General features: G+C 54.2%; 64 protein-coding genes (2 of these 64 cut by a window edge). 11 read left to right on the top strand and 53 right to left on the bottom strand.

What is annotated here, in order from left to right; translation table 11 throughout:
• The 13 genes from MMC1_RS06670 to MMC1_RS21855 form a co-directional block, all read right to left on the bottom strand.
• Positions 1–214, bottom strand: partial view of a DUF6362 family protein gene (locus MMC1_RS06670; protein WP_011712973.1) — the 5' portion only. The gene continues 185 nt to the left of window position 1, outside the view; only the first 214 of its 399 coding nucleotides appear in the window; the start codon lies at positions 212–214; its stop codon lies beyond the left edge, outside the window.
• Complete coding sequence (locus tag MMC1_RS06665; RefSeq protein ID WP_011712972.1) at positions 207–425, bottom strand: hypothetical protein; 219 nt, start codon at positions 423–425, stop codon at positions 207–209. The genes MMC1_RS06670 and MMC1_RS06665 overlap by 8 nt, the downstream gene beginning before the upstream one ends.
• Entirely contained in the window at positions 422–922 is a 501-nt protein-coding gene (locus MMC1_RS06660) for a crossover junction endodeoxyribonuclease RuvC (RefSeq protein WP_011712971.1), read from the bottom strand. Before MMC1_RS06660 ends, MMC1_RS06665 begins: the two co-directional genes overlap by 4 nt.
• A gap of 352 nt (positions 923–1274) precedes the next feature.
• Complete coding sequence (locus tag MMC1_RS06655; RefSeq protein ID WP_011712970.1) at positions 1275–3413, bottom strand: AAA family ATPase; 2139 nt, start codon at positions 3411–3413, stop codon at positions 1275–1277.
• Positions 3410–4186, bottom strand: a complete 777-nt coding sequence (locus MMC1_RS06650; RefSeq protein WP_011712969.1) for a PD-(D/E)XK nuclease family protein — start codon at positions 4184–4186, stop codon at positions 3410–3412. Before MMC1_RS06650 ends, MMC1_RS06655 begins: the two co-directional genes overlap by 4 nt.
• Positions 4183–4905 (bottom strand): ORF6N domain-containing protein, encoded by a 723-nt coding sequence (locus MMC1_RS19755; RefSeq protein ID WP_081436221.1) that lies wholly within the window; start codon positions 4903–4905, stop codon positions 4183–4185. The genes MMC1_RS06650 and MMC1_RS19755 overlap by 4 nt, the downstream gene beginning before the upstream one ends.
• Before the next feature lie 11 nt (positions 4906–4916).
• Positions 4917–5342 (bottom strand): DUF6511 domain-containing protein, encoded by a 426-nt coding sequence (locus MMC1_RS06640; RefSeq protein WP_011712967.1) that lies wholly within the window; start codon positions 5340–5342, stop codon positions 4917–4919.
• Positions 5342–7024 (bottom strand): DEAD/DEAH box helicase, encoded by a 1683-nt coding sequence (locus tag MMC1_RS06635; protein ID WP_011712966.1) that lies wholly within the window; start codon positions 7022–7024, stop codon positions 5342–5344. The genes MMC1_RS06640 and MMC1_RS06635 overlap by 1 nt, the downstream gene beginning before the upstream one ends.
• Positions 7021–7683, bottom strand: coding sequence for a hypothetical protein (locus MMC1_RS19750; protein WP_011712965.1), 663 nt, complete (start codon positions 7681–7683; stop codon positions 7021–7023). Before MMC1_RS19750 ends, MMC1_RS06635 begins: the two co-directional genes overlap by 4 nt.
• An 11-nt stretch (positions 7684–7694) precedes the next feature.
• Positions 7695–8339: a hypothetical protein gene (locus MMC1_RS06625; RefSeq protein WP_011712964.1), complete on the bottom strand. Its 645-nt coding sequence runs from the start codon at positions 8337–8339 to the stop codon at positions 7695–7697.
• Positions 8340–8344: 5 nt separating this feature from the next.
• Positions 8345–9247 carry an ATP-binding protein gene (locus MMC1_RS06620; protein ID WP_011712963.1) on the bottom strand — a complete coding sequence of 301 codons (903 nt, stop codon included), beginning with the start codon at positions 9245–9247 and terminating at the stop codon, positions 8345–8347.
• Positions 9244–9738, bottom strand: coding sequence for a hypothetical protein (locus MMC1_RS06615; RefSeq protein ID WP_011712962.1), 495 nt, complete (start codon positions 9736–9738; stop codon positions 9244–9246). The genes MMC1_RS06620 and MMC1_RS06615 overlap by 4 nt, the downstream gene beginning before the upstream one ends.
• A gap of 2 nt (positions 9739–9740) precedes the next feature.
• Positions 9741–9893 (bottom strand): hypothetical protein, encoded by a 153-nt coding sequence (locus MMC1_RS21855; protein WP_160162673.1) that lies wholly within the window; start codon positions 9891–9893, stop codon positions 9741–9743.
• Between the two features lie 422 nt (positions 9894–10315).
• On the opposite strand from MMC1_RS21855, the gene MMC1_RS22135 reads away from it, so the two are divergent.
• Both MMC1_RS22135 and MMC1_RS06605 read left to right on the top strand, forming a co-directional pair.
• Positions 10316–11383 (top strand): integrase core domain-containing protein, encoded by a 1068-nt coding sequence (locus tag MMC1_RS22135; RefSeq protein ID WP_011712961.1) that lies wholly within the window; start codon positions 10316–10318, stop codon positions 11381–11383.
• Between the two features lie 44 nt (positions 11384–11427).
• Positions 11428–11763 (top strand): hypothetical protein, encoded by a 336-nt coding sequence (locus MMC1_RS06605; RefSeq protein WP_011712960.1) that lies wholly within the window; start codon positions 11428–11430, stop codon positions 11761–11763.
• Between the two features lie 76 nt (positions 11764–11839).
• Here MMC1_RS06605 and MMC1_RS06600 read toward each other — a convergent pair whose 3' ends face one another.
• The 12 genes from MMC1_RS06600 to MMC1_RS06555 all read right to left on the bottom strand — a co-directional run bounded on the left by MMC1_RS06600 (position 11840) and on the right by MMC1_RS06555 (position 22902).
• Positions 11840–12133: a hypothetical protein gene (locus tag MMC1_RS06600; protein ID WP_143711377.1), complete on the bottom strand. Its 294-nt coding sequence runs from the start codon at positions 12131–12133 to the stop codon at positions 11840–11842.
• 18 nt (positions 12134–12151) lie between these two features.
• Complete coding sequence (locus MMC1_RS06595) at positions 12152–14677, bottom strand: S8 family peptidase (RefSeq protein WP_011712958.1); 2526 nt, start codon at positions 14675–14677, stop codon at positions 12152–12154.
• 20 nt (positions 14678–14697) lie between these two features.
• Positions 14698–15684: an AAA family ATPase gene (locus tag MMC1_RS06590; RefSeq protein ID WP_011712957.1), complete on the bottom strand. Its 987-nt coding sequence runs from the start codon at positions 15682–15684 to the stop codon at positions 14698–14700.
• A gap of 167 nt (positions 15685–15851) precedes the next feature.
• The gene (locus MMC1_RS19745; RefSeq protein WP_011712956.1) at positions 15852–17081 is read right to left on the bottom strand and encodes a sigma 54-interacting transcriptional regulator; all 1230 of its coding nucleotides are present in this window, start codon (positions 17079–17081) and stop codon (positions 15852–15854) included.
• 52 nt (positions 17082–17133) lie between these two features.
• On the bottom strand, positions 17134–17355 hold the full coding sequence (locus MMC1_RS06580; RefSeq protein ID WP_041640915.1) for a hypothetical protein: 222 nt from the start codon (positions 17353–17355) through the stop codon (positions 17134–17136).
• Complete coding sequence (locus MMC1_RS06575; protein ID WP_011712955.1) at positions 17355–17918, bottom strand: sigma factor-like helix-turn-helix DNA-binding protein; 564 nt, start codon at positions 17916–17918, stop codon at positions 17355–17357. The genes MMC1_RS06580 and MMC1_RS06575 overlap by 1 nt, the downstream gene beginning before the upstream one ends.
• 3 nt (positions 17919–17921) lie before the next feature.
• Complete coding sequence (locus tag MMC1_RS06570; protein WP_011712954.1) at positions 17922–18839, bottom strand: response regulator transcription factor; 918 nt, start codon at positions 18837–18839, stop codon at positions 17922–17924.
• The gene (locus MMC1_RS06565) at positions 18833–19969 is read right to left on the bottom strand and encodes a sensor histidine kinase (protein WP_011712953.1); all 1137 of its coding nucleotides are present in this window, start codon (positions 19967–19969) and stop codon (positions 18833–18835) included. The genes MMC1_RS06570 and MMC1_RS06565 overlap by 7 nt, the downstream gene beginning before the upstream one ends.
• Before the next feature lie 2 nt (positions 19970–19971).
• Positions 19972–21783 (bottom strand): AAA family ATPase, encoded by a 1812-nt coding sequence (locus MMC1_RS06560; RefSeq protein WP_160162672.1) that lies wholly within the window; start codon positions 21781–21783, stop codon positions 19972–19974.
• Positions 21784–21886: 103 nt separating this feature from the next.
• The gene (locus MMC1_RS21850) at positions 21887–22057 is read right to left on the bottom strand and encodes a hypothetical protein (protein WP_160162671.1); all 171 of its coding nucleotides are present in this window, start codon (positions 22055–22057) and stop codon (positions 21887–21889) included.
• Positions 22058–22155: 98 nt separating this feature from the next.
• On the bottom strand, positions 22156–22326 hold the full coding sequence (locus MMC1_RS21845; protein WP_160162670.1) for a hypothetical protein: 171 nt from the start codon (positions 22324–22326) through the stop codon (positions 22156–22158).
• A gap of 9 nt (positions 22327–22335) precedes the next feature.
• Positions 22336–22902, bottom strand: coding sequence for a hypothetical protein (locus MMC1_RS06555; protein WP_011712951.1), 567 nt, complete (start codon positions 22900–22902; stop codon positions 22336–22338).
• Between the two features lie 124 nt (positions 22903–23026).
• Between MMC1_RS06555 and MMC1_RS06550 the strand changes: the two genes are divergently transcribed.
• Together MMC1_RS06550 and MMC1_RS06545 are read left to right on the top strand one after the other, a co-directional pair.
• The gene (locus MMC1_RS06550) at positions 23027–23932 is read left to right on the top strand and encodes a helix-turn-helix transcriptional regulator (protein ID WP_011712950.1); all 906 of its coding nucleotides are present in this window, start codon (positions 23027–23029) and stop codon (positions 23930–23932) included.
• Entirely contained in the window at positions 23929–27279 is a 3351-nt protein-coding gene (locus tag MMC1_RS06545; protein WP_011712949.1) for a TM0106 family RecB-like putative nuclease, read from the top strand. The genes MMC1_RS06550 and MMC1_RS06545 overlap by 4 nt, the downstream gene beginning before the upstream one ends.
• Before the next feature lie 37 nt (positions 27280–27316).
• Here the strand turns inward: MMC1_RS06545 and MMC1_RS06540 are convergent, their stop codons facing one another.
• Both MMC1_RS06540 and MMC1_RS22530 read right to left on the bottom strand, forming a co-directional pair.
• Positions 27317–28132, bottom strand: coding sequence for a DNA-methyltransferase (locus MMC1_RS06540; protein ID WP_011712948.1), 816 nt, complete (start codon positions 28130–28132; stop codon positions 27317–27319).
• Positions 28133–28138: 6 nt separating this feature from the next.
• A complete protein-coding gene (locus MMC1_RS22530) occupies positions 28139–28357 on the bottom strand; it encodes a helix-turn-helix domain-containing protein (protein ID WP_081436220.1) in 219 nt (72 codons plus the stop codon).
• Between the two features lie 63 nt (positions 28358–28420).
• Here MMC1_RS22530 and MMC1_RS06535 point away from each other — a divergent pair, with 63 nt between their 5' ends.
• Positions 28421–29287 (top strand): DNA adenine methylase, encoded by an 867-nt coding sequence (locus tag MMC1_RS06535; RefSeq protein WP_011712947.1) that lies wholly within the window; start codon positions 28421–28423, stop codon positions 29285–29287.
• On the opposite strand, the gene MMC1_RS19740 is transcribed toward MMC1_RS06535, so the two are convergent.
• From MMC1_RS19740 to MMC1_RS19735, 9 genes are all read right to left on the bottom strand, one after another.
• Positions 29279–30067, bottom strand: a complete 789-nt coding sequence (locus MMC1_RS19740; RefSeq protein ID WP_049757632.1) for a DUF7687 domain-containing protein — start codon at positions 30065–30067, stop codon at positions 29279–29281. The two genes, MMC1_RS06535 and MMC1_RS19740, sit on opposite strands and share 9 nt — an antisense overlap.
• A 231-nt stretch (positions 30068–30298) precedes the next feature.
• Complete coding sequence (locus tag MMC1_RS06520; protein ID WP_011712945.1) at positions 30299–31675, bottom strand: hypothetical protein; 1377 nt, start codon at positions 31673–31675, stop codon at positions 30299–30301.
• Complete coding sequence (locus MMC1_RS06515; protein ID WP_041640911.1) at positions 31672–32664, bottom strand: hypothetical protein; 993 nt, start codon at positions 32662–32664, stop codon at positions 31672–31674. Before MMC1_RS06515 ends, MMC1_RS06520 begins: the two co-directional genes overlap by 4 nt.
• 147 nt (positions 32665–32811) lie before the next feature.
• The gene (locus MMC1_RS06510) at positions 32812–33198 is read right to left on the bottom strand and encodes a hypothetical protein (RefSeq protein WP_011712943.1); all 387 of its coding nucleotides are present in this window, start codon (positions 33196–33198) and stop codon (positions 32812–32814) included.
• Positions 33199–33209: 11 nt separating this feature from the next.
• Complete coding sequence (locus MMC1_RS06505) at positions 33210–33731, bottom strand: hypothetical protein (protein WP_011712942.1); 522 nt, start codon at positions 33729–33731, stop codon at positions 33210–33212.
• Complete coding sequence (locus MMC1_RS06500; protein ID WP_011712941.1) at positions 33706–34680, bottom strand: hypothetical protein; 975 nt, start codon at positions 34678–34680, stop codon at positions 33706–33708. The genes MMC1_RS06505 and MMC1_RS06500 overlap by 26 nt, the downstream gene beginning before the upstream one ends.
• A complete protein-coding gene (locus MMC1_RS06495; protein ID WP_011712940.1) occupies positions 34680–35714 on the bottom strand; it encodes a hypothetical protein in 1035 nt (344 codons plus the stop codon). The genes MMC1_RS06500 and MMC1_RS06495 overlap by 1 nt, the downstream gene beginning before the upstream one ends.
• 5 nt (positions 35715–35719) lie before the next feature.
• Positions 35720–36085 carry a hypothetical protein gene (locus MMC1_RS06490; protein ID WP_011712939.1) on the bottom strand — a complete coding sequence of 122 codons (366 nt, stop codon included), beginning with the start codon at positions 36083–36085 and terminating at the stop codon, positions 35720–35722.
• Positions 36086–36094: 9 nt separating this feature from the next.
• A complete protein-coding gene (locus tag MMC1_RS19735; RefSeq protein ID WP_011712938.1) occupies positions 36095–39646 on the bottom strand; it encodes a phage tail tape measure protein in 3552 nt (1183 codons plus the stop codon).
• An 80-nt stretch (positions 39647–39726) separates the two neighbouring features.
• Between MMC1_RS19735 and MMC1_RS06480 the strand changes: the two genes are divergently transcribed.
• A complete protein-coding gene (locus MMC1_RS06480; protein WP_011712937.1) occupies positions 39727–40281 on the top strand; it encodes a 3'-5' exoribonuclease in 555 nt (184 codons plus the stop codon).
• Between the two features lie 95 nt (positions 40282–40376).
• On the opposite strand, the gene MMC1_RS06475 is transcribed toward MMC1_RS06480, so the two are convergent.
• The 12 genes from MMC1_RS06475 to MMC1_RS06415 are packed head-to-tail and all read right to left on the bottom strand — an operon-like array spanning position 40377 to position 48502.
• Positions 40377–40745: a hypothetical protein gene (locus MMC1_RS06475; protein ID WP_011712936.1), complete on the bottom strand. Its 369-nt coding sequence runs from the start codon at positions 40743–40745 to the stop codon at positions 40377–40379.
• A 5-nt stretch (positions 40746–40750) separates the two neighbouring features.
• Complete coding sequence (locus MMC1_RS19730) at positions 40751–41491, bottom strand: phage tail tube protein (RefSeq protein ID WP_011712935.1); 741 nt, start codon at positions 41489–41491, stop codon at positions 40751–40753.
• A gap of 5 nt (positions 41492–41496) precedes the next feature.
• Positions 41497–41907, bottom strand: a complete 411-nt coding sequence (locus MMC1_RS06465; protein WP_011712934.1) for a phage tail terminator protein — start codon at positions 41905–41907, stop codon at positions 41497–41499.
• 1 nt (position 41908) lies between these two features.
• Complete coding sequence (locus MMC1_RS06460; protein ID WP_011712933.1) at positions 41909–42280, bottom strand: hypothetical protein; 372 nt, start codon at positions 42278–42280, stop codon at positions 41909–41911.
• 2 nt (positions 42281–42282) lie between these two features.
• Complete coding sequence (locus tag MMC1_RS06455) at positions 42283–43200, bottom strand: hypothetical protein (RefSeq protein WP_011712932.1); 918 nt, start codon at positions 43198–43200, stop codon at positions 42283–42285.
• Between the two features lie 11 nt (positions 43201–43211).
• Positions 43212–43472 carry a hypothetical protein gene (locus tag MMC1_RS06450; RefSeq protein WP_041640908.1) on the bottom strand — a complete coding sequence of 87 codons (261 nt, stop codon included), beginning with the start codon at positions 43470–43472 and terminating at the stop codon, positions 43212–43214.
• Complete coding sequence (locus MMC1_RS06445) at positions 43472–43789, bottom strand: head-tail joining protein (protein ID WP_011712930.1); 318 nt, start codon at positions 43787–43789, stop codon at positions 43472–43474. Before MMC1_RS06445 ends, MMC1_RS06450 begins: the two co-directional genes overlap by 1 nt.
• A 2-nt stretch (positions 43790–43791) precedes the next feature.
• Positions 43792–44805: a major capsid protein gene (locus tag MMC1_RS06440; RefSeq protein WP_011712929.1), complete on the bottom strand. Its 1014-nt coding sequence runs from the start codon at positions 44803–44805 to the stop codon at positions 43792–43794.
• Between the two features lie 2 nt (positions 44806–44807).
• Positions 44808–45473, bottom strand: a complete 666-nt coding sequence (locus tag MMC1_RS19725; protein ID WP_011712928.1) for a head decoration protein — start codon at positions 45471–45473, stop codon at positions 44808–44810.
• Positions 45474–45487: 14 nt separating this feature from the next.
• Positions 45488–46798 carry a S49 family peptidase gene (locus MMC1_RS06425; RefSeq protein WP_049757631.1) on the bottom strand — a complete coding sequence of 437 codons (1311 nt, stop codon included), beginning with the start codon at positions 46796–46798 and terminating at the stop codon, positions 45488–45490.
• Positions 46799–46802: 4 nt separating this feature from the next.
• The gene (locus tag MMC1_RS06420; protein ID WP_011712926.1) at positions 46803–48287 is read right to left on the bottom strand and encodes a phage portal protein; all 1485 of its coding nucleotides are present in this window, start codon (positions 48285–48287) and stop codon (positions 46803–46805) included.
• Positions 48287–48502 carry a phage head-tail joining protein gene (locus MMC1_RS06415; protein ID WP_011712925.1) on the bottom strand — a complete coding sequence of 72 codons (216 nt, stop codon included), beginning with the start codon at positions 48500–48502 and terminating at the stop codon, positions 48287–48289. Before MMC1_RS06415 ends, MMC1_RS06420 begins: the two co-directional genes overlap by 1 nt.
• Before the next feature lie 62 nt (positions 48503–48564).
• Here MMC1_RS06415 and MMC1_RS06410 point away from each other — a divergent pair, with 62 nt between their 5' ends.
• Positions 48565–48819: a DUF1841 family protein gene (locus MMC1_RS06410; RefSeq protein ID WP_041640906.1), complete on the top strand. Its 255-nt coding sequence runs from the start codon at positions 48565–48567 to the stop codon at positions 48817–48819.
• On the opposite strand, the gene MMC1_RS06405 is transcribed toward MMC1_RS06410, so the two are convergent.
• Entirely contained in the window at positions 48820–50676 is a 1857-nt protein-coding gene (locus MMC1_RS06405; RefSeq protein WP_011712923.1) for a phage terminase large subunit family protein, read from the bottom strand.
• 98 nt (positions 50677–50774) lie between these two features.
• Between MMC1_RS06405 and MMC1_RS06400 the strand changes: the two genes are divergently transcribed.
• Positions 50775–51023, top strand: a complete 249-nt coding sequence (locus MMC1_RS06400) for a type II toxin-antitoxin system CcdA family antitoxin (protein ID WP_041640903.1) — start codon at positions 50775–50777, stop codon at positions 51021–51023.
• Positions 51023–51331: a CcdB family protein gene (locus tag MMC1_RS06395; RefSeq protein WP_011712921.1), complete on the top strand. Its 309-nt coding sequence runs from the start codon at positions 51023–51025 to the stop codon at positions 51329–51331. Before MMC1_RS06400 ends, MMC1_RS06395 begins: the two co-directional genes overlap by 1 nt.
• A 2-nt stretch (positions 51332–51333) precedes the next feature.
• On the opposite strand, the gene MMC1_RS06390 is transcribed toward MMC1_RS06395, so the two are convergent.
• A complete protein-coding gene (locus tag MMC1_RS06390; RefSeq protein ID WP_011712920.1) occupies positions 51334–51858 on the bottom strand; it encodes a hypothetical protein in 525 nt (174 codons plus the stop codon).
• 96 nt (positions 51859–51954) lie between these two features.
• Here MMC1_RS06390 and MMC1_RS06385 point away from each other — a divergent pair, with 96 nt between their 5' ends.
• Entirely contained in the window at positions 51955–52152 is a 198-nt protein-coding gene (locus tag MMC1_RS06385; protein ID WP_011712919.1) for a hypothetical protein, read from the top strand.
• 26 nt (positions 52153–52178) lie between these two features.
• A complete protein-coding gene (locus MMC1_RS19720) occupies positions 52179–52856 on the top strand; it encodes a DUF3489 domain-containing protein (protein WP_011712918.1) in 678 nt (225 codons plus the stop codon).
• A 54-nt stretch (positions 52857–52910) separates the two neighbouring features.
• On the opposite strand, the gene MMC1_RS06375 is transcribed toward MMC1_RS19720, so the two are convergent.
• The 3 genes in view from MMC1_RS06375 to MMC1_RS06365 are tightly spaced (at most 53 nt apart) and all read right to left on the bottom strand, a layout consistent with a single transcriptional unit that may run on beyond the window.
• Positions 52911–53186, bottom strand: coding sequence for an HU family DNA-binding protein (locus MMC1_RS06375; protein WP_011712917.1), 276 nt, complete (start codon positions 53184–53186; stop codon positions 52911–52913).
• Between the two features lie 29 nt (positions 53187–53215).
• Positions 53216–53431 (bottom strand): cold-shock protein, encoded by a 216-nt coding sequence (locus MMC1_RS06370; protein WP_011712916.1) that lies wholly within the window; start codon positions 53429–53431, stop codon positions 53216–53218.
• Positions 53432–53484: 53 nt separating this feature from the next.
• On the bottom strand, positions 53485–54404 hold the 3' portion of the coding sequence (locus MMC1_RS06365; protein ID WP_011712915.1) for a site-specific DNA-methyltransferase. The gene runs 415 nt beyond the window's last position; 920 of the gene's 1335 nt are visible here — the last part of the coding sequence; its start codon lies off the right edge, out of view; the stop codon is at positions 53485–53487.

Genomic DNA, 54404 nt, shown 5'->3' with positions numbered 1-54404 from the left:
CATCCATGCGGTCAATGGCATCCGGGGTAGGCGGCCCCAGGCGCACCCGGACGTTCTGCATGCCATAGCTTTCCCAATACTCCCGCAAGAAGGGGGGCCAAGAGGAGCTATGCCCACGGGGGCGCACTCCATCCTCTGGCAACCGCTTCATGGTGCTGGCTGCCTCTTCTAACCGTTTTGCTACAGCTGGAGCATCCCATTTCTGCTCACGCATGACACACCCCCTTGCGACGATTTTGGCCATAAAGCCGATCCCCCAGTTGCTTGACCAACTCCCGCTCTGGCCAACTGAGGCGATTGTCATCGTGCGACACCACCAGGATGCCGTGGCGATTCCAACCGTTGCGCTTCTGCTCATCCACATCAACTTGGCTGCCCTGAAACCGGGCCAAGGGGCTGCGGGGCAGATTGGGTCCGCCGTTCATCGCGCACCTCCCTGGCCGATCTGCCAATGCAGCAGGGCAAGTGCGTCACTCTCGTTGTCATCGGCTGGATTGTGCCCCAGACGCTTCATGGCATGGATCACCTGGGCCTTGGAGGCGTTACCCTTGCCAGTCGCGTGTTTTTTTATCGTCCCAACCGGCACCCCCTGGTAGGGCACCTCTGAGCTTTCTGCCCATGCGGTAAGATGGGCCAGGAATCCCCCATAGACATGTGAAGCCCCAACCCCGCTGTGTCTGCGCACCTCCTCGAACAGGATCTGACCTACATCGCTGGTGAAGTGCATCTCAGCCAGCCAGGCTTTGAACCTGACCCACTGCATACCGCCCCCTTCAAACCGGCCCAGCTTGAACGACACCGTGCCGCTGGTGATGGTCCCATCGGGGTGGTACAGCGCCCATCCCATCTGGGTACCAAGGTCCAGGGCTAAAACTGCCCTGTTTCCATCTGCGCCCCGATGGGGCAAACTCTGAGTAGCCATATCTTCCTCCATTGGCTGATGTGGTCAGGACGGTGGTGCAGGTCTTGGCGGAGCTCACCACCGTCCGATTTGAATCCGCTCCCTTTGCCGGGCTGCGGAATTGTTGAACAGTCATTCATGATGGGGGGTGGGTTTCCATACCACCCCCATCTATATATTTATATATAGGGAAAGCCGGGAACCGGGAACGAGCTGATTTCTCCTTAAGTAATCAATAAGTTAAACGTCTTCCCGGAATGACCGGGAACGTTCCCGGCGGGAACGGTGTACCCTATACAATTCAATATGTTAACGTTCCCGGTTCCCGGATTTTTCCGGGAATGGGTAGGTTCCGGGAACGCATTTTTCCTCATCATTCAGCTCCAGATCCCAGCTGAAATTCACCGACGCCAAGTGCAAACTCACCCCCCGGAACATCGAGCCATTTTTTGATATGACTACCCGGTGCTACGCACTGCACTAGCCGTCCTGTTCGCAATAAGGAGTCAATCAACTCTGCTATCTTATGCTTGGAAAACGCCTGTAAGTCGCCTGGAAGCTCTGATCTACGTTCAAAGACACCATTACCGCCAGTTTTCGTGAATGGTTGGCCATTGGATGCTGCTTTACCCAGAGCCATGACAAGACTTTTACTTAAATCTTCATTGCCACTGATGCGCATAGCGAGGTCAACTGAACGATCTTGTAGTAACCCTGTCGATGACTCGCGAACATAGACCCTAACTGCTTTATCAACTGGCCAGTTGCTTTTGACCACCGCACCATTGAACACAGAGTCACGTTCATAACTGCGTTGCAGTTGGGTACAGATTTTGATGGATTCATCCTGTGAGGCTTCCCATAGGGCGTAAGACCAGCGCCCACCGTCAACTAGGGCAGTGGTGCCACGGATGGCTTCTCTGGCTTCACTGGCGCTGTGAATGGGTTTGCTACCCACTTTCTTGAAATGGTGCGCTACTAATGTGGTTGCCCCTGTTTCGGCAGCAATGCGGCCCAACCCAGCAAAGAACATGGACCCTGCGGCGGGGTCACTATTGACATCTCCACCTGCAAAGCTTTGGAGTGGATCGATGACCACTAATCGCAGGTCTGGGATTTCCAATAGCTCCTGACGCATCTCCTCGTAGGCATCAGTGAGTACAGGGCCTTCACGACCCATGGCGACAAGGGGCATAGCACCACCTGCATTGGGCAGTGGAATCACAATCAGCCTTCTGGGATCTGGAAGATCTCCAACAAGCAGATTGAGTCGTCTGTGGATCTCATCTTGATCGTCCTCAGCGGTGAGCATGACCGCTGTACCTTCAATAGGGACCAAAGGACCTCCCAGCGCCTCTGTGGGAATGGGATTCCCTGTATGTATCTGAGCCACCTTGATGCAAAGGTCCAACAACAGCATGCTTTTTCCTGCTCCACCGATGGCGGCGACCATGCCGGGCACTCCGAGGGGAAGAACACCCTCGACCAACCACTCCCGTGGCGGGGGTGGGCCGTCATAACGGTCGAAGGTCCAATCCATCAGTCGGATGCGGCGTTTCCGGGCCTGTGGTTCCTGACGTGGTGTTCCATGGATGAAAGCACGCACATCCATCCCTTCAGCCATGGCATCAGCGGCATCCCATTTTTCAGGTTTCTCCTCCGGTGGAGTGAGAATGGATACTTCCCGAACACCCGCGTTTCTGGCGGCCTGTGAAGCCAATTGGGCGTACTCCCATCCTGCCTTGTCCCGGTCGGGCCAGATGATTACCCGCTTTCCCTGGAGAACACTCCAATCGGCACGGTTGATCTGTCCCTTGGAGCCCATGGAGGTGGTGGCCGGGATTCCCGCATCGATGAGCGCCTGGGCGCTCTTTTCCCCTTCGACCAGCACCACCTCAGCGGCGTGAATGATGCCGGGGAGGTTGTAGAGGGGCGTCACCGCTGGCGACTGCCACTTGCCGGTGCGCACATCCAGAGGGCGGAACTGCTTTCGGCGGCCCGGAGGATCGTAACGGTAGACACAGACCAGTAGTTGGCCATTGGTATCGAAATAGTCCCACTTACCGGTATGGGGCCCCAGCTCATCCATGGGGGGTTCACGCCGTTGAGTTGGTTGCATCGAAACAGGTGGTAATCTCACGGACTCTCCCAGCCAGCCGCGCACATCATCCATGACGTCACGGAACTGGGTGCGGGTGTCCATGCCTCGTGACCGGGCCCACAGGTCCAGGATGTCGCCACCCGAACCTGCGGCATGGTCGTACCAGACCCCAGCCTTTTCGCCGGTCAGTTCTACCTTCATACTTTCACCGGGGTTGCCCTCCACATCGCCGATGAAGAACTGCCCATGACGAACCTTCCCGGCAGGCAGAAGGTGATACAGCACCGACTCAATCTGGCTCTGCAGACGTGCCTTGATCTCCTCCTTTTCATGATGCTGTTCTGCAACAGAGGAAAACTCCTGCTGCCCACCGGCATCATTGAAATCGAGATATGGAGCCCCATTATTCATGCTGATAGACTCCAGCAGCGATCTGCCCAGCTACACATACGGCACTGGAAGTGTGTCGACTCCCGGCTGATCCGGGGTAGTAGCTCATGGGCCTCTGTGGCTTTGATGATGCGCACAGCGCGATCGGACATCTTCTGCGCAAGTGGGGCATCAAAAGGCACCAGTTCGTGATGGATTTCGGACGTATCCTTGTTGATGGCGGTGAACAGCGCCGGGTTGGCCGAGATGCCCCCTACCTGGGGCTCCATATATGCCTGATAGATGGCGACCTGGGCTGCGTATACCGGCTTGGAGAGGGCCAACCCGCGCTTTACAGTGTCATTCCAGGATTTATTGTTGAGGGACTTGCACTCCCATAGACAGGGGTAACCCATGCTGATGCTGTTTGGGCCAGACACGATGATCCCGTCTACGTGGCCCTGAATCCGACCGCCAGCGGCTTCGAAGCCGAACTGCTCGCCATTAGGGCGATTACCCTTGGTGGTGAAGAGCTCGAATCCAGCCATGCGCAGCCAGCGAATCGCCATATCCTCAAACAGGTGTCCAGCGGCGAAAATGCGCAGGAGCTGCCCATCAAAATCCTTCCCCGTATCCTTGGGAGCATGGGCGTACTCAAACTGCAGCGCCCGTTCACAAGCCACTCCTAAACGGGATGCGCCCAGATAGGTGCGAGGGGTCTGTTGGCGGTTTTCCACCTCCAAAGCCTCATCAATCAGATGATTGATGGCGGGGGCGATGCCCCCACCGTTGTGATTATAATCCAACATGGTCATGCCCCTTTCATATCCTGGTGGCATTCACGGAGGATCTCTATGGGATAACTATTGACCGACCCCCAGCGCTCATCAGGGACCTGTCCCATACGAATGGCGAGGTTCCGACACATCTCAGATGCCTTTATGCCCAGTTGCTTGGCATAAGCGAGAGGTGCAGGGATACTCTCTTTGCGGCAATAGGCCAGGGCAGTCATGTATCCGGTGTTGCCGTCCATGTCTGACTGGCGTTGCGCCAATGCATCCAACTGCTGCTGTTGATTATGCTGCAGCTCCGCAATCTGGCTCAGTCTCTGCTCCTGTTCCCAGTTGGCCTTAGCCATCAGATAGAGCTGGTGGGCCGTGGAGGTGGGTGCGGTTCGGAAGTAGCGATTGACCAGCTCTCTCTGAACCTTCCATGCCAGATCGTCGGTGAAGGATTTCACCAGCATGAGGTAGCCAGTCTGGGTCAGGAGAATTCCAGAGGATGCAAACTTGCTGAATCCAAAGGATTCCCATAGGTCGGTACGAAATTCGTCCTTCGATATTTTGGCAAAATCAACGTTCTCTTCAAATCGAGGACGGTTGTCGTGAAAGTTGCGTTTGGCCGTCCCTTCTGGCCGCTGATGAACCTGATCAACCATGGCAAAGGTGACAACACGGCTGCCTTTATATTCGATAACCGATAGAGCTGTTTCACCGACGGTTACCATCTGCATTTCGTCTTGAATCATCGTCATGTCTCCTTCGGTTAAAACGGAATCTCATCCGGCTTGGCGCTGGCCATGTAATCTTGGTAGGCAGTGATAACCACCTCCACCATCGTGAGCACTTCCTCTTTGCTGTACTCCGCCAAAGGGCGTTGCATACCAATGCTGGCCACATACTCCCCAAGAGAGGGGAGTGCGGCGGCCATAGCAGCTTTTTCCAACTCAGTGGCATCCACCATGTTGTGAACCTCCAAAATCAGATCCTCCGGCACAGCTCTAACCTTGCGTAACAGCCAGATCAGAACGTGTGAGGAGTGACGTTTTAAATGACGCTGAAAGAGTGACCGCTCCTTACGGTTCAAGGCTGCCAGCCCAACCCGGCGGGTACGCAACCCAGGCGGCAACTTGATCCATCCCCAATCCGGGTCGTGCCAGGTGCTCTTTCGGCGTGTCCATGCCATGGCCATCACGCCACCTCCGCCAGCGCCTGTCGGTCCGCTTCAAATATCAAACTGCGAATAGCAGCTTTATTGAAGCGGAAGGTCAGCAGCGCTGATGCGTGGTAACGGGTCAGCCCCATATCCATGCGCATGGCTGGTGGCAGATATTGAAGCTGCTTATCCGTTGGGGGTTGGTTGAGCCAGGATTTGGTTTTATGTGCCGACTCATCGGTTTCGCTCTCATTGAGCCAGTCATCGGCGGCAGCAAGACAGATGGTACGTTCACCGATAGAGAGCAACTTGGTGGGCTGGCCCTTGGCTCCACCCACAGCGTGCCAGTTGCCATTGAGGAAGAAGATCCCACCCCAGGCGTGGAAGCCGTTGGCCACCATGGCGGCATCATCTCCGAACAGGTCAACCCAGCGGAAGCTGGAGCGTTTGAGCAGGTCCACCTCGGACATGATGAAGTCGGTGATGGATTCCGGCCCTTCTCCAGTAACTTCCGATTCCCACACATACCCACAAAGAGAGCACTCCCTGACTGCCAAAGGCACGATGGCCTGGCACTCGGGGCACTCCTTGGTGGGAGCCGCTCCCTGGATCTCCTTTCCATCCAGGTTAACGTCCTGTTCCAGGGAGCCGTGAAGGATGGATGAAGTGCCGAAATCCAGGACAATACAGTCGGTCTTGACCAGTCCAGGAAACAGGGCGGGATCCACGGTGCGCAGCCCGCGCCCCACCATCTGGATCATGGTGGATTTGTACGAACTTGGCCGAAGCAGAACTACGCAGGATGTGGGTGGATGATCGTAGCCTTCTGTGAGAACCGCCACGTTCACAACCACCATGGCTGAACCCTTTTCAAACCGAGCCAATGCTGCTTTGCGCTCTGCGGTGGTAAGCTCTCCATGGACCATCACCGCTTCCACATCCGCATTGTTGAAAGCATCTGTAACGTTCTGGGCATGATCCACGGTGGAGCAGAATACGATGGTCTTTCGGGTGCCGGCTTTTTCCTTCCAATGTTTGATGACAGCCTCGGTGACCGGGGCCTTGTTCATGATCTGGGACACCTCGGCCATATCAAAGTCGTCTGCTGTCTTCCGTACGCTTTTCAACGCATCCTGAGTGCCTACATCGACAACGAATGTACGGGGTTTAACCAGATGGCCAGACTGGATCAATTCTCCAAGCCGCACTTGGTCAGCAACATTAGAAAAGATCGGTCTGAGAGCCTTTTTATCACCACGACCACTGGTGGCAGTCAGACCATAAATCATGCAGTTTGGGTTTATTCCTCTAGCCGAATCAATAATGCGGGTGTAACTGTTGGCCACCGCATGGTGGGCCTCATCAATTACCAGCAAATCCAGATCTGGCATGGCATCCAGATTTTTCTGCCGGGCAAGAGTGGGCACCATGGCAAAGGTGGCGCGCCCGCGCCACGATTTGCCACGGGCATCCACTACAGAGGTGGAAAGCCCTGGATTAACCTTAGTGAATTTCATCACATTCTGCTGGGTAAGTTCGTCCCGATGAGCCAAGACACAGGCTTTCCCACCACTTTTGGAAATCACACGACCAACAACAGCTGAAAGGCATATGCTCTTGCCCATGCCGGTAGGACCAACAGCCAATGTGTCACCATGTTCGTAAAGGGCATCGACCGATCTGCGGACAAAAGTCTCCTGTCGAGGGCGAAGGATCATTGATGGATCCTCCTGAATGGCTGTGTAAACATGCGATGAAGGTTCCAGCCACGATCAACGCGGTGTTGCAATGCCTGAGGTCGAACCCCAAGTTCCCGCGCCCAGTCAGAAACGGTTTGACGCTTACCATTCCACTCCAAATAACGATTCCTGGACGTATTGCTGGCTTGCCTTTCGATTGGAATGAAACGGCAGTTTGTAGGAGTGTAATCACCGTCCACATCGATTCGGTCGATAGAGAGCCCTACTTCCCATCCTTGTTCTAGTGCCCAGGTATAAAAAGCAGAACGGTCATCACTCCACTCTTGACACACACCGATGCCGCGCCCGCCATATCGCTCATAGCGATTTGTCTCTGGCCGATAACACCGTTTCATCATGTTGTCGTACATCCAATGAAGTTTGGAATGGTTCAAACCGTGTTTTCGAAGTATTTGAACGGCTGCTTTTGCTGCCTTGAGAATGGAAGCCTCTCTCGCACACTTACAGCCGATATTCTTTCCTTTCTTTACGGCTTCGTTTAGCTTCGAAGTGCTTTGGATGGTTTCAAATCCACACTCACAACGGCATTTCCAATGCCTTCCTGGCTTGGAAGTGTTGAAAGGTGAAAGGACGACAAGACGCCCGATCACTTTTCCCACCATATTTAGCTTAGCCATCTTTCACCCCCTTACTGCGCCCAACTTGGCGTTTGGGTCGGAGCCGCAGGGGCCGTTTGCTGCAGAGGGGCAGACTGGGGCTGTTGCGCATTGGGCTGCCACCCCTGGTTGGCCGGTGCAGGAGGCGCTGCCGGTGCGGATGAACCGCCACCGCTGAATCCCTGGTACTCCTTGTGATCAGGAGTGATGGCGAACTTGATGGTGTTCTTATCCGAATCGTCCCTCTGATCCTTTTCCACATCGATTTTGGCCAAGAACTCAAGCCCATCCAGGTCAGCCAGTCCATTAATGCGCCGGGCCTGTTGGGCTTGAGGGGTGTTGTCCTTATCCTTGAGGCCACGGGAAGAGTTGAGGATCGCTCGAATAAAAGAGCGCCCCATATTGCCCCATTCCGGGCCCTTCTGGCTGAATAAGCCGATGTTACTCCACACCTTCCGTTTGGCGTATTTGCCCTCAGTGATGACATATTCTACCTTGAGGAAAACAGCCCCAGTGTCGGCATTACGCGTAGCATACCCACCTGTCCAACCCCGGTTGGGGTCATCATAACCACCAGGCTTGATGGTCATGCGCACCGGCGCAATGGTCCCTTTGGGAATCAGGTCAAAACTTTGCTGACTCTCAGCGTTGTTGAAATCGTTCCAGTTGTTATCCATGATGGTCATGCTCCTGTGTTCATTGCCATGTCGACGGGGGCGCCGGTGGCGGGGGCGGCTTCGGTCACTTTCTTAGGGCGTTCGAAGCTAAGCCTTTCCGCTGCCGGTTTGCCGGGTTGATGTATTTTCTCCATGAGGCGACCCAGATGGGGCTCCTCCACCATGGTGAGGCGACCACTTCTGTCTTTAGCCGGGTATCCCCATGGATTGAGTGTCTGGCAGATGAAGGCTCGATAAGACGGACCCTCCTCGGGTTTGACCTCCACCATGCTGATCACCTGATCTACAATACCGGGCAGTTCCAGACCGGTTTTTGATCCTTCAATCTGCGGGGTGTAGTAACGCCGATTGAAGTCGTCGGTCTTCTCATCAAGGATGCCGACAAACCAGACGTTCTTGCCCCGGGTATGCTGGAGGTGGGTGATCCAGGCGATCATCTCCTGGCCGTGCAGCCCGTAAGCGCCCCGCAAATCTGGTTTTCCGGTTTTCTCCGAGAACGCCTGGGGCTGTCCCTTGCACCATTGGAAGCAGAGCCGCCCAGCCACGGTGATGCTGTCCACGAAAATGCTCTGGTACTTGGCCATGACCCCGGGGTCGCCATACTTCTGTAAAACAGCGTTGTAGTGCGCCTGACTGTAGTGCTGATCATCCCTCAGCGCAGGGTTGGGGCCGCCAATGAACACTGCAAAGTTGCGGCACTCGTCCCAGGTGCGTGGGCGGATGGTATCCCCGGGCCACCCCTCCACGGCCAGGTCGCCGGCCTCTAGGTCAAAAAACAGGGTGGAATTCGGATCGACGGACCACAGCAAAGATGTCTTGCCAATGCCGCTGGGGCCTAGAATTACCCCCTTGATGCCCCGTTGCTCTGCCATGCGCTGGTCGGCGCTGATGATGGGGAGGCCGCTCATACCGTAGCCTCCTGCTCATTCCTCAAAGACAGCTTGAATGTGGGCTTGCCAGCCTTGACGGTGCGTGCCCCTTCAAAAGCGCTGCGAATCTGGGAAGGCCAGGCTTTGAACTTGGTCTCGGGCACCTTGTAGTCGACATCCATGTACTCGTTGGGGTCTTCACCCGCCTTGCGGATCCGGTCAAACAAATCTGAAAGGCGCTTCTGATCCCAGTGAGGGCATTTGGGTAGGTCGGCAACCACCTGCACGTCGCCATCGCTGAAGCGTACGGTGCCGAAATCCTTCCCGGCTTCCGTGCGCATCAGGGCTGCCTTGTCGGCATATTTGCGGCTGAGCACGCCGTCCAGAAGTTCCTTGACCAACTTGGCCCTGTTCATGGACTCGGCGGCTTCATGCTGCAGTCGGGCAAGGGTGGGCGCATTGAGAGCAGCCACATCACCCATGGCCATCTGCCGCAGGTCTTCCAGGTTGATGACGGATTCTGTATTCATGGTCATTTCTCCTCTTCAGTGATGCCGTAATCTGCGTTGAGCATCGCGTTTTCAACCGTTTGAAGGATGCTGCGCAGGCTGGTCTGGATCGGTTTCAGATCGTTAATGTGGAAAACGGAATGTTTAGCTGTCAGGGCTAATTCCATCTCACCCAACAAGTGGACCGTTCCTTCCCTAAAATCAGAAATTCGACTTTTTTCCCCGTCACTTGGCCGCGAGCTTGGGCAAACAGGTAGCAGAGCCGATCGTCTGACCAGAAAAACGCTTAAACAATAAGTTAATCAATAGGTTCTGAAATGACATGCAAAGCCGGTCGAGGTCCAGCTTCGATGGGTACGCGGAAGATGGTTTTTATGCAGGATTGGATTCGGGTTCGATTACCGGAGTCGAACCGGCTGCCCAGGCTTCTGATTCTGGACCTCTGGATTCGCAGGTCCAATTTTGGACCCTTGATCTGAATGTCACGGCGACCGCCAGGAGGGGCGGATTTTGAGGGCTGTTCCAATTTGTAGGAATGGAGTATTATGCTATATTATCAGCTTCATACAGATTATATTCGTCGCGGTAGGTTTTGGCTATGGATCGTTGGTTCACCTTTCTGTTCACCCTCTTTGCGCACCACTTCACACCACGGCATAACGCTGAGGTCCGGCTGCTGAAAGCACAGATCCAGATTCTGCGCGACCGGGTGCCGACAGGCCGCATTATCCCGTCCGTGGAGGAAAAAGCCGAGCTCGTGCGACTGGGGGCCATTTGCGGCCACGATGTGGGCGAACTCATGGAGGTAGTTAAACCAGCCACCTACCGGCGCTGGCTCGATCGCAGCGAGAAAGGCGATGTACCGCAAAACGTCGGACGTCCCCGCATCACCCAGGAGATCCGGGACTTGGTGATCAAGCTGGCAAAGGAGAACGGTCTCTGGGGGTACAGGCGAATCGTAGGTGAACTGAAAAAGCTGGGCCACCATATCGGCATCACCTCCGCCAAGCGGATCCTGAACGAGGCAGGGATCTTCCCCAGCCCTGAGAAGGAAAAAAAGAAACCACCCTTGCCATGGGGGACGTTCCTGAAAGCCCATATGGAATCCACCATCGCATGCGACTTTTTCTCGAAGGAGGTGTTCACTCTGACCGGCGTGAAGACCGCATATGTGCTGTTTTTCATCCACCTGGAAAGCCGCCGGGTGTTCTGCAGTTCGCCGTCCTATTCGCCGGACAGCGCCTGGGTGACCCAGCAGGCCCGGAATATGCTGATGTGGTGTGACGACGAGGGCATCACACCCGAATTTCTGATCCGGGACGCCGACACCAAGTTCACCGACTCCTTCAATGAAGTGTGGAAATCCGAGGGGGCCAGGGTGATCCAAATCCCTCCAAAATCGCCCCAGGCAAACGCATTCGCGGAGAGCTTTGTGGCGTCAATAAAGCGTGAAGCTCTTGATTTCTTTATCTGTGTGAGTCGTAGGCAGCTGGATTACATTTGCCGCCGATGGGTGAGCCATTATAATTCTGATCGTCCACATCAGGGTGTCGATATCGGCAACAACGTGCTCCAAGTCGATTTCAGGCCGTCTCAGACGGGGGAAATCCGGTGCAGGGAGGATCTTGGCGGAATTATCCGATCCTACTACCGCGAGGCGGCCTGACCGGCTGCCTGTTTTCATTTTTTGATTTTTCAGCGAGGTGTGTGATGGCAAAGAACCCCTTTATGGGTAAGTGGCGGATCGTTCATATGGATGAATGGGGGGAAGATTATCTGGACTTGGTCGCCCCCGCCCATATCACGTTCGATAAAGACGACATGGGGAAATTCCAGTTCGGTGCCGTTCAGGGCTGGCTGGATTGTCGGAGAGGCTCGCGGGACGGCTCACCCATCATTGAGTTCTCATGGCAGGGGCAAAATGACAGTGATGAGGCTTGTGGCCGGGGGTGGGCCAAGTTGACGGCAGAAGGTATGGAGGGACATCTGTTCATCCACGCGAGTGACGACTCGCCATTTCGCGCAGTGAAGATGGTCGGCAAGTGAGTGGGCCGATCAGAAAACCGCCGACCAGCGGGTGTCTCTCCGCGCCATCTGTTTTCAATAGAGAGTACCCTTGATGTCATACCATGTGGAAAAACAGTGCCCGAAATGTGGCCAGATGCTCAGGGTTCCGAAAAATATCGGTGGAAAACTGATGGCTTGCCCTGCTTGCGGAAACAAGATCATTTCCGATTTCAAATTTGGCGGCGTCAGGAAGCAACAAGGGCTTGCCAGAAAAATTTTTGAGTTGCCCGGCATGATGCTGCAGCGACTCTTCAATCTGCTGCGTTGAGAGGGGGCCGCTTGGTGTAAACGTCATGCTCTGCCCTATGAGCGCCCCCCTTTTTTTCGCCTGAGAAAATGCAGCAGCCATGGCGCTCGTGCTGCGTCATCATGAAATTTCAGCAGAGAGTACTTCCACTGGAACTCCGACTTCCTGGGCAACCGGTGTCCAAACATCAACACCATCAGCATCTGTTTCTATAGTTATGATCAAGGAGTATCGAGCGCCAAATTGGCTTCTATCCCGTTTTGGTTGATCCTTCCACCAGCCGGAAACCGGGTAAATCCCGACGATACCACGCTCCGCTAGGTCTGCAGCAGTGCCATCCCAAATATCGAGATGGATGGATCCTTTATTTCTCGCTTCGCCAATAAACCAGTCTGACATGCCGCTCCCGCCATCTGGTTTTCCTTCGTCTTCATCGAGGGCATTTTTGTTGAGCCGTTTATGGAATTCCTCAGGGCTCTCTGTTGGCAGCTTCAAGTCGAATCGGAGGCCATGCGATGCATAGCGGTGACGTTTCTTCCAGCCACGCCTCCCCGGATTTGGCTCTATAAAATACGAAAGGCATACACGCAGACGAACCGGCGTCTCACCTAGCTCTTGCAGAACATCTTTTGGCCAAGGCAGCTCGTGCAGGTGCATGTCGTTCATCTTACCCTCAGTGAACGGAGAGATGGACGCCTGGGCGATCAGGGTCAGCGCATCGTTGGCGCTCCTGAGTGCACGGTTGAGACTCGGAACACCATATCCATAACGGCGCACCAGTTTGGCACGCGCCTTTTTCCCGCTTGCGGCATCAAGATGTGCTTCCATGGCTTTAGTCCATCTTGCAGACTGAACGATTAAGGCTCGGATGGACTCTGGCCACAAGTTGGGGTACTCGGCGCTGATGATTGCAGCCAATCTGGCTGCCTGTGCGGTAGCAGCACTGGTCGCCCAGGAAAAGGTAAAGCTTTCTTTCACTGGTTTGAAATTGGTCGTCAACAAAGATAGGTCAGGGATTCCATCGTGAAAATCCCTCCCATCTGAGGCAACATTTCCTCCCTCTAAAACCACATCCGGCTTGAGTGGCCAGCTATCCTGGAATGAAACGGACGTAGTGCTCCAAGGAGACAGGTCTCCTGGAGGTGCCAATGTTGACCACCCGGCATAGGATGCGTCGTTAATGATAGATTTCTCGGTAAATGCTCCAACTGTCAGAGCATTCCAGGCGTGAGCGGGGTCGTGGATGGCTTCGACATCGCTACGGTCGAGATAAGCTTGCTGCAACTGGGCAGACTGAACGTTTCCGGCGCTGAGAATGAAAAGACGGGGGACGTTCGCGCCAGGGTCATCCAAATACACGAGCCCATGGGTAGATTGATCGAAAGAGCGGCCTGCTGCCAGTGCATCAACTGCTGCCGACCAGGATGTTGGTTGCCCACGGTCACGCTCGTCAGTGGCTGTCACAGCCATTGAAAAGGCACGGCGTCGATGTGGTGCCTGGATTTCTGGTCGTGCTACGGCTTGCGCAGTCAAAGCACCGTATAGCTCTGGTGGATTTTTTCCTTGGGGAGGAAGAATCTTGACCGATTCAAGCCTGTGCGGAATCACAATCGGCGTACTTGAGGCCAGCACATGAGCTAAATCGCCGTAACCAGCAAGCCCGGCCATCTCTGTGCCGTGCCCTTCGTGATCATCGCTTCCCCAGGCTGGATTAATGGCCGTGGCATCTTCAGACGCAAGAATTCCGCTCAGGAGAGGATGCCCATGATTGACACCGGTATCTAGGATGCAAACAGCTGTCGCATCATCTGCAGACAGAGAGGTTCGATTTTTGAGGTCATTTACCCATTCTGCCTGTTCGGTGGGTGACAGATCATCGACAAAGAATCCAGCGGCTTGTTTCGCTAAACGTAGCTCCGCAAAGTCATTGAGTACGTCAAGTGAAGCGGAGAGTTGAATAGTCGTTCCCCTGACCAGGATTACAATCCGATCATCAAAACCAAGCCGGAGTTCTCCGACGACTAGATTTGCCTGTTCAGCGAACTCCAGCAGTCGGGCAAGTTCTGAGCCGTCATGCCGGCGCAACCATACCTCCCACCAGATCATTTCGTCATCTGCAGGGTATACATCCTCCAAGTCGGTCCATAGTGCCTGCAGTGTGGCTTTTCGCAGAGCAACGATCCGCTCCACGAGATCCTTGTGGCAAGGTTTACCTTTTTTGGTCGTTTGTTCTGCATACTGCTCGAATCGATCAAAAAAATGCTTCAAGGAACCATCAGGGATAAAAACGGTTGCCAGTTGAGCATGCCGGTCATCATTGGTCGACTTGTAACGGACATTGAGCAGCTCAATCCCCGCCCTTTTGCTCTCAAGGGATTCAAGCTTCAAGTCGAACCCAGGAGGACTTTGAAATTCGACAGTGATCCCTGCTACCGCGCCTGTTACAGCGATATCGGAAGCCCTTCTGGCGGCTGTCGCTTCTCGCTGAGCTGTTTCCAGTGCATTCCGGAGAAATGCCGCATGCCCAGCGTGATCGGTTGGTCCAGAATAGGCCGATTGTTTAATATTCCGTTGGTGCGGAGTGTAGGATTCGGAACGGGGTCGGTCGGGAATGAGAAGATGTTTTCGGTTCCGAGGTGCTGCCATGGATGGGAAACTCCTCGGGGTTAACGATGGATTGCATGCCGATCGCGCAGCGCATCGACAAGATCATCACTGCTGATGTTGGAATGGCGTTGGAGAATGGCGTTCTTGGCAGCATGCTCGCAGGCGCGGGTGAGATCCGAATGGCTCAACCCTTTTCCCGCCTCCAATACATCTGGCCAGTTCACTTGGGATGTATCAAGCAGGGCCAAACGTCCGCGCATGACCTGTTCCGAAATTTCAGGCGACGGCAATTGGTACTCGATCACAGAGTCGAAGCGGCGGAATAGGGCTCGATCCAGGATCTGAGGATGGTTTGTGGCCCCTGCCACTATGCTGTCAGAATCATCTTGCTCCAGGAATTGAAGAAACGAGTTCAGAACTCGCCTAATTTCGCCAACTTCATTCTGTGACGTGCGTTCACTTCCCAAGGCATCGAACTCATCAAAAAAGTAGACAGCCCTGGTCTGTTGGATGGATTCAAAAATCAATCTCAGTTTTGCGGCAGTCTCGCCTAGATATCGAGTGATGAGACCATCAAGCTGGATGGTAAAAAGCGGTATACCAAGCTCCCCTGCCAGCGTTGATGCAGTCATCGTCTTGCCTGTGCCTGGAGCACCAACAAACAGCAATTTTCTGATTGGCGACATTCCGTGGGCACGCAGCTCTTCTCGTTGACGCTGCTCTAGAAGAATCCGCTCTAGACGATTCTTTATCGAATCATCGAGGGCCATCTCACTAAAGCGAACATTCGGATACGATGCGATTAAGAGTCCAGAGAGTTCACCGCGAGGTTGAACAATCGGAACTGGTTTTGTTTTTTGCCCTGGTGAATTGAATTGGTCGTGAGATTTGATGCGGTCAACTAAATCTCTTAAATCTTTGGCGAACTTTGTGTGCCCTTGCCGGGCAGCTCCTGCCGCCACCTGCATAGCGATGGCATAAAAGCGCTCTTCGTCTCCATCTGCATGAGACTTGATCAAGGCTTTTACGTGGTCAGCAGTTGCCATTTCTATATTCCTTCTACACCTTTCTACTGTGTTGCTTGCCGAGTCAAAATAGAGTCCAGACAGATCCATCCAGTCTCTCACTCGCAAGTATACTGTAAAATGGCTTGCAAGCGTACCTCCTACATAAGGAAAAGCTGGTCCGCACTATTAGCAGATAAACATGCAATTTATCTGCCGTGGTTTGTGTGCTGGTGCGCCATAGAGTGAGGCAGATTGGTCTGATTTCCCACATGATAACCAGCCATGCGGCCAACTTGGCCATCAGGAGTCAGCGCCCCAACGGCCACCAACGCTGAAATTTCACGGCTTGAGGTTCGGATGGAGATTCCCAGCGCCTCAGCCAACTCCTGCCGGGTGATCCGGCCATGCGCTCGCGTGAGAGCAACGGCCTGCTCCTGGCGCTGCGTGAGCTGGAGTTCAGCACCCCCACATTGGGATTCTGCCAAAGCGAAAATCGGCTGACCGGAAACCATAGACCGCGTCACGTCTCCCTCAGCTACCATGCCGCTCAGGTGCCGGTGAATCGTGGCCTTGGGGGTCTTCAGCCTGCTCTGCAGCTCGACCAAGGCCAAACTGCCCGATTCCTGGAGCGCTGATGTGATCCGCTCCCTCACTGACATGCTTGGATCTTCGACGTCGATGGCATCCGGCAGGTGTTCAACCAGATGCTCAGCGCCAATGTTCCTGGTTGCATCCACTGCGGCTGCCAGGATGACATTCTGCAGCTCCCGAATATTCCCAGGCCAATGATAGTGCATTAGGAGCGTTTGGGCATCCCTGCTCAATCCCGTGCTGGTAAAATCATCTCTGGATTTGAGGAATGCCCGAGCAAGTTTGACGATGTCATGTCCGCGATCCCTAAGTGAAGGAAGATTGATCGCATATCCTTTGAGGCGAAAGACCAAATCTTCCCTGAATTTTTTCTCCACAGCCATCTCCGTCAAGTCACGGTGGGTGGCTGAAATAATCCGGACATCCACCTTCTGCACGGCCTTTGCGCCGACGGGCCGGACTTCTCCTTCCTGGAGCACACGAAGTATCTTGGCTTGAAGTTGAAGAGGCATATCCCCGATTTCATCAAGTAAAAGAGTCCCTCCATGTGCTTGAACAAATAGACCATCCTTGTCGCTGACTGCCCCGCTGAAAGCGCCTTTCTTGTACCCAAACAGCTCCGCTTCCAGCAATTCCGCTGGGATGGCGGCGCAATTGACGGCCACGAACGGTTTCTGAGCTCTGCGGCTCTGGTCATGGATGAATTGGGCAAACAGCTCCTTGCCGGTACCACTCTCACCGGTGATCAGCACGGGCAGCACCGTCTTGGCGACCTTCTTGGCTTTGGCCAAGGTCTCCTTCAGGGCGGCGCTGCTGCCGATGATCTGGTGCTGTTTGCTGGACACGGTACCCTCTCACGTTGATTTGACGTGTTCAGGGTAGTGGTCCGGTGTTTGTTCATGCCACGGCGGAACCACGGCGGAACCAAGACCAAAAAGGCTCTTGAGTTCCGTCCGGCAAGAGCGAATTCGCTCTTGGTTCCGTCTTGCACGAGTAAATTTGCTCTTGAGTTCCGTCTTGCAAGAGCAAAAATGCTCCTGAAATAAGTCCGGCAAGACCAAATTTGATCTTGCCGGACAGAAAAGCTTTTGTTTTGTCGAGGGTAGCCATTAATTTCATCAAGTTGTCGATGACTCCTTGATCTGTTCAATCACCGCTTTAATCTTTTTAGAAGCTTTTGCTTCAATTATCCGGACTCGCTCCCGCGTTATTTTCATTACCTTGGCTACATCTTCGTATCGCAGATTTTCCATTCGCATATTCACTACCTGGGCTTCTCTAGCTGAGAGATGTTGCATTGCACGCCCCAGCATGATCCTTTTCTCGACAACCTCTTCGACTTCTTCAGCTGTGGCAGGTCCAGATGATTGCCCAAGAAACATGGCCATCTGGTCTCTGGTCATAGGCACTTGGATTTGGTTTCGGACTACGTTCCCCTCAATTTGCTGTTCATTGAACAACAACGCTGGCATACAATTGAGCACCTCAGCCATTTTCAACACAGCATGCCTCCACTCTCCATACTGATTCAGTGGTGAAAGCTGCATATTTATTATCTTGTAGAGATTACCTGGTCTAACACCAGCCGTTCGGGCTAACTCAGCCACAGAAGAGATTCCCGCTTTGCGCATAGCATAGGAGATCCGCCCATTTTTTATCTTTAATTCGATTTCATAATCCATGGCTTACCGTCCTTCCTGCATTAACCCTGACATATCCCTCACATCTTTAAGCGGATGCTCAGCCAGCGTTGAATGGTTAATATGCCCAATGGCGATTTCAGGATTGATACGGTAGCTCCCCTGTTTGTTGTTTTCATAGAATGACAACTCGCTGGGCAAATGCAGCGCTAAGGTGCCACTGAGCGTGGATACACCTTTGAAGCCCTGTTCATCCTTCGAGCCAAGGTCACTCTTATGGACCCACCCCCGCTCATCGCGCACACGGGCAGCCACCATCTTCATCAAAATAAGGAACTGCGCATTGGGCAACGGTATAACTTTGTCACCAAGCTGAATGCAGGTCCGTTTACCGTGCAGTTCTCCTGTTACGGACAGCTCTTGGCCAGATGGCGGGATGCTATGTGAAGAATGCTTAGGCGCATACTCCCTCTGTGCTAAAGCCATAATTCGTGCACAGTCCTCATGATTCTCCCGACCACTTTTGACCAAACAGTCCTGGATCTTGACATGAAGTGGTGGATTATTTTCTCCAAGCGGTTTGAGAATGAAGTCATCCGCCCCGTTCTGCAGCATTCCAATCACATTGAACATCTCTTTGGCGTGACCACTCATGGCCAGGATCTGGAGATGGTGTTGATCATTGTCATTCCGATGAGGGTAGCGATCTCGAATTTGGCGCTGAAGCTGAGCACCCGCCTCAACCATGGGGTAGATGGCATCGGCATCCACTTTGATCTGAAGATCAAGAATGGCGAAGCAGAATTGCCCTTCCTCCATCAACCGCAGCCCCTCTTCCTGGGTCTCCGCATGGATGAAATCATGGCCAAGGGATTTGAGGAGATCGCCTAACGCTTCTGCCAGATTCAGGTCATCCTCAACAATCAGCGCCACATGCTTGTTTTTCGCTCTGTTGCTCACCATTTCAGATCCTCCTGCTTGACTGGTAGAGAGATGGTTACCGTGGTGCCTTTCCCTTTTTGGCTAGAGAGCTGAATGAGGCCTGCATGGTCAGATTCAATGATCTTCTTGGCGATGGTGAGACCAAACCCTGTGCCATCCGGCTTGGTGGTGGCAAAGAGCCGAAAAGCGCTCCTGACATCCTGCTCTGACATACCTGTCCCTTGGTCAGTAATGGAGAGCATCACCCTCGACCTGTTCACCACAGTAGCATGGACCTTGATGGCCGGTGCGCGGTCACAAGCAATGCATGCATCAATGCTGTTCTGAAGGATATTGGATAGCGCCTGCAGGAGTAGATGACGATTGATATCCAGCATGATGCTTTTAGGGACAGAGAGCTCAACGTGAAGCGCACTATTTTCAGGCTTGCGGTCCCTTATCAGATGAATCGCCTCATCAACGACTGAGATCAGGTTTTCATTTTGAAACTCCAGCTCAGTCGTCTGGGTAAGGGTTCGAAAGGAGTTCAAAATGGCCATCATGAACTCAAGGCGCTCTTTGGCCATTGTCGTATGCTTTTGGATCAACGCCCGGTTGAGCCGTTTCTGCTCCAGGGCTGTTTTCAACAAGGTAAGGCTCACATCCATGGGCGAGATGACTTTGACCATTTCGTGGTTGAACTCCCTCACAAACTGGTTCTGGAGCTTTTCCGCGACCCGTTTGGCGGCTCCCCGAGCATGAGCCCCATGCTTTTCCTCAAGATCTGAAAGCCACTCCAGCATAAGATCCCCATGCTCATCCTTGAGCAGGTCGGTTTTGGAGATCTCCTGGCGCCGATCCATGGTCCGTTTCGCAGCGCTCTTCACCCAGGCATTGTCATCCTCCTCCAATACAGCAATGATCCTGTCAAAGGTCTCATGGCGCAGAAAGAGGATGGCATGGGCTAGGGCTTTGCGGACCTCCCACTTCTCATGTCGGGCTAAACTAAACATTTGCTCGCCCAGCCTGGCGTGTACGAATGGCTCCATGGCGGCGTAGCGGAGTAGACCGCCCCCTTGATCCACAGCATCCCTTACGGTGGGCCAATTGGAGGAGCAAAATGCTTGTAGAAGCCCATCCAAGCCTGTCTCCGGTTTAATGGTATCCATCATGATCAGTGACCGTACCTTTCCTTGCGCTGCAGGAACGCCTCGCGGCCACCTTCAAGCAGTGTCTCAATCTCACCCTTTACCTCATCAACGCTACCAGCGCATTGGATGCGTCCCCGCTTACCATCTGATGAGAGTACAAAGACCCGCTCCGCCTCTCCCAGAACCGGTATGTTGGGGTTATGAGTCACAAAGATAAGCTGGCGCGTAGCTTTGGCTTTTTTGATGGATTTGACGATGGTATCGAAGATAAAGGCGTTATCCAGATTGTCCTCTGGCTGATCGATCAGAAGGGGACGGTCACTCTCCAGCAGGAGAATGGGCAAGATAGTGGTGCAGCGCTGGCCCGTAGAGAGTGCGGTAGCATCCTTGTAGTTATCCCCATCTTGCAGCTCAATCCGTGGCAGATCATCCAGCTCTACCACTTCCAACCGGTTGGCAAAGCCATTATCCGAAAGCAGATCGATCACACGGGCAGAGCGTGTTTCATCCAGTCCGGCCACATCTGAGAGCCGTTTAACATCCCGCCTGTGGATGATGGTGCTGACCTCTTCAGGGGACAGATTCTGAACCACCTTCTCCACAATGGATGCATATCTCAATCCAGACCCTTTGAGTCCTTCGGAGAGGAGATCAGCGAACGCCTGCCGATTGCCAGACTGGGTGATGGTGACCCGGATCATGGGGTCAAGCTGTTTGGTCAGGCGGTCAGCCACATTTCGGCGTAGCAAAAAACGTTCATCCCGCAGATCCGAAAGCTTCGAAGTCATGGTGCGGTGTGTCTCTGACAGCTCGGCATGCTGCTTTTTGAGCTCCTCAAACTGGCGTCTGGCCTCAGTCACCTCCAGATGGCGCTTTTGGATCTGGTTGCGCTCAGCAGCGCGCCCTTGCTCCTCCTGAGATCTCTCTACCATTTCCCGGTATGCCTGCTCCTGTTTCCCATGGCGAAGCTTTAGCTCCTCATCAAGCTGAGAAAGCTCTGTTCCTGCGATTTGGCAGAGCTCCTCAATGATGGGGACGTTCTTGATCATCTCATCAAGCATGTACTGCACATGGCCAGAAGCCGCTTCAAAAACCGCCTCGTTGGGGCCTTCCAGATATTCCGGGTTGAAATGGGCATTGAGCTTCTGCATTAGTGCGCTCATACCCTTCTGATAGCGGGACGAGAAAGCATCGATTTCAGTTTGAAGTGCATTTAGTGATTGGGACTCCCGGTCCCGCAGTGCCTTGTGGGCGTGGGCGGCATTGATGGCTTCGGCGTCAGGCCCATCAGAAAGCTGCTCAAATCCCTTCAGCTTCTCTTCAATGGCAGTGAGCTCTGATGCGGTTTCAGCCAGATCTTGCATCTGGCGGTTAATTTGGAGAAGCTCACCCGCGCTATGGTTGATGTCTCGCATCAGCTTGCTGATATCACCGTTGATACGCCGAATGCTCTCTTCTTCAAATTGATCGATCAGCTTCAGTTGAAAGCCTGTATCTGTAGCGATCTGCTCAATCTCATTCTGGCTGTAGATATCGGCTTTGAAGATGCGGTCCCGATCCAGAGAGATGGTGGTGATCTCTCCTCTCTCATTGAGAACCTGGCACTCATCATTCCATGGGCGGTCAGCGGTATACCGCATACCATGGGCTGTTTGAATTCCAAGCTTTACTCTGCCATTGGCCAGATTGTTCTGTACAACGGAGTGAGCGCGAGAGCGACTGTTGCGCTGCAGCTCAGGCATCAAGCCCAGGGTGTAACGAATAAACTCCAAAATGGTGGTCTTGCCTGTTCCGCGTCCTCCAATGACGCAGTTGAGACCTGGGAGGAATTCCAATTTCCCCCCTTCAAGAAAGCCCCCTGAAAATTCAGCTCCCAAAAGGATGTGGTTACCACAAGCTGGAACGATCTCTTCTCTAGCATTCATGGTCTGACACCTGTTACTGAGCACAGCTTCCAAGGAAGCTGGCGATCAAAAAAAAGATAAAAGCAAATGGATATGTGCTCGTTTGCACGCCGAATATAAATGTCGCTATAGGTTGAATGAGGATGGCGTTGAGAAACCACGCCACCACCATCGCACCAATAAGAAAACCAATGATCTCACCCATCTCTCCCTCTCAATCCTGCAGACAGATCGGTTTTAAAAACCTGCTCACCTCCTTTATTGGATGTGCTGGTGGCAACTCACTACATCCAGCAAGTTGGATCAGCAATCGTCACCACCCCCACCAAACATCCCGAAGGTGATGATCAGCAGGATTAGCGATCCGGCGACGGGGCCGAAAATCCGCAGGATCAGGCCAGCTACGGCGTAGAAGAACCAAAAGATCAGCCCGACCACGCCGATGAAAAGCAACAGCGATCCGAAATCTTCCATCACACCCTCCTATGAAGCTTTGGCGCAAATATCATGATCCCTGTCGGACATCAGTTCTGCAAATCGGTCAAGAAATGCCTGTTTGGCCTCAGACGGGCTCCATCCATGGATCTCCACCCCATCCAGTCCCTGAACCAATCCTGGCCATGGGGCTGGCTCAGGCTTCATCAGGGCCACCTTTTCTGTAGCCAATAGCTGCATGTCAGCCTTTTTTACTTCACGAGGCTGTTCTGGATGCAGCCCAAAACAATCAGCAACCACGGCCATGAGCTGGCTCTCAATCTCTTTAAACTGCTCAACATGCTGCTTCACCGGCCTTGGAACATCTGACACATAGGCTTCTGCTGCATCATGAAGCAATCCCCATAGAGCATGCTGTGGCTCCACCACTCTGGATAGATGGACAGAGTGCTCCGCTACAGAATAGAAGCGATTACAGTGACCATTGAAGCGACACAGCATAGAGAGAGCATGAGCGATATCTTGAATGTCCACTTCACCAGGGCGAGCATCCATTGGCCAGAACTGTTTGCCGGCAAAAGTCTGGATCCAGGAGCCTAAACGCTTTTCACACATGACTTCTTCCCCCTATACCTCTATAATCAAAAGCGGTCGGTTGACGACATTGCTTTATGCTGATAGTTTATAAACTATACCCATTATGATCGTCTGGTCAATACAGTTTCTTGACGGGTTTGTGATGACAAAAAAGCCAGAAAAGAGAAAAGCCAAGTCCGGCAAGGAGTTACGCTGGGGCGTGGAACGCAGAATGGAATTCATCGAATTCCGCCTCTTCTGGGAGGGGAAGATCAATCGGAGAGATCTGATTGAGAAGTTCGGTGTGTCCACCCCCCAAGCCTCTGCTGATTTGGGCAAATATCAGGAAGCTGCACCGGAAAATATCCACTACGATATCCGGGCGAAATGCTATTACCCGGATAAGGGCTTCAAGCCTAAGTTTCTGGACCCGGACTCCGATCGCTATCTGGCCAACCTTCTCTCGCTATCCAGTGGGATCATGACTGAGGAGGAGAGCTGGCTTTATAGCGTCCCCTCCTATGGTGTGTTGCCCCAACCGCATCGAGGGATTGATCCTGGCCGCCTTCGCAGAGTCGTAGGAGCTATCCGGGAGAAGTTGGCCGTTCAGATCCGCTATCAATCCATGAATGCGCCTGAGCCCGAATGGCGTTGGATTACCCCTCATGCACTGGCTTTCGATGGCTACAGGTGGCATGTACGGGCATGGTGCCATCGTGGCGAAGCGTTCAAGGACTTTGTGTTAGCGCGGATTGTCAGCATCCGTCTGACCAAGGGACATGATCTTGATCCGACCGAGGATGTGGAGTGGCAAGAGTTCATTGATGTGCGCATCGGGCCGCATCCCAAGCTGACCGACACACAGCGGACAGCCATCGAACTGGACTATGGCATGGAGGATGGAGAGTTGGTAATTCCTGTTCGGCGTGGATTCCTCTTCTACTTCCTGAAGCGCATGGGTCTGGATATCGATCCCAACGTGCGCCAGCCAAAGCATCAGCAGATTGTCCTGCTCAACCAGGAAGAGGTGGAAAAAGCCTATAGCCTCTCCGAGGAGGGCCATTCGTGAGGCGGCACTCCGGCCATATTCTGTTTGCTGCCTCGGACCTGAATGGATTCCTGGGGTGCAGGCACAGCACTTTTCTGGATCTTAAGGACCTGGATGAGCGCCTGCCTCGTGCTGAGGTGAGTGCACAGGATAGGCTAATCCAGGAGCGTGGCCATGAACATGAAGCTGAGTATCTGGAGTCGCTAAAACAATCAGGGCTCAGTGTCGTTGAGATCCCCAGTGAAGGTGGCTTGAGCGATCGGGTTCAGATGACAGCCGATGTGATGGCTGATGGGCCAGACATTATTTACCAAGCAGCTTTTTTGGATGGTCAGTGGCATGGCTATGCTGATTTTCTCCAGAGGGTTGATCGCCCCTCAGAGCTGGGTTCTTTCAGCTATGAGGCTGTAGATACCAAGCTGACCAAACATCCAAAGCCAAAGTTTGTCATCCAGCTCTGCCTCTATTCTGATTTTATCGCAAAGATGCAAGGAACACGTCCTCACAGTATGTCGCTGGTATTGGGGGATTTTTCTCAGCTCCATCTCCGACTTGATGATTTCGCCTATTACCACGCCATTGTTAAACAGCGATTTGAAGAGTATGTAGCAGCGCCCCCAGCAGAGTCCCAAGCTATGCCCTGCGGGTTTTGTGAGCTATGCAAATGGCGGGAACTCTGCGGAGAGCAATGGCTACAGGATGACCATCTAAGCCAGGTAGCGAATATCAAGCGGGACCAGGTGTTGAAGCTGGAGACAGCTGGCATATCTACAATGGCTACGCTGGCCAAGGTAGGCGAAAAATCAACAGTCCCATCTATGACGCAGGAGACGCTGGATAAATTACGCGCACAAGCTAAGCTACAGCTCCATAAGCGGGATACTGGCGAGAACAAGGTTGAGCTCCTGGATGCTGCGCCTGGTCGTGGCTTTTCCAAAATGCCTAAGCCATCTGACGGTGATCTCTTTTTTGATATGGAGGGAGACCCGCTCTACCCAGATGGGCTGGAGTACCTGTTTGGTTTCTACTTTACAGAAAGCGGACAACCAGTCTTTAAACCATTCTGGGCACATGACCATAAAGAGGAAAAGCGGGCCTTACAGGAGGTGATGGACTTTCTCGTTACCCACCTGCGAGCTCATCCCGATGCCCACATCTACCACTACAATCACTATGAAGAGACTGCTCTTAAGCGCCTGGCTTCCCAGTACGCCACCAGGGAAGCGGAAGTAGATGATCTGCTGCGTGGTCGTAAGCTGGTGGATCTGTTTAAGGTGGTTAGGGAGGCAATCCGAGTTTCGGAGCCCAAATATTCCATCAAGAACCTGGAAGCGTTCTACATGGAGAAGCGGGATGCGGAGGTGGCCACCGCTGGGGACAGCATCGTGGTTTACGAAGAGTGGCGACAAAGCCAGGATCCCCAGCTGCTTCAGAACATCAGCGACTATAACGAGGACGACTGCCGCTCCACATTGTTGCTCCGTGATTGGCTTCTCACCCTCCGAGCAGCGGACATGCCGTGGTTTGATCTGACGGCAGGAGCCCCTTCCGAAGAGAAACTGCAAGCTCAGCAGGATGCAGAGGAAAACCGAGTCCGCTACGAACAAAATCTTACCCGCGGCCATGAGGGGCAGGATTACGAATTTCGGGAGCTCGTTGCTCAACTCCTTGATTTTCACCGTCGAGAGGCAAAGCCCCAGTGGTGGGCTATGTTCGACCGGCAGGAGCGGACCGATGAAGAGCTGGTCGATGATGCGGAGTGCCTGGGTGGGCTAAAGGCGGATCCCAATCAACCGCCTTACAAAGAGAAGCGGTCGATGGTCTACACCTACCGCTTTCCGGCCCAGGTGACCAAGCTGAAGAAAGGCTCTCAATGCCTGCGGGCAGATAGTCTGGAGAGTGCCGGCACCATCGTTGATCTCAGTTGGGATCAACGGACAGTCAGCATCAAAAAGGGCCCCAAGGGCGGACCGCTGCCAGACGTGCTCTCCATCACGCCGCCTGGTCCCATTAATAACAGCGTGCTCAAAGACGCTGTCTATCGCTTTGCCGATGCCATCATTGCTGGAAGTGGTAAGTATCAAGCGCTGGCCTCCTTTCTGCGGAGAGGAAAGCCAGAGATCGCGGGACACGAGGCAGACACACCCATCGTTCCAGATGGTGACAACTCACTGCCCGCGATCTTCGAGGCAGTCGGCAACCTTCAAAACAGCTTCCTGTTCATCCAGGGACCGCCCGGAGCCGGGAAGACCTACACCTCCTCCCATGTGATCGTGGAACTGTTGCGCCGTGGCAAACGGATCGGCATCTCCTCCAACTCCCACAAGGCGATCAACAATCTCCTGGATGGCATTGAGAAAGCTGCAATCAAGGAAGGCATCACCTTCCGAGGACAGAAGAAGTGTTCTGCAAGCAATCCCGACTCTGTCTACCTCGGAGAGATGATCGAGAGCGTATCGGATAACGGTGGAATGGATCCTGAGTCAGACATCATCGCCGGGACCGCATGGCTATTTGCCCGGGATGAGTACCACGAAGTACTGGACTACCTCTTCATCGACGAGGCCGGGCAGGTTTCCCTGGCCAATCTGGTGTCCATGGGGCTGAGTGCACGGAACATTGTTCTCGTTGGCGACCAGATGCAGTTGGGTCAGCCCATCCAGGGTACACACCCGGGTGATTCTGGCATGTCCATCCTGGACTACTTGTTGGAAGGCGAGTCCACCATTCCAGCGGACCGGGGGATCTTCCTGGGGACGACGTGGCGGATGCACGAGAACGTCTGCCGGTTTATTTCCGATGCTGTCTATGAAGGGCGGCTGCACCCCGAGGCGGGCACCCGAAATCAGGCTTTGATCCTGTCTGAATCCGCGCACCCGGAGCTACGCCCCAACGGCATCCGCTTCATTGAAGCCAAGCACGAAGGTTGCTCCCAGAAGAGCGAAGAGGAAGGTCGAATCATTCAGGAGTTGATCGCCAGCCTGCTCGAGCAGAGGTACCGGGACCGGGATGGCAATGAGCACTCTGTGGCCCCCGATAACATCCTGGTGGTGACGCCCTACAATGTGCAGGTGAACTACCTGGCCTCCATCCTTCCCGAGGGGGTGCAGGTGGGGACCGTGGATAAGTTCCAGGGCCAGGAGGCGGAGGTGGTGATCATTTCCATGGTGACCTCTGGGGCTGAAGACCTACCCAGGGATATCGAGTTCCTCTACAGCAAGAACCGGCTCAACGTGGCCATCTCACGGGCGCGGACACTGGCCATGATCGTGGCCAATCCGAACCTGTTGGAAATTCCCTGCCAGACGGTGGAACAGATGCGGTTGGTGAATACGCTTTGCTGGGTAAAATCATGTTCCGCCGAATGATGGAGAAACTTGATGAGGCGACAAGCATTGAATGGTTCTATATGGTTATTGTTTTATATTTGAAACCAGAAAGGTGGTGGTATTTTTTTTCGTACTCGATACGGTGTTTGACAATGTCGTCGCAACTCTCAATTTCGAAACCTATAGATGACCTGTTGGTTAAATATGATGCGATCATGGTTGCTCCGCTTCCGAGGTATGGGTCGAGTATTGTGTCTCCTACATAAGAGTACATTCTTATTATTCTGTATGGTATTTCTATTGGAAAAACAGCTCTATGATAATCAAATTTTTCAGTTATGCTTTCAACTCTCCACCATTGCTGTGTCCATATTCTCCATTCTTCCAACGAAAACTCGCTGCTTTTTCGAACGCTTTGTTTTACAGTCCTTTTTCCTGGTTTGTATAGAATGTATATATATTCAAAGTAGTTGTTGTTGTACACCGTCAATGGGAATGGGAAGCTGCCTAAAAGAGGGCCGCCAAAGTTTCTTGTGTATCCTTTGTCCCAAATATATCGTTCTAAAAATCTAAACCCTGAATTCTGAGCAACTTGAAGTAGATCAGAACCTAGAGGTGCTCTTGCCATTAGGCTGCTATCCTTATATCTGTATTTTGTAATCACGTCAGCAACATTAAGGGCAAAACGCCCCCCAGGGACTAAAACTTTAAACAAAGAAGAGCAAACAGATGAAAAGGCATCAAGAAACAAATCATATTCAAATGCTTGCCCCTTTTTGAATTCTGTTGTTACGTATGGGGGGCTTGTGACAACAAGGTGAACAGATTCATCTTCCAATAGGTGCATGTTATTGTTGTCTGCATAGTAAACAGTATGGGTGTTGGATAACATTATCTTTCACTTGAATAGAATTGATGGATGAATAGATAGTGCATAGGAAATCTTTAAAATTGTTGTTAGAGTTGGATTTCTTTCTCCGCGCTCAATCCCTCCTATATAGGTTCTGTGCAATCCAGAATGTTTGGAAAATGCATCCTGAGAGAAGCCCTTGCTTTGTCGTAACTCTCGGAGGCGCAGTCCAAATTGGATACAGGCTTGCTGTTTCACGAATTCCATGCTAGATTCCTGGCTGGAATGAACACTATGAGTAGACATCCAGAGAGTATCAAGTGATCAGCAATGCGTCCACAAAAATCAAATCAAACCTTAATAAACATGCATCCTAAGCCGTTCATAAAATGGGCAGGAGGCAAACAGGCGCTCGCTCAAAAGTTGATCGATTATTTCCCTGAAAAATTTAATGTGTATTACGAACCATTTCTTGGGGGGGGGAGTGTGTTTTTCTACATCAGACCGAAGAGCGCACTGTTGTCAGATTACAATGAATGGCTTGTCAACACATTTCAAGCGATACAAAAAAACTGGGTGACCGTCTATCAAAATCTTGTGGAAATCGAAAACACAAAAGAAACATTCTTACATGTAAGATCTATTGATCCATTCAGTGTTGACTTGTTCACGAGGGCTGCTTATTTTATTTACCTGAACAAAACGTGCTTCCGCGGCTTGTTCAGGGTTAATAAAAAAGGTGGATTTAATGTCCCATATGGAAGCTACCAACGAAGATATGCAGATCCAGATAACTTACATGCTGTTGCAAATTCAATTCAAGGAGTGGATATACAAGCAGTTGATTTTGAGATGGCACTTGGCAACACTAAGAAAGGCGATTTCGTTTATCTTGATCCGCCATACTACAAATTTGGAGGGTATTCTGATTTTAATAGATACACTGACCAGCAATTTAATGAAGGCGACCATTATAGGTTGGCATCAGTATGTTATGAACTTTCTCGGAAGGGAGTGTATTGGGCTCAGAGCAACAGCAATACGCCATTCATAAGGAGCCTCTATGCTGAAGACTCAATTATCGAAATTCCTGCAAGAAGAGAAATAAATCTGAATTCAGGCGCGCGCAATATAACAGAATTGCTGATTACAAACTACGAAGTTGCGAATAAAATGCAGATCTCATTGTCAGAGTAGTTTCTCTAGCGTTTTTTCCCATAGTGATTCCACTTGCTTCCCAACGAAAAGAGTGTCGATTAGACCCTGGCACCACAAGTCTATAAATCTCTTCAAATCAGACTTTCTATGTGACCATTGATCTTTCCCATCTAGAAACACAAAATGCATTATTTTTTTGTTGCATTTCTCCTCATACTCTCTTAGCTCACGGCCTACCAATTGGCACTCATAAACCGCATCACTCATTTTGCTTCCGCCCTTAGTCTTTCCCCAGTATTCTTTTATTTCCCAAATAATTTCCGGATTTGTTAAGCCTGGAATTGCTCCGTCAAGGTTTCTGGAAGTAACATGAAGGCGGTTATCATTAATCCAAACGCACCGATTTTGTGGGTCAGGGTCAAATTGAATCCCTTTAGATCCACAAACTCTCTGAGCAATCCCTGACACTGATGCAATCATTGATTTAGATGATTGATGATGATCTCTGCTTTGTGTTGAGGTCGTCCCAACCTGAAATCCGCTACTTACACAATACGACAAGGCCTCATCTTCGAGCCTGAGCTGAGCCTCTAGAAAATTATAGCGAGCTTGCTCTGTTTCAAAATATTCTTTAAAAATCTCCGCGACTTCTCTCGGAACTTGAAAGTTTTTGTTGTCGTGCAAAATGTCATTACAGGAAACTATACGTTCGTAAAATGCATCGGAGTTTGTACGCCCCCTTATTGATCTATAATATCTAAGAACATCCCAAAATGGGTGTCTCCAGCCTAGCTGCTGCCATTTTTCATTATTAGTCATGATGTTGTGCACCTGTTCTGATGACGCATTTAGACTGTATGGGTGACGTTCTTCGTTGACTTCTCGTGTCTTCTGACTTCCTGGCCGATGATGTTAACCTGATCACCTATTCCAAGTCTAGCGTCTTGAATTTCAATTATTCCATTGGGCGTTGCTATGCGTACGAAGTCTGAAGTGATTGCCACAACCCTTCCTCTAAACTGACGCTGAGTCGGTATGATACGTTGCAGGTCATGAACGGGTTGCGACACGGGCCACCTCCAAAGATGTGATGGTACGGGGGCCAACGGCCTCATGGTGCACACCAGTCACCTTCCCCCGCCAGGAGCGGCCCATGAGGGCGTCGTGGACCTCAATGATCTGCCCAGGCATGATCTCGGGACGGTGAACACAGGTGAGAGCTACCTCTTGCAAGTCCTCCCCCGCATCAATCTCAGCTCGGCCACGGGTTAGTTTGACTTCGGTAGTGGCCAGAAGCGGATCGGAGATATCTTCACCAGGGTGTGCACCATCGCCGCGCTGGCAGACGATCTCGCCATCCCCCACCTGATCACCAGACTGGCCGGTGATGCGCACCTGCACCGGGAATGAGTCCAGCCCAGCAACCGATTCTGGGGCTGATAGATTCCAGGACCTTGAACGCACGGTGAAAGTCACCCGGACAATGGCCACGCCACTGTTAGCAGCCGTCACGGTTATACCGTCTGCAGCCAGTGTCAGAGCACCCAGATCATTGCCCAACCAAATCACCGATTGGATGGACTGTGCGGGTTGGGAGAGCGTGGCGCTATTGGACCCATCAAACATGAGATCTTCACTGATGGTGTAGGATTGATCCGCATTGGGAAGCAGTGAGCCGGTAGATGCTGAAACAGCCTGAATGGTGGTCTCTGGGCCGTGGTTCAAAAGCAGATGGGCAGATCCTCCAGAATGAAAAGTGGTGCGTCCCTGGTTCAGCCCATCCACGCGTCGATCCACCTCTGCCGATAGATGACCACTACTGGGCAACCACCCCCTCACCATCACTCGGTTTACGCGATAGCGGGCGCGGTGGGACTCTCTGCAGGAGAGGTTGTCAGTGGCGTCGGTGAGGATGTGATCTGGTGTGGTGCTGACCCATTGGGGCACAGAAACGGGAAAACGGTGCCGCACACGCAGTTCGCCACCGGGTGTAGTCTCCACCACACCACCGGCCGCTTCTGCAATGGTACGCACCACATCAAGAGGCGCAGCATCATAAACCGCCAGCCGCCCGCCGGGAATGGTCCAATCCAGCAGATCCCACTGGATGGATTCCTCGACGGCTTCTTCTGCGGCCGCACGGGCGGAAACGGGACTATTCCATATCCGTTCCATGGGGGTTGCTCTGGGAGTAGCAAAGCAGGCCGTGGGGCTGATCAGCGATACCACCAATCGGGGCCTACTTACCCCATCACGGGAGAGGGTCTTGTTATCCACCAGCATCTGGAAGATCTCACCACCCAGTTCCAGGGTTACCGGATCATCGATCTGGATACGTTGGAAGGAGGCGGGATCCGCCAGCTCCATGGTGCCGGTCCATGCATAATCACCCTCAGCAATGGCCAGGGATGCGGAGATCACGCTCATAACGGCAATCCAAAGTGAATAGCTCGGACACCCGAGGAGGTCAGTACGGGAGGCTGGTCCGCCAGCAGATCCCACCATGCGGTCAGAGCCCTATGAGCAGAGTCCCGCGCTTGGAGTTGATAGCCCGTTGTGAGAGATGCATGCACCGGCTGGGTAGCAGACCATTGGCAAGCCAAACTTTGCTGCACCGGACCCATCAGCGCATAGCCCGCCTGTAGTGTCGTGAGGAGAGCATCCTGGTAGGGAGCCGAAAGCGCACGATCAACGGGAGCACCGTAACGGGCCTCCAGCCCCCGCCCAACCTGAACCTTCCACGAAGCGGTAAGAGAGTGCGGCCAAACAAATTCACCCAGCGCCCAGGGCGTGCGACATGAGCCCGTAACCTGAATGCCCCACGAAGCTTCCAGGTGTTGTTCGATGAATGCTCCACACCGATATCCTGCGGCCAAATGACGCGTAACGGGAAAGCGTATGGCATAAGGAGTGGTCACCTGCCTGGATTTGGGGGCAAAGGAGATATGCCCCTGCAACTGGATGGGAAGTGCCGGTGCAGCTTGCAGAGTGCTACTTTGGGCGGTAAGGAGAATGGCGGGGGATTCAACGGTAATAACGCCAGAGGCCCGGGCTGTATGTCGCGCTGCCGTGATGGTGCCGCTGAGGGAGAGGGGGATCTCGCCGGTGATGGAGATGTCCCGGCTGCCATGCTCGGCACGGGCCGTGAGGGAAAACTCCAACGCCGCCGAACAGCGCATGCCATAGGCATCAGCCTGAAGGCGTGTGGTGCTCTCTATGGGGAGTGTGAAACTTGCCCGGGCATCCTGCACCCTGGCACTGAGGCGGCTGCTCAAGGCGAGCTTAAGCTCATGCCCAAGCGTAAAGCGCCTGGCCCGGTTTAGATCGGCTGTCAGGGCAATGGGCAGTTGGGTGTTGAGCGAAAACGATGGGGGTAGATAATCGAAGGAAGCTGCAAGCTGCCGGGACAGTAGCAACGGTGACCAGCCCCCTATCCCACGGGAAACCTGGATAGACCAGGATGTCGAGAGGGATCGGCCCAAGGTCAAACCATAGGGCGCACCAAGTGCGCTTTCTTGAAGGATGGACCACGGGCACTGGATAGCAGCAGAGAGGGGCATGGATCAGGCAGGGTTGGGAATGGAGAAGTCCATCTGCTTGAGGGTTACCATCTCCCCAGCGGTCAGCCCCACATTATCCAGGATGGCATCACCACTGCCCCCCTCGACAGACACATCCCCATCAATCTTGTAGTTGCCATCCTCCAGCCGAAACCAGGTAGCGGTGCCCGTCGCTTCCACCTCACTGGCTACCGGTGCGTTGCTCAAGCTGATCATTCCGTCGGTGGCGCTGTTATACTGCAGCGTAAAACGCACCAGGGGCAGCTCCGATGTGGGGAAATCAGGGTTGGGCGGGCGTGTTCCCGGATAGACAAAACAGATCCCATCGATGTAGCTCCTCAGATTGTTCATCAGGGAGTTGCGCAGGGTATCGTTAAAACGCAGGGCCATAAGACTCTCCTTTATGCGGTCAAGGCTGACATATCTTCGATGAGCTGGAGCAACCACCGCTCACCACGGTATTCACGGGTGATCACCGTCACCCCCCTGTTTTCCAGCTGGGCCATCCATGCCGACAGGCCATCACGGATCCGGACATCGCCAAATCCATTGGTAGATCCTGAGGCATCACAGGAGATCACCACCCGCTTAGAGCTGGGTGTCATGCTCTGTAGCAACGCCTCCCAATCCTCCAGCGTTGGCCTTTCGCGGATCAACCGATGCACCTCCTGGGGAAACTCGGCCCCAACAGGGATCAATAGGGATGAAGGTCTGAACTTCAACTCCATACACCCTACCTGGGCATTGGAGGTTGATAGCGCATGTCTCAACAGGATCAGATCTTCGTTGAATGTTTGAGGCTGCATCCCTGCGTAGGGGGAGGATTCGTCAATGATGGTGATGCAGGCGTTAGCCGTGACCCATCGATAGCTGGAGATCTCATCCAGAAAGCCCAAATCAAGCGCTGGTGGTTGAGGCGGCATGGTTGAGAAACCTGATTTTGAGGGCCTTCCCGGTGACCGTATCCCGCGCTTCCAGATAGAGGGTCTTTTTCACCTCAATAAACTGCTCGGGATCATCCGGGTGATAGATCTTCTCCAATACCGTTTGACGGGTCCCTGGAACCTCCTGGTAGAACCCCTCGCTGCTGGGCTCCTCTTCCTCTGCGGGTTCGTCCTTATCGCTACTACCCGAGGGAGAAGCCTGGCGCAGGCTGACGCTGGGGGCTCCGGAGGGCCAAAACTTACGGGGGAAGGAGGCCTGGGTGGCATGCCAGTCGGACAGGGCAATGATGCGTACAGGGGGGATCTCTGCCGATTCCACGTTGCCGGATTGCCAGGCATTCTGCATCTCCACGAACTGGGCGGCTGAGACGCTCTCCTCTCCATTGCCATAGATGATTTCATAGAGGGAAAAACCTACGGTGTAGCGCACCACCAGAGCCCCGATCACCTCTTGGGAGGCATGAAATGCGCCCCTTTGGCGGTCATAACGGGGTGGTGTGACCAGATCCCCCTGCTTGTTGCGAAAGGAGGTCTGCTCAATGATCTCCAACACCGGGTGGTCATAGAGCCAGCGCAGCTGCTTGGTATGCTCTTTGGACCAGGTGATGGTTTCCACCACCGTTTCGGAGCGACGCCCGATCAGACGCGCCTCACCGCCGCTGATGATGAGCCGGGCGGTGGCCGCCACGCGCTTGGAGCAGTAGAGCTTTACGCGCTTTTTGCCGGGCTCTATCACCTCAAGGGGCGTGATCTGACTCATGCTATAGCAGATACGCCCCCAACCACAGACACCCGAGGTTAGACGACTGAAAGCCACCTGCACTGGTGCCGAGCCCCCTTGGTCATCATCGTTGACCACCAGTTCAAAGGGCTCATCCAGCTCGGCTGCTGAAAAGTGGATGGTCAGGCTGGTTGAGATCTCGCTCATCAAGCACTCTCACCTGTAATGGCGACGACCACCTTATCCGCTGAGAGACTATTGGCCCCGGCGGGTACAATACGTTTCCACCAGATGGGCACGGCTGCGGGATGGGTTTTGAAAGTGATGGTTTCCCCACTGGACCAAGCCCCGCCCCAACCCGCCACAGGCAGGGTGAAATAGGGACGGCTAAAGTCAGCGTTATTGGGGGCAAAATCACCCCCAGAGATGGAGCCGCTGCCCACACTACCAAGTGTATCCCCCACGCAGCTAAAGCTGTTGGCATCGCTGAAGGTCAGGGTCCAGGTCTGTTCAATGCTGCCGATTGAATCTAGAATCGGTATAATATTGGTGGGAGCTGTCGTTGGACCGGATCCGTCGTATGTACCCGCAACGGTGGATCCGGTCCAGCTACCCCAGGTCGCCTCGATATCCTCGGGCTCAATGACTGAAGCAACGCGGGTATTGCTGGAGGCATAGGCGCTCTGCAAGCTCTGTCCGGCCTCAAAGGTCAGCGTGGCTTTATCCCCATTCCAGGTCACCCCACCACTGCTGGCCAGTCGGATAAACTCGACGTTACCGGAGGCATCATCCACATTGTCCTGATCGGAGATGCGGATCAGATCTCCATCCTGGAAGATGGCATCGGTGGCAGACTCGGTGTTGACATCGATACTGGTGGCCCCGATGAAGGTGTTAGCATCCAGCGTTCCTGCCCCATAGAGCCGCTCTGATCCGGTGAGCATCCCCTGGGTATCGGTTTGGGTACCAGGAAAGATCAGAATGCGGTCATCCCCTGGGGTGGCTGTCTCCACATAGATGCGCGGGTCAATCAGCTTGATATCAGCATCGTTGGCGACTTTGAAGAACACCTTGCGGTATTTGGTGGATCCGGCCAGTCGTTCCCCTTGTGGCACGTCGGGCCAGACATTGTTCTTCACCCCATCGGCGATCTCACTGGCGGAGATGCGGCCCCCATTGCTGGAGGTGTCACTGACGGTGGTGGATTTGTAAAAACGTAGTTCTGACGTTTGTATGGGCATTGTGCTTACACCTCAAAGAGTTTGATGGTACCGGTGTAGAGATCATGGTGCGGCCAGAGGGGTTGGAACTGGATGGCCGGTGGTTCGTGATGGCGAAACATCACCTGATAGCTCTCTGCCCCCCAGATAAGCAGGAACACCGCCCCGGACTGGGCGGCCATGGCCTCAATGGCCATCACGGTGGATTCATCCAGCCAGGTGACCCCATCTGCGGCCTCCAGGGTGATGGGTCTGCCTTTGATCAGGGGTTGGGACCAGAGCACAGGGGTGCCCCCCAGGGTGCGGGCTGTCTCCATGGCCACAGGAGACCACGCCCGACGGTCGATCCACTGGATCGACTCAGGGAGAATCAAATCACCGAGCTGTTTCATGAGATTTATCTAAAAGGTACCGCGTTGGAGCTCTTTGAGCGCATCTACCAGTTGCCGAACCTGCTGGCGGGGGCTGGTGATGGAGGCGGCTGGCTTGCCGTTCATGGTCAGATCAAGCTGAACGATCCCCTCTACTGGGGGCTGTCCAGAACCACCGGCCCCTGCAAAGGAGAGCTGAGGAAGCGCTGGTATCTCCGGCAACCCCACCATCCCCCCGGTTTGAAACCTGGGCAGGTTGGGCAGGATACGCTTCACGGTCTCCATGGGGGCGGAGTTGATGGTCAGCAGCAAATCCTTGAAGATCCTGGAGCGCTCTTTGCGGATCACGATCTCACCGGCTTCAAGCAAGGCATGAATACGATCGCCACCCCCATAGCCAGGAAGACGGCCACCCCGTTGCAGGCCGATCATGCCGCCTGACTGCTTGGCCTCTATCGTTTTCACCGTGACGGTGACGGTTTTATCCTTCAGTGCCGCCATCTGTTTTTCGATGGCTGAGAGTGCTGATTGGGCTTGCTCAACCTGGGCTTGAAGCTCGACTGATTTGGTGACCCGGTCAGGAAGGGCTTCCATAGCCTGTTTGAGCAGATCCACCTGGCCACGTGCTGTTTCCAACTGCTCGGTAAGAGATGTGGTCTGATCTTTCTGCTTGGACAGAGCCTTTCGCGCACTCTCCTCCTGGCGTTGATAAAGTTGATCCAGTACATCCCCGGCGTCCTGTACGCCCCGAATAGCGGTGGAGGTATCATTCAAACTGGAAAAAGCATCCTGGGCCCCACGGGCCAAAGATTCGGCCCATTTGATATCCCGCTCCGAAAGCGTGGTCTGAGAGAGGAGGCGTTGGGCTTCTGCCAGCTTTTGAGAGGCTGCCGCTGCACGGGAGGTCTCTTTCTCCCGATCAGACATGTTGCGTTCAAGGAGCGACCGCACCTTGTCCTCAGTGGACATGCGGGCGTTACGCTTTTTCTCTTCGATCCCCTGGATCTGGCTGGCCAAACGTTTCTCGGCTTCTAAGCTCTGTTGCAAGGCGCGTTCGGTGGCCTGGACCGACTGTTCAGCGGTGCGGATCTTCTCGGTGAGAACCTCTCGGGCTTGTCGCTTCTGCTCTTCGGCCAGTTGTCGTTCAAGATCCGCCAGTTTGCGCTGGGCAGATGTCCGCTGGCGGGTAAGATTTGAAAGCTGGTTGGCGGCTTCTTGGGCCGCGCGCCTCTGGGTTTGAATGGCATCGGAAGCGGCCTTTGCGGCCAGTCGCCAACCCCCGGTGCTTTTGTCGGCAATGATGGTGCCTTCCCGTTGCAAACGGTTGAAGGTCTCCATGTCGGGAATGTTGATCCCCAGTTGCTGCCCGATCTGCTTCAAACGGGCAGCCAACTGCTGCTGAGTTTCAACGGCTGCCTGACCCGAAGCCGCCGCCTCATCCTGGGCATCCTTGGTTTTCAACCAGGAGTAAGCCATGTAGCCTAGTGCGCCCACAGCCGCCGTCGCCCCAGCTATAAGCCCAACAGGGCCTGTGAGCACGGCGAGCAGGCTTCCAACAGCGGCAGCACCCCGGATAAAGAACCCGGCCAGATTGATTGAGATGAGGGAGAGCAGACGGGTGCGAGCCAGCGCCAATGCACCAACCAATCCCTGAGCGCCTACCACGGCTACCAAGCCAGAGGCAGCACGGGTAACGGTTAGAAACCACTGAGCGGTCTGAAGTGCTGTGAGTGCTGCCATGGCCACGCGCAGGGTTTTGATGGCCAGATACGCCCCACCCAGCACGCCGATGACCTCTTTCCACGCCAGGATGAACTCACCCACCATCAGAGCCACACGACCCAACATGGCGGCCAGACCCACACCAGCCAGGGCCAGTTCGACAATGGCATCCTTGTTTTCATTGATGGCGGCGGTGAGCTCTTGAAAATTGAGGCTGCTGTGCTTGTCGATGGCCTCACCAACGGCAATCTTCACCCCCTCCCAGGCGGACTCCAGGGAGCGGATGGATCCGCCCATGCCTGCTTCCATCTCTGTGGCCACACGGCCAGCAACACCGCCTACCTCATTAAACTTGGCCACCAACGCCTCAAAGGCCTGGGAGGACATGCCTACGGCAGCAGTCAGCGCAGGGGCCGCTTCCACCCCGAAGATCTGGATCATGTCGGCGGCATCGGCCCCGCTTGCCCTCAGGTTGCGCAGCACTTGCGTCATGGGCAGCAGTTGGCCGGTGGCATCACGGGTCTGAAGGCCCATACGGTTGATGGCCTCTTGGGCTTTATCCACCGGGGCCAGCAGACGGGCATAGGCGCTACGCAGCGCGGTACCCGCTTTTTCCCCAGAGAAGCCGTTCTTGGCCAGCAGGGCCAGCACGGTGGCGGTCTCTTCAAAGCTGTTACCCGCAGCTTTGGCTACCGGTCCCGCATATTGCAGCGCCAATCCCAGATCCTGGATGTTGGTGGCGGAGTTGGTGAAGGCGGTGACCAGAATGTCGTTTACATTGCCCAGATCACGGGCCTGCAACCCAAACTGGGCCATAGAGGCGGTGGCGATGCCTGCTGCGGTTTCCAGGTCTACCGAACCGGCTGCAGCCAACTCCAGAACTTTTGGTAGGGCTTGCAGCTGTTGGGATGCCGAGAGCCCCGCCAGGGACATGGCTTTGAGACCACCCGCTGCCTGACTGGCGCTAAATCGGGTAGAGGCTCCCATCTCCTTGGCAAGCTCGGTCAATAGGGTGAGCTCTTCTGATGTTGCACCGGATGTAGCTGCCACCTGCCTCATGGTGTCATCAAAGGCGGCATAGGTAAGGATGGAATCCTTGATAAAGCCGGAGGCCGCTCGGATAGATTCAAACCCTGCGTAGGCCGCTACCAGATGACGCACCGTACCGGCCATGCCGCCCATGGTGCCATTCAAGCCTTTCATCTCACCGCGCAGGGTGCGGACACGGCTCTGCATCTGTTGGTGGGCGCGGTTCAGATCTGCCGCAGACACCCGCCCTGAACGGGAGAGCTCCCGATAGGCATTCTCCAGCCGCTGGACCTCAGACTCCACCTCCCGCATGGAGCGCACGCCAATAGCAGCAAAGGCGCGGTTCACCCGGCTCTGGGCCTGCACCTCACGGGTGGAGGCACGCAGATCCCGCTGGAGCCGCTCCTGGCTTTCACTGAGACGGCTGGTATCCACCCCAGCCTGACGCAGATCACCCCGCAGACCATGCAGGGATTCCCGCTGGGCATCCAGTTGATCCTTAAGAGCACGGGCATTACGCTTGGCCTGCTCAAAGGCGCGGGTCATGGCACGGGTGGGGGTTTCGGTCTCCCGCATCTGCACCGCAAGCCGGGCCACCTCACGGGTGGCGGCCTGCCATTGATCTTCACTCTCCCGGATCTGCCGTTTCAGATTGCGAAAACCATCGATGTCCGACAGTGCCCCATTGATACGCTGCGCCTGGGTCTGGGCAGCCGAGGCCATGGACTGCACACCCTGACGAAAGTCGCTCTGCATACGTGAGACCGCAGAACGCAGTTCATCATCATTAGCTCTGATGATGAATTCAAGAGCCTCCTGGGTACGCGCCATTTTTCTGACCTTAGATAGCCTTAGGAACTATTAACAGCTATAGTTAGTGGTTAGCTGTCGACTAAGAGGAGAATGCAGATATGCAAGAGGTTTATGTCAGTACAGATATTGAGGCTGATGGCCCCATTCCTGGTTCATACTCAATGCTTAGCTTTGGGTCTGCAGCATACCTTGCGGACAAAACATTAGTAGGAACCTTTTCAGCAAACTTGGAAACTCTTCCCGACGCTCAAGAACACCCTAAAACCATGGATTGGTGGAAAAGCCAGCCAAAAGCATGGGCTGCCTGCCGAACAAATTTACAGAAACCTGAAAAGGCCATGCCTGAGTATGTGGCATGGCTAAAATCGTTACCTGGCAAACCAGTTTTTGTTGCATACCCAGCTAGTTATGATTTCATGTTTGTATACTGGTACCTGGTACAGTTCACAGGAGAATGCCCCTTTTCGCATGCCGCACTGGACATTAAGACCTACACCATGGCAGTAACAAAACAGCCCTTTCGACAAATCAACAAGAAAACCATCCCACAGCAATGGTTTGATCCCATCCCTCATACCCACATCGCCCTTGATGATGCCATTGGACAAGGCGCTATGTTTTGCAACATGCTTCAAGAGAATATGAACAGTTGAATCACGCTAACTATCTGAGAGTGAGGATTCAAAGGAGAGTGCATCCAGGAACATCTCCCAGGTGTAATCCATCACACCGGGGTGTCCCAGTTTTATCAGGGTAAAGATCGCCCGTTTGAACTGACCGACTCTTCGCTGGGAGCCGTCAGCACCTGGTTCAGCCGTTTCCCGGCCTCCTCCAGACGCTGGCAGGCGGCGAAAAAATGGGGGTTCTCCTCCTTGATGGCTGCAATGATGGTCTCCAACACTTCCGGCTCCATGGCATGGATCTTATCTTTGGTCAGATCGGTAAAGGAGATGATGTCGGAAAGGGTCGCATCCGTAAACAGCACATTACCCACCCAGTCGGGCTCTGCAGACTGCCCATCTACCGCTTTGCTGAAGAACTCGTAGATCTCACCCACGGTAAACTTGCGCACATGGTAGGTGAGATCCCCTGCTGTCTTAGCAATCAGACGTCCCATGGTCTTCACCCTTCAATCTGCATCAGTTTGAAGAACTGGGAGACGCCTGCGCCAGTTTTGCCGTCGTCTTTCAATACGTCAAACGTGAATTCAATACTACCAAAGTCGTCGGTAACCAGTCCCAGGGAAGATGGGGTGTTCTTCACCCGGTAGACATCCAGTACCACCGGCTTACCATCAAAAGCCTGGTTAAAGCCATCAAAGGAGAGCCGATATTCTTTCCCCGCATTGAGGATTGCCTCAACCGTGGCCGAGGAGGCATGGGTGTAAGTCATGAGCACCGTATCTCCATCCACCACATTTTCAGCGGCTTCTAGAATCCGAACCCCACCCCCTTTAACCTCATAGTCAGTACCTTCCACCAGGGGGGTGCCGCCACTGGTAAGAGAAACGGCGGAAAGATCCACCCCTTCCTGGGCACGCAGATACCCACCCCGATAGGCCACATGGGATTCATCCGTAACGGTACCGCCCGTAACAGACCCAGACTCACCAAAGGTAGCCATGGCCAGGGATTCGGTATCAAAGCCGTGGGCGGTGATTACAAGCTGCACATCGGTGATGAGGGAGACGGTGTCGGCGGTGCCTCCACCGGGAGTGGAGTAGTTTTTCAGGGTTTTTTTCTCCTCCGAAAAAGACAGCTCGACTTTGGAAGCCTCGCCCAGAAAGCGCATGCCTGCGCCGCCACCAAAGGGGCCGATGAAGCATTCCCCACCGCCGATGAGGGTATGTGTTTTTTTGCCCACAGTCTTTACTCCGTTGTTTTGAATAGAAACGATGTCTCAAACGCCAACGGAAAGTAGAAGATTCCATTGGGTGAGTAGTCCGGTGAATAAGCCGAGGCTGTCCGTTGAAACGGTTTGAAGAGGGTTCTATCCGGAGTCCAGCCCACCACCGCAGTGATCACCCGGCTGATCAGTGCCCCGGCATCACTCTCGGCATCCCGCACCACCACCAGGCAGAGCCAGGTCTGCTCAACCTTCTGCTGATTGCCTTGAATGGGCCCCGGTTTGTCCTCTTCCAGAAAGATGATCACCGTAGGGGGTAATTCTGCCTCTTCATGAATAACCGGCATACCCCAGGATGAGAGCACACGGATCCCCTCAAGCTGATCCTTCAACCGCTGAACAATCAGCCCTTCAATCTGCAAATAATTTTGCACCTCAGATCCTTATCAGCGGGGGAAGCACAGAAATCAGCGGTGGCTTACATGGACCTATGCTGGGGGTTGCCGCACCAACGCCATCGGCGCAGTCACTGGGACCAAACCGATGAGGAAAGGCAGGGGTGGTCTGGGTCAACATCTGACAATGACTGGCCGGTGGAATAGGTACGTTGAGCAGACTGATCAGGGGGATACCTGACGGATAGGCGATACTGGAGGTTGCCCTTGGCTCCAGATAACCTCCCATATAGGAGATGCCCTGGTCCAGAAGCGTTGCATGGCTGCCGTATCGCTCAAGAACACCACCCACAGATGGGAGAGGCCAATAGGCACCCTCCAGGGCAAAACCGGGATCATTCAGATCAGCCATGATCAGCCCTTACGAATGATCATGGATTCGGTGGGTCCGTTGGTCTGCACCACCGAATACTGCTTGCCATCCATGGAGAGCACATCGTGGGTTGCTGCCATATTGTCGGGGATCACCCAGATATCGCACAGCGAGGAGATCTCTCCGTACATCAGGGGCATTTGGTTTACGTTGTGGCCCATCAAAGGCCAGGCTGGGATGGTGGAACCACCGGCACCATCCGGCACCTTCTGGTCACTGCCCGAAGGCATGGTCAATGTTGAGAAACAGACCGTTCCAGCGGTTAGTGAGGCAGCATTACCTGTGACAGGTGTTTCATCCTTCTGCATCTGTCGGGGTGAATAACCCAAGGTGCCATACATGGCATATCCGAGGTTGCACCACAGAAACGGCGGCCACCCGGCGGCCGGGGTATCCCAGGGCAAGTATCGGGTTCGCTCCACAATACCGGATGGGCCAGGTTTGGTGGTACTGGCCCACCCTGCTGCCGTCTGGCTGGCAAACATGACAAACCGTGCTGAGGCCCAGATATAAAGCGACCCCCCATTGCTCGTATCGATGCGTTGGTTGTAGCTGGTGCTGTCACTGGTGCTCGCCATATTGGTCCCAGCATGACCCGTTGCATCCCATGCTTCATACACCTTGGGAAACAGATAGCCGGTGGTGTTCAGATCCACACACAGATATTTGAAGGCGCTGGCATCATCCGCCAGCGGGGCCTTCAGGCACTGCATGTTGGCTCCGGCGCTGGCATCATGCAGGGTCCATCCGGCGGCCACCTGAGAGATAATCTGGGTAGAGGCCTGATTGCAGGATGCCGACAAGGTCGCCTTATCGGTGGTGCCGGTCAGCAGCGCCACAATATCCGACAGCATGTTGCTGATGCTGGCTCCAGCGTTGTAATCATAACGTGCGTACACGATGGTTGCTCCTATCGATAGTCATAGGATCCACGCAGATCCCAGCGCTTGTTAAACTTGGTGGAGCCTTCGGCAAACAGGATGGAGACCGGATTGCCCCCCTCATAGGCGATGCGGCGGACAAACCATGCGTCATCGGTATCCAGGGCCCCTGGATTGGCTTGCCCGATGTATTCAGGGTTGCCATCCAGGTCATAGGCGATACGGCGGATGAGCAGGCTCTCTGCTTCATGCACCAGTTCGGGAAACACCTTCTTAAACAGAGACACCATTACCTCCGAAGAATCAGTACCAACCAACCATCCCCACGGGGTTGCACATCCATGACGCGGTAGTTGATCCCACCGACAGCCACCCCATCACCCACCACAGGACGAGAAAGGAAGTCGGCCTCTCGACCTTCAATGACCGGTCGATAGCTCTGTACCGGCACCCCAACGGCATCGATGGTGGTGATCTCACGGCTGGAATCAAAAATGGCGGAGAGTTCAGATGGCTCCCCGCCAGCGGGGGTGTGGATGATGGGTTGACCAAAGACCTCGATACAGGCTGCGTTTAGACCATTCAGCCCGTCATCCCAACTGGCCATGATCAGTTAGCGGTCAGTTTGACCAGCACGCCAGGGCGGTGGCACATGGGTAGGGGGTTGGATTGGGTGTGCAGGTCGGTGCCCCGCTCAAACTTGCGGGGTTCCTGCTTGGCGTAGAGGGGCTGTCCCATCGTGTTAACCGACTCATTGAAGTCAGCCGGGGCAAAATAGGTACAGAATGTCTGGCTGGTCCCTGTAGGAAACGCATGCCCTTCACTCTCAGCGATAAAGCGTCGCACCGTACCCTCGGGATCGGTGGCCTGGCCCCGATACTCTTCAAAGGTGACGCCTGCGAAGGTAAAGCCGGAGCGCATGTCAGCACGCAGCGCTTCCCCCTGCTGCCAGCGTTCATAGGCCTTCTCGACTTTGGCGTGACCGGTGAGGGCATCAAAGAACTCGGGAGAGACCAATACACTTACCCCGGTCATGAATTCGCCCCGCAGGTTATCCTCCAGATAGCGTTTCAGCTCCAGGCACTTGGTCTTTACGTCGGTAGCGGGATCATCCAACTCAAAGTTGATGGTTTTGGGCGAGATCTCAAACTCATCAAAGAGGTTGTAGATCACGCTGCCATCGGCATCGAGAATCTCTCCCTTGAGTGCCCCCATGCGAAGGTGCTCCAGGGTGATGGCATGTTTATCCCGCATGGATTGTAGATGCTGGGAGAGCACATCAGATAGGGCTGAAAGCTCACCCTCAGAACCAAAAGCACGGATCCCGGCCACCTCTTCAGGGAGAACCACATCATCATGGGGGATGTGGGGGATCATGAAGGAGCGGATCTTCCGCTTGCCCCGTTTGCCGGTGGTACCGGGAGATCCCACGGTGGCGGTGGGGAGCAGAGAGAGCACCCCATTGCGCTCCTCAATGGCGATCTGACGCAGTCGGACCGGTTTGGAAGGCATCAGGTTGAGGCCCTCAAGCTTACCGTAGCGGTTGGGCAGAATATTGATGGCCGCTGTCAGAGCTACCGCCCCGAAAGCGTCATTACTGAATGGATTCGCTGCTAAGGGCATGGTTAAACTCCCTGACGGATAAGGATGCCCCGAGCCTCAAGGGCCGCCGTGGCTTCCAGTTTCTGTGTTTCATTGATGGATTCAGGCCAGACCACAGCATGGTCAGCCAGGATGGCGTGACGAAGGATGGCCACCTCTGGGGTATCCTGGCCCACTGGGGCCACAACCCTCTGGGCGATGATGCCGATGGGATCAGCGCTTCCATCCACCGCTGCGGGGTCCATGGCCACCACGTTGCTATCCCCGGTGGTCAGCACGGTGAAGTGATCCCCCACCACAAAGTCGGCAGCACCATCATCGATGGTGAATTTCAGGTGGGAGGTGTCATAAGCCACACCCACGGTCACATCGGGCAGGCGGTGACCATTGGGATCCACCACCTGGAAGGTGCCGCTGTCAGGGCTGGCGATGATGCAGGTAAGGCTGTAAACACCGGGCACAGCGCGGGGGCCCAGGGTAACGGTCCCGATGGTGCCATCGCCGCTGTTACCCGCATCGGCCGCAGCGGCTACCTCGGATTTGGTACGGCGACCAATCACGGTACCTACAGGCAGCACCCGTTCCGTACCCACCCCACCCAGCACGGTGACGGTCTCACGGGAATAAAGGTTGGGGGCTTCAAACTTGAGCACATCGCCAAGATTGTTGGCTTGTTGAATCGCAGGCATGGTTGATTACCTCCTTATTGACCGGCGAGTTTGCGGCAGGAGGCCACAACCGGGTTGGTTTCAAGACTCTGTCTGGGCTGCATACGGGTGCCATCTCCAGGCATCACCTCGGAGTGGATCTCCTCAGCATCGGCCCGTTTGGCTAGTAGCTCTTTGCGCACCACTTCAGCGGAGGTTCCTTCGGCGATATAGCCACCGGCTAAGTGGGGCATATCCGCCAGGGCACATAGATCCACAATGGCCTGAGCTTCATTGCGCATCTGTTTGCCATGCTCGGCACGGACCTTGTCCAGGTCCACAACGTTGGATACCGCAGATTGGTCAGTCAAATCCGACATTATGTCGGATTTGGCGTGAAGGTCAGGTTGGGATTGTCGTGACGTGACAACAGATGTTTCAGCCGCCGGATTTTCTTCCATGGGCATGGTTTCCTCCATATACACAGGTTCCCGCGGCAGTGCCGCTCGGTGAGAATAGGTCTTTTTGGACGCATCAATAGTTATTGACAGGCCAGCCAGGGCATCCCGGATGGTGCCAACCTGGTCAGCCAGACCAACCCGGATTGCCTTGTCGCCAAAGAACAGGCCTGCCTCGGTGGCACGCACCGCCGATTCATTCATCTTGCGACCTGCCGCCACGGCAGCGACGAACATACCGTAGAGCCGATCTACCTCCAGTTGCAGGTTAGTCCGAGCCTCTAGAGAGAGAGGGGCGTGGGTGGAAAAGTCATTTTTACGGGCTCCAGCAAACACGGTGGTGTAGCTGCGCCCCTCTTTGGCATCCTTCTCTGATTCATCCACATGGGCAGCGATGACGCCGATGGAGCCCACCCCTGCAGTCTGGGGCACGATGATCCGGTGAGCCTGGGAGGCGATGAGATAAGCGGCGGAAAAAGCATCATCGGCCAGCGCCCATATGGGCTTGTCCTGCCCCGCCTCCTGAATCATGGCAGCCAGATCGAACACCCCACCCACCTCTCCACCAGGGGAATCGACATCCATCAGGATGGCCCTGACTGCTGGGTCGGTAGCCGCATCCAGGATCTTCTCCTCGATGGATGCGTAGGATGTAAGTCCAGAAGCGGCCTCAATGGCTCCCGCCCGTTTCACCAGGGTGCCGTGGATGGGCACGACGGCAATCCCATTCGGCGTGATGAGCAGGTCAGAGCTATGATCCTTGGGCTCAAAGCCGCTGGGCATGGCAGATTGCTCCAAGCCGACGCGGGGAGCAATCACCGAGAGGATGGTTTCCAAGCGGGCACGGTCCACCATCAGCGGAGTCCCGAGGATTCGGGAAGCCACATGGGGCAACATGTTTTGTGTCATGGGTTTACTCTTCTAAATTGACCAGTTCAGGGTCAGATTGCCCAGAGTCGCGGGATACCCCAGAACGGGAGGTGCGACGGGCATCGGAGTCAAAGACCAGACCGAGATCATCGGCCCGTTGGTTATCTGCAGCGATCTCCCGGTCGATCTCCTCAATGTCATAGCCGTAGGTGGAGACCGCTTCGGCCCGGCTGAGCAGACCAGCGCGGATGGCCCAGATGATGGCATTGAACTCTTTCTGAGGATCCACCCACTGCCACCCTTGGGGAATCCATTTCACTGCCTGATATTCACGACGGCGATTTGGATAGTCGGGAAGCTGAAGAGCACCGGAGAGCACCGCCTGATCCATCCACCGCTCCCATACGGGACGGCAAAACTGATGGATCAATACCATGCGCTGGATCTGCTCCATTCGGCGGCGAAATTCCACCATACCGGCGCGAATACTGCTGTAGTTGACCCCACTGAGATCCCCGGTGAGCTGTTCATAGGTCAGACCCAGCCCCACAGCTACAGCGCGCAGTTGGGTGCGCATAAACTCTCCATACTGACCACCCACATCGGCTGGGTCAGAGAACTTTACATCCTCACCAGGCAAGAGTACCTGCATGGTACCGGGAGCCCAGGTGACGGGGACGGCCCCCTGTTCATCAGGATCCTGACCATCCTCACCGCCAACGCCCAACTCGGGGTCAGGTTTGGTGATGAAGCCGGCGATGAGCGCGGCGGTCTTTTTCCGCACCAGCTCCGCATCGTCGTACTGATCCAACTCATGGAGGCGAACCAGCGCCTGAGCCATCCAGGGTTCTCCTCTTAGCTGACCGGGGCGCAGAGGTTTGAAAATGTGACACACCTCTGAGCTAGGCACGCGGGCCACATCTCCCGCTTTGAACAGCATGGGCTGCTCACCGGGGTGTTCCCGAAACAGGTGGTAAGCGACCCGGCGACCGATCTTGTCGAATTCGATCCCAGCCCTTACCCGGTGACCATTGGGTAGATCCCGGCTATCGCTGGCGGGGAGATGCTCTGGTTCCAAGAGTTGCAACTGTAGTGGTACAATGAGGCCATCGCGGGCATCCCGATTGCGCAGCCGTACCAGCACCTCGCCCCCCTCGATCATAGCGCGGGCAATCAAAGCCTGGAGGCCATAAAAGCCCAGCATGCCGTGGGCATCAGCCTCACGGGTCCAGGCGAGCCATAATGCTTGGATCTGCGCTTTAATCTGAGGATTTTCTACCGTGGATTGGGGCTTGATACCGGTGCCCACCAGGTTCCCCACCAGGGAGTCCACCGCATTGGCCGCCCAGGCATTACGGCGAATAAGATCCCGTGACCGGGAGCGCATGAGCGTCGCATCCCGAAACAGCAGGGCATTGACCCCAGACTCTTCGGGCTGCCAATTGCCCAGTCGCCGACCAGATGCTGCACCCTCATATCCTGCCCGGCGTTTGGGAGGACCTCTAAACAGGCGCTTAAGCAGCTTCATTACAGATCCTTATTGCTGCGCACACGCAGGTGTCTGGCGACACGACGGTTGCCACCATTACGGGCTATTTCTCGGTCCAATAGATCCAACGCTTCACGGGCTTGGCTGAGGTCATATTGAACCGTCTTATCCCCATGACTGACGCGAGTTTGAAGAGATTCCAAACGCTCCAGGAGATTATCTCTTCGGACTTGTAATTCGGATACTGTGGCCATGGATATACCTCCAGTCAAAGGGCATTCTGGTTTCGTTGACCATCCAGCAAGGGAATGCTCTCATGAACGTTGCGGCCCGACATATACGAGAGGGAATGATCCAAGCCATTTCCACTCAAATTGAAACCAACGATCCCGCCATCTCACGGACCACCTTTGAGCGGCTGCAGAAAAGCGGTTTTGATGCAGATGAAGCCAAACGCCTCATGGCCAGCGTACTGGCTCATGAGATGTTCATGATCAACCAGCACAATCAGCCTTACGATTCGAATCGTTACGCTGCATTGATGGGCCAATTACCTCGCCTCCCGGGGTAATCACATCCAACTCGATTGAATGACCCGTCGTTTCGGTTTGATGCGTTTGGGTTGTGAGGCCCCCGACTCGGGCATGGCATTCTTCAACGGGTGTTCCGCAAGCTTTTCAACATCCCGGTTCAGTCGAAAGCCCATGGCAATCAGCCCCTGCAGGGCCGCCATGGCGTACACTCGGCAATCCAGGGCCTCGTTGCGGTCAGAGTCCCGCTTCTTCCACTCCCGAATGGGGCGGCCCTTGTGATAACGGGTCACCACCGATTCAGCGGTGAGCTGTTTGAAGTAGTCCCCATCCCGTTGCATGGGAAAGTGCAGATAGCCGGGGCCTGGCTCTTCAATGCGTAGACGGGAGAGGATCGCCTCTTTGCAGGCATCCACCCCAACGATGAAGAGGGGCACCTTGCCCTTGTTCTTGGTGGAGGGCTTGCGGGGCCAGATCGGAACGCCCATTCCTCCACGTCCCTTGATGGCCCAGATCCGTCTGCCCTGACGTGATCGGCAGAAGGCATAGGATTTCAGGGTATGGTGACCACCAGTATCAATGGCAACGGCCCGGATGGTCATATCCGGTAGTTGCCGACTATGTGGGCGTGGATGTCGGAGCAGATTATCCAGATCCTCCCACACCGCTGGGGAAGAGGGATCCCCCCACAGTACCCGGTAATCGATGGACCAGGACTCTTCTTCCCGTCCCCAACCTACGATTTCAATTTCAAGACGATCATCCTGAACATCCACACCAGCTGTGAGCACAGCCACATCAGCAGGGAGCAGTTCACCCCATGCCTCTCGGCGCGCCATGAGCCCTTCACCATCGACACGATCTGCATCCTCTTCCCAGGTCTCGCCCAGCTTGGTGTTGGTCCATGTTTTCAAGCGGGGCGGATCTTTATAGACTTGACCATGCTCTACCGCCACATCCCCCCATGAGGTCCATCCATGAGGGGAATAGAGAGATGAAAGATGAAACCCTGCCGTTCTCCCATCACCATCCCCTTCAGCCAACCATACCCCCTCACGAAACATCTGGCTTTTCTGGTAATCCTGGATGGGGGCATGACAGAATTCACACTCATAAAATGCAGCTTGCCGCTCACCCTTGTGCCATTTCACCTGGGCCCACACCAGCACCTGAAACTCACCACAGTGGGGGCATGGTACGTAGAACTTACGCTGATCACTTTCAGCATAGGCTGCTTCTATCCTTGAATAGCCTTTGATAGTCGGTGTCGAGACCATCAGAATTTTGCGGTTGGCAAAGGTAACGGTACGCTGAACCGCCAACGCTACGGGATCCCCTTCCCCATCAGCATCCCCTGGATACCCGTCAATCTCATCCATGAACAGAAAGCGGATGGGCATGGAACGGAGACCAACCGCACTGTTGGCACCAGTCATCATCAGAATCCCCCCTGGGAACTCCTTTGAGAGCACGGTATTGCCAGAGTCCCTGGATCGGGGATCCTTTACGATCTGCTGAAGGACGGTGCTTCCCTCAATCAAGGGATCAATACGCTGTTTTGAATTCCGCTTGGCGGTTTCAACCGTGGGCTGTACCAACAGCATGGGCCCTGGGGCCTGTTGAATCACATAGCCAATCCAGTTAAGCCCAGCTTCTGTGCCCCCCAGTTGAGCCCCCTTCATAAACACCACCCGCTCCACAGATGAGGAGGGTGAGAGACAATCCATGATCTCTTTTAGATACGGGGTACGGCTTGTGCGCCATGGCCCTGGTTCACCCGAGGCCACCGAGGAGAGCATTCTATTGGCATCTGCCCACTCTGAGACTGTCAGTAGAGGATCCGGTTTGAGACCTTGCATGAATGCGTGATCATAAACCTCTACTGCAGATTGACGCATTTTTATAGACGCCTTTGTTCCTTATTTGGCATACTGCATATCAATGCGCATGATTAATGCGCATTGATATTTAACACTGTAGACCTCAACGGTGACGGATGATGCATACTTCTCAAACTGAAAGCGCCAAGAAAGATCGCGTCAATCTAAGCATGAACAGTGAGCTTGTTCAGAAGGCAAAAGCGCTCAACATCAACCTTTCCAAAGAGCTGGAGAAGCACCTGGATAAATTGGTTGCGGAACGCCAGCAACAGGTATGGAAAGAGGAGAACCAAGAGGCCATCAAGCAGTACAATTCACGTGTGTTAACCGATGGCCTCTTTGGCGATAAGCTGAGGCAGTTCTAATGGCTCAATTCGATTACTACCTGTACAAAAAGCGCAAGAAGGATGATATCTACCTCATCGAGGTGCAAAACGACATGCTCGATGAGCTGGAGACTCGAGTTGTCATTCCACTACGCCCTCTCTATACCGGTCAGCAACCCATGCGTATTTTGCAGCCCACCATTGAATTCGCCTCTGGGGTTCATTATCTATCCACATCTGAGATGGCAGCTATCAGTCGACATGAGTTGGAATTGAAGATGGGGAATCTCAGTGAACATCGCGATAAGATCATTGCTGCCATTGATCTGCTCTTTACTGGCTTCTAAGGTCACCCTTCGATTCCCTCCAGCGCAGCTCGGATCTCTCGAACCAAAGTCCCGTGCACCACAGAGGCGTTAGCCTCTGCAGCAAGCTCAGCGGCCAAACGATCAGGCAGTTTCAAAAGCTGATCCCTAACCAGCCGTGCCCGATTGAAGGCTGCTATCTTCACCTCATCGGCTTCCACGTACTTGCCAGCTTCAATCTTCTCCTTGATCTCCAGCAGGCTGCCGCGCTTCAACTCACTGCGTATCCGCGCTTTTAGCAGCATGGTGGGCAGTCCGGCATGGCCTCCCTGGGGTAACAGGTCACCGCCCTCATCTGCACCACTCACTGCCGATACAGGTCCCCGACTCTCCATCACCTTCCGCTGGACAGGTCGTGCGGGCTCTCGGACCGACTCAAGGCCCTGCGAAGCTTGTACAGGGTCCACCTTGCCATCGACCAGTCGCACCACCCCCTTCTTCACCAGCTTGCTGACATATTGGCGCGAAAAGCCCTGCTGACGCGCCCATTCCGACTGGCTCAGAAGCATATCTACTCGATTGTTTTTGATGCAGATTCTACTGGATAAGATGGTAGCTGTATGGCTTCATGTAATCACCAAAGCAAATCGCACAGGAGATTGATTATGAACGAGAAACTAAACCAAGAGCAGCGCCTTGAAGCCTTTGCCGAAGGGTTGGCTGAACTCACCCGCAAACACGGGGTGGCACTGCGCGTTACCGGCGGAGTGATCATCGAAGCGCCAGAAAGTTTCGAAGGGATCGAATACTTCACAGGAAACAACGGGGATCTTCTTCCCCGCATTGGCGACAACTGGCTTTGAAACAAACCTCACAACGGAGAACGAACATGACCATCCCACTCACCACTACCCAACGCACGATCATTGAAGCCGCTGCCCAGCGCACCGACGGATCCATCAACCCTCTACCGGAACGCATTCGGGGAGGAGCGCAAGGCAAGGTGATCAACGCCCTTGAAGCCAAAGGTTTAATCGAGAACGTAAGCAACAACCCTCCCTACCCCAACTGGGTCCTTACCAACGCCGCATACCAGGCTATTGGCCAGGAGCCTCCTGCCCCATCTTCTGTTGAAAATCAGACCATCGATGCCATGGCTGAGGAAACAGATCCCCCGGAGGACCACAAGGCAGAGATCTTTAGCAAGATCGCCCTGGATCACCTTTTCATCGATACGCTGGAGACCCGCAATGCTGACAGCCTCGACTTCCACAACGTCAGCGTCTGGGGCGTCCAGAGCGCTTTGGAAGCCGCTTATCAAGCTGGTATTGAAACAGCTCAACGCAAAACGCCCCGATCCAGAGGGACCAGGGCGAATTCAAAACAGGCCAAAATGATTGAGATGATGCAGCGGCCCGGCGGAGCGACGTTGGAGCAACTATCTACTGAGACGGGCTGGGGATCCAACACAATCAGAGGCTCGATTTCTGGCATCCTAAAAAGGAAACTGGGCCTTGATGTAAACCGTGAAAAGATCGACGGAGTGAGCACCTACTTTATCAAATGAGGTTGATGGAGAACCGGCCCGGCAAAGACCGGGCGGTTCAACGGCCACTTAAGATCAGCCGTTCAGAGAGTCCTTCAAAGCCTTGCCCGCTTTAAACTTCACGCTCTTGGATGCCGCTATCTGAATCTCAGCACCTGTCTGAGGATTACGGCCTGTGCGTGCAGCACGTTCACCAAGGGAAAATGTGCCAAAACCAGGAAGTTGCACTGTTTCACCATTACCCAGTGCATCTGAAATGGCTTCAAAACACGCCTTGATCACCTGATTAGCATCTGACTGACTCATTTCAGCTTTTTCAGCTACGGCTTTCTTCAACTCTGCCATCTTCATCCATTTGCTCCTTAAGGAACCCCTTTGGTTCAAAGAGAGGTGATTTTCACGGCCTTCGGACCTTTATCCCCTGGTTCCACGCTGAATTCAACTTTTTGTCCCTCTTCAAGAGACTTAAACCCACTGCCAGAAGATATCTCAGAAAAATGAGCAAAAACATCCTTGGAACCATTATCAGGGGCGATAAAACCGAACCCCTTGTCATTATTGAACCATTTCACTGTACCGGTAATGCGATCAGCCATGCGTACTACTCCATGAGGATTGAAAGAGGCACGCATCTTAACATCAAACGTAATCACCTCTCCAATTCAATTCCACGATCCGCCGCCACGTCCTCGAAGCTCTTCCCACCAGAACCATCCAGGTAGACGATCTTCCCGGTGGCCTGGATGAACCGCTTTACCGCCACATCCACATAGATCGGTGAGATCTCCATGGCATGCACCCGCCGACCAGTCATCTCCCCAGCCATGATCTGAGAGCCGGAACCGCTGAAGGGCTCATAACAGAGGCCGCCCCGTTCCACATGCTGGCGCATGGGAATGGCAAAGCAGTCCAGTGGTTTTGGTGTGGGATGGTCGGGCCGTTCGTCACCAGAGAGTCCCTGGATATCCCATACGGTGGAGAGAAACTCTGCTCCATCTGCTTTGGGTGGCATATTGCCTTTGATCCATCCCATCAAGCAGGGCTCATGCTTCCACAGGTACTTGGAGCGGGTGAGCACCCCTTTTTCCTTATTCCAAATGATCTGCTGGTGCTGAAACGCACCCATTTTTTCCCATACTGCCTCCAGCATCGCCTGCCGTTTGGAAGCGTGCCAGCAGTACCAAGCCGCGTTGGGTTCAATGGCGTGGTCGATGGCAGTACGGATGAACCCCTCATAGAGCTCAGGTCCCTGAGAAGAGTCATCCCAGGTCACACCGTAGCTGTCAGACCAATCCTTGTTTAGGGACTCCCGCTTACGGGTCTCTTTGGAGCCAGGATGATTGGTGCCATCATAATCCACCAGATAGGGAGGATCGGTGGCGAAGAGGATGGCGCGCTCACCGTTCATCAACCGAATCACATCATCGGGATTGAGGCTGCTACCGCATAGGAGGCGATGTTCCCCCAAGATCCACAGATCACCGGTTTGAGAGACCGGGGTTACTGGCGGTTCAGGAACGACATCACCGTCCCCTGCCCCAGCCCCACCCTCATCACCGATACCGTCGG

The sequence above is a fragment of the Magnetococcus marinus MC-1 genome, from assembly GCF_000014865.1.
GTDB lineage: Bacteria > Pseudomonadota > Magnetococcia > Magnetococcales > Magnetococcaceae > Magnetococcus > Magnetococcus marinus.
Note: the sequence above shows the minus strand (reverse complement) of the source record. Positions and strands in the feature narration are given on the sequence as shown.

What these genes read in the sequence shown, in the direction of transcription:
- MMC1_RS06425 (WP_049757631.1), bottom strand. Translation starts at nt 46,798, where the DNA reads ATGACACAAAACATGTTGCCCCATGTGGCTTCCCGAATCCTCGGGACT.
- MMC1_RS06415 (WP_011712925.1), bottom strand. Translation starts at nt 48,502, where the DNA reads ATGGCCACAGTATCCGAATTACAAGTCCGAAGAGATAATCTCCTGGAG.
- MMC1_RS21845 (WP_160162670.1), bottom strand. Translation starts at nt 22,326, where the DNA reads ATGGAAGATTTCGGATCGCTGTTGCTTTTCATCGGCGTGGTCGGGCTG.
- MMC1_RS06490 (WP_011712939.1), bottom strand. Translation starts at nt 36,085, where the DNA reads ATGAAACAGCTCGGTGATTTGATTCTCCCTGAGTCGATCCAGTGGATC.
- MMC1_RS06655 (WP_011712970.1), bottom strand. Translation starts at nt 3,413, where the DNA reads ATGAATAATGGGGCTCCATATCTCGATTTCAATGATGCCGGTGGGCAG.
- MMC1_RS06605 (WP_011712960.1), top strand. Translation starts at nt 11,428, where the DNA reads ATGGCAAAGAACCCCTTTATGGGTAAGTGGCGGATCGTTCATATGGAT.
- MMC1_RS06540 (WP_011712948.1), bottom strand. Translation starts at nt 28,132, where the DNA reads ATGTTATCCAACACCCATACTGTTTACTATGCAGACAACAATAACATG.
- MMC1_RS06460 (WP_011712933.1), bottom strand. Translation starts at nt 42,280, where the DNA reads ATGGCTGATCTGAATGATCCCGGTTTTGCCCTGGAGGGTGCCTATTGG.
- MMC1_RS06475 (WP_011712936.1), bottom strand. Translation starts at nt 40,745, where the DNA reads ATGGGACGTCTGATTGCTAAGACAGCAGGGGATCTCACCTACCATGTG.
- MMC1_RS06410 (WP_041640906.1), top strand. Translation starts at nt 48,565, where the DNA reads ATGAACGTTGCGGCCCGACATATACGAGAGGGAATGATCCAAGCCATT.
- MMC1_RS06505 (WP_011712942.1), bottom strand. Translation starts at nt 33,731, where the DNA reads ATGCCGCCTCAACCACCAGCGCTTGATTTGGGCTTTCTGGATGAGATC.
- MMC1_RS06615 (WP_011712962.1), bottom strand. Translation starts at nt 9,738, where the DNA reads ATGAATACAGAATCCGTCATCAACCTGGAAGACCTGCGGCAGATGGCC.
- MMC1_RS06370 (WP_011712916.1), bottom strand. Translation starts at nt 53,431, where the DNA reads ATGGCTGATCGCATTACCGGTACAGTGAAATGGTTCAATAATGACAAG.
- MMC1_RS06390 (WP_011712920.1), bottom strand. Translation starts at nt 51,858, where the DNA reads ATGCTTCTGAGCCAGTCGGAATGGGCGCGTCAGCAGGGCTTTTCGCGC.
- MMC1_RS06480 (WP_011712937.1), top strand. Translation starts at nt 39,727, where the DNA reads ATGCAAGAGGTTTATGTCAGTACAGATATTGAGGCTGATGGCCCCATT.
- MMC1_RS06445 (WP_011712930.1), bottom strand. Translation starts at nt 43,789, where the DNA reads ATGGCCAGTTGGGATGACGGGCTGAATGGTCTAAACGCAGCCTGTATC.
- MMC1_RS06510 (WP_011712943.1), bottom strand. Translation starts at nt 33,198, where the DNA reads ATGGCCCTGCGTTTTAACGATACCCTGCGCAACTCCCTGATGAACAAT.
- MMC1_RS19735 (WP_011712938.1), bottom strand. Translation starts at nt 39,646, where the DNA reads ATGGCGCGTACCCAGGAGGCTCTTGAATTCATCATCAGAGCTAATGAT.
- MMC1_RS06625 (WP_011712964.1), bottom strand. Translation starts at nt 8,339, where the DNA reads ATGGATAACAACTGGAACGATTTCAACAACGCTGAGAGTCAGCAAAGT.
- MMC1_RS06600 (WP_143711377.1), bottom strand. Translation starts at nt 12,133, where the DNA reads ATGGCTGCTGCATTTTCTCAGGCGAAAAAAAGGGGGGCGCTCATAGGG.
- MMC1_RS06535 (WP_011712947.1), top strand. Translation starts at nt 28,421, where the DNA reads ATGCGTCCACAAAAATCAAATCAAACCTTAATAAACATGCATCCTAAG.
- MMC1_RS06665 (WP_011712972.1), bottom strand. Translation starts at nt 425, where the DNA reads ATGAACGGCGGACCCAATCTGCCCCGCAGCCCCTTGGCCCGGTTTCAG.
- MMC1_RS06420 (WP_011712926.1), bottom strand. Translation starts at nt 48,287, where the DNA reads ATGAAGCTGCTTAAGCGCCTGTTTAGAGGTCCTCCCAAACGCCGGGCA.
- MMC1_RS06440 (WP_011712929.1), bottom strand. Translation starts at nt 44,805, where the DNA reads ATGCCCTTAGCAGCGAATCCATTCAGTAATGACGCTTTCGGGGCGGTA.
- MMC1_RS22530 (WP_081436220.1), bottom strand. Translation starts at nt 28,357, where the DNA reads ATGGAATTCGTGAAACAGCAAGCCTGTATCCAATTTGGACTGCGCCTC.
- MMC1_RS06570 (WP_011712954.1), bottom strand. Translation starts at nt 18,839, where the DNA reads ATGGTGAGCAACAGAGCGAAAAACAAGCATGTGGCGCTGATTGTTGAG.
- MMC1_RS06500 (WP_011712941.1), bottom strand. Translation starts at nt 34,680, where the DNA reads ATGAGCGAGATCTCAACCAGCCTGACCATCCACTTTTCAGCAGCCGAG.
- MMC1_RS06395 (WP_011712921.1), top strand. Translation starts at nt 51,023, where the DNA reads ATGGCTCAATTCGATTACTACCTGTACAAAAAGCGCAAGAAGGATGAT.
- MMC1_RS21850 (WP_160162671.1), bottom strand. Translation starts at nt 22,057, where the DNA reads ATGGGTGAGATCATTGGTTTTCTTATTGGTGCGATGGTGGTGGCGTGG.
- MMC1_RS06640 (WP_011712967.1), bottom strand. Translation starts at nt 5,342, where the DNA reads ATGGCCATGGCATGGACACGCCGAAAGAGCACCTGGCACGACCCGGAT.
- MMC1_RS06375 (WP_011712917.1), bottom strand. Translation starts at nt 53,186, where the DNA reads ATGAAGATGGCAGAGTTGAAGAAAGCCGTAGCTGAAAAAGCTGAAATG.
- MMC1_RS06405 (WP_011712923.1), bottom strand. Translation starts at nt 50,676, where the DNA reads ATGCGTCAATCTGCAGTAGAGGTTTATGATCACGCATTCATGCAAGGT.
- MMC1_RS06580 (WP_041640915.1), bottom strand. Translation starts at nt 17,355, where the DNA reads ATGAAATTAATGGCTACCCTCGACAAAACAAAAGCTTTTCTGTCCGGC.
- MMC1_RS19740 (WP_049757632.1), bottom strand. Translation starts at nt 30,067, where the DNA reads ATGACTAATAATGAAAAATGGCAGCAGCTAGGCTGGAGACACCCATTT.
- MMC1_RS06495 (WP_011712940.1), bottom strand. Translation starts at nt 35,714, where the DNA reads ATGCCCATACAAACGTCAGAACTACGTTTTTACAAATCCACCACCGTC.
- MMC1_RS06635 (WP_011712966.1), bottom strand. Translation starts at nt 7,024, where the DNA reads ATGATCCTTCGCCCTCGACAGGAGACTTTTGTCCGCAGATCGGTCGAT.
- MMC1_RS06565 (WP_011712953.1), bottom strand. Translation starts at nt 19,969, where the DNA reads ATGATGGATACCATTAAACCGGAGACAGGCTTGGATGGGCTTCTACAA.
- MMC1_RS06555 (WP_011712951.1), bottom strand. Translation starts at nt 22,902, where the DNA reads ATGTGTGAAAAGCGTTTAGGCTCCTGGATCCAGACTTTTGCCGGCAAA.
- MMC1_RS22135 (WP_011712961.1), top strand. Translation starts at nt 10,316, where the DNA reads ATGGATCGTTGGTTCACCTTTCTGTTCACCCTCTTTGCGCACCACTTC.
- MMC1_RS06400 (WP_041640903.1), top strand. Translation starts at nt 50,775, where the DNA reads ATGATGCATACTTCTCAAACTGAAAGCGCCAAGAAAGATCGCGTCAAT.
- MMC1_RS06620 (WP_011712963.1), bottom strand. Translation starts at nt 9,247, where the DNA reads ATGAGCGGCCTCCCCATCATCAGCGCCGACCAGCGCATGGCAGAGCAA.
- MMC1_RS06590 (WP_011712957.1), bottom strand. Translation starts at nt 15,684, where the DNA reads ATGGCAACTGCTGACCACGTAAAAGCCTTGATCAAGTCTCATGCAGAT.
- MMC1_RS06450 (WP_041640908.1), bottom strand. Translation starts at nt 43,472, where the DNA reads ATGGTGTCTCTGTTTAAGAAGGTGTTTCCCGAACTGGTGCATGAAGCA.
- MMC1_RS06520 (WP_011712945.1), bottom strand. Translation starts at nt 31,675, where the DNA reads ATGAGCGTGATCTCCGCATCCCTGGCCATTGCTGAGGGTGATTATGCA.
- MMC1_RS06595 (WP_011712958.1), bottom strand. Translation starts at nt 14,677, where the DNA reads ATGGCAGCACCTCGGAACCGAAAACATCTTCTCATTCCCGACCGACCC.
- MMC1_RS19755 (WP_081436221.1), bottom strand. Translation starts at nt 4,905, where the DNA reads ATGACGATGATTCAAGACGAAATGCAGATGGTAACCGTCGGTGAAACA.
- MMC1_RS19720 (WP_011712918.1), top strand. Translation starts at nt 52,179, where the DNA reads ATGACCATCCCACTCACCACTACCCAACGCACGATCATTGAAGCCGCT.
- MMC1_RS06660 (WP_011712971.1), bottom strand. Translation starts at nt 922, where the DNA reads ATGGCTACTCAGAGTTTGCCCCATCGGGGCGCAGATGGAAACAGGGCA.
- MMC1_RS06385 (WP_011712919.1), top strand. Translation starts at nt 51,955, where the DNA reads ATGAACGAGAAACTAAACCAAGAGCAGCGCCTTGAAGCCTTTGCCGAA.
- MMC1_RS06650 (WP_011712969.1), bottom strand. Translation starts at nt 4,186, where the DNA reads ATGACCATGTTGGATTATAATCACAACGGTGGGGGCATCGCCCCCGCC.
- MMC1_RS19750 (WP_011712965.1), bottom strand. Translation starts at nt 7,683, where the DNA reads ATGGCTAAGCTAAATATGGTGGGAAAAGTGATCGGGCGTCTTGTCGTC.
- MMC1_RS06575 (WP_011712955.1), bottom strand. Translation starts at nt 17,918, where the DNA reads ATGGATTATGAAATCGAATTAAAGATAAAAAATGGGCGGATCTCCTAT.
- MMC1_RS06550 (WP_011712950.1), top strand. Translation starts at nt 23,027, where the DNA reads ATGACAAAAAAGCCAGAAAAGAGAAAAGCCAAGTCCGGCAAGGAGTTA.
- MMC1_RS19725 (WP_011712928.1), bottom strand. Translation starts at nt 45,473, where the DNA reads ATGCCTGCGATTCAACAAGCCAACAATCTTGGCGATGTGCTCAAGTTT.